General features: G+C 34.8%; 55 protein-coding genes and 2 pseudogenes (1 of these 57 cut by a window edge). 49 read left to right on the forward strand and 8 right to left on the reverse strand.

The features are described 5' to 3' along the window. The 15 genes and pseudogenes from nusA to dpaB form a co-directional block, all read left to right on the forward strand. On the forward strand, nt 1–866 hold the 3' portion of the coding sequence (gene nusA / locus C568_RS0105200; protein ID WP_003199512.1) for a transcription termination factor NusA. 235 nt of this gene lie to the left of the window's left edge; the window shows 866 of its 1,101 coding nt (coding positions 236–1,101); its start codon lies beyond the left edge, outside the window; its stop codon occupies nt 864–866. A gap of 11 nt (nt 867–877) precedes the next feature. Next, nucleotides 878–1,150 carry an RNase P modulator RnpM gene (gene rnpM, locus C568_RS0105205; protein ID WP_017151265.1) on the forward strand — a complete coding sequence of 91 codons (273 nt, stop codon included), beginning with the start codon at nt 878–880 and terminating at the stop codon, nt 1,148–1,150. Next, on the forward strand, nt 1,151–1,462 hold the full coding sequence (locus tag C568_RS0105210; protein WP_006095729.1) for a YlxQ family RNA-binding protein: 312 nt from the start codon (nt 1,151–1,153) through the stop codon (nt 1,460–1,462). Between the two features lie 4 nt (nt 1,463–1,466). Continuing rightward, nucleotides 1,467–3,533 carry a translation initiation factor IF-2 gene (gene infB / locus C568_RS0105215; protein ID WP_018780932.1) on the forward strand — a complete coding sequence of 689 codons (2,067 nt, stop codon included), beginning with the start codon at nt 1,467–1,469 and terminating at the stop codon, nt 3,531–3,533. After that, nucleotides 3,530–3,811: a DUF503 domain-containing protein gene (locus C568_RS0105220; protein WP_018764704.1), complete on the forward strand. Its 282-nt coding sequence runs from the start codon at nt 3,530–3,532 to the stop codon at nt 3,809–3,811. Before infB ends, C568_RS0105220 begins: the two co-directional genes overlap by 4 nt. A 15-nt stretch (nt 3,812–3,826) precedes the next feature. Beyond that, complete coding sequence (rbfA, locus tag C568_RS0105225; protein ID WP_018764703.1) at nt 3,827–4,183, forward strand: 30S ribosome-binding factor RbfA; 357 nt, start codon at nt 3,827–3,829, stop codon at nt 4,181–4,183. Nucleotides 4,184–4,403: 220 nt separating this feature from the next. After that, nucleotides 4,404–5,327 carry a tRNA pseudouridine(55) synthase TruB gene (truB, locus tag C568_RS0105230; RefSeq protein WP_018764702.1) on the forward strand — a complete coding sequence of 308 codons (924 nt, stop codon included), beginning with the start codon at nt 4,404–4,406 and terminating at the stop codon, nt 5,325–5,327. A gap of 43 nt (nt 5,328–5,370) precedes the next feature. Beyond that, entirely contained in the window at nt 5,371–6,342 is a 972-nt protein-coding gene (ribF, locus tag C568_RS0105235) for a bifunctional riboflavin kinase/FAD synthetase (protein WP_018764701.1), read from the forward strand. A gap of 100 nt (nt 6,343–6,442) precedes the next feature. Further along, the gene (rpsO, locus tag C568_RS0105240) at nt 6,443–6,712 is read left to right on the forward strand and encodes a 30S ribosomal protein S15 (RefSeq protein WP_001229392.1); all 270 of its coding nucleotides are present in this window, start codon (nt 6,443–6,445) and stop codon (nt 6,710–6,712) included. Nucleotides 6,713–6,872: 160 nt separating this feature from the next. After that, entirely contained in the window at nt 6,873–9,041 is a 2,169-nt protein-coding gene (gene pnp, locus C568_RS0105245) for a polyribonucleotide nucleotidyltransferase (RefSeq protein ID WP_018780933.1), read from the forward strand. Between the two features lie 162 nt (nt 9,042–9,203). Continuing rightward, nucleotides 9,204–10,103 (forward strand): polysaccharide deacetylase family protein, encoded by a 900-nt coding sequence (locus C568_RS0105250; RefSeq protein WP_018764700.1) that lies wholly within the window; start codon nt 9,204–9,206, stop codon nt 10,101–10,103. 86 nt (nt 10,104–10,189) lie between these two features. After that, nucleotides 10,190–11,428 (forward strand): M16 family metallopeptidase, encoded by a 1,239-nt coding sequence (locus tag C568_RS0105255; RefSeq protein ID WP_018780934.1) that lies wholly within the window; start codon nt 10,190–10,192, stop codon nt 11,426–11,428. Between the two features lie 197 nt (nt 11,429–11,625). After that, nucleotides 11,626–11,877, forward strand: coding sequence for a YlmC/YmxH family sporulation protein (locus C568_RS0105260; protein ID WP_029426914.1), 252 nt, complete (start codon nt 11,626–11,628; stop codon nt 11,875–11,877). Nucleotides 11,878–12,287: 410 nt separating this feature from the next. Next, a complete protein-coding gene (gene dpaA / locus C568_RS0105265; protein WP_018780935.1) occupies nt 12,288–13,190 on the forward strand; it encodes a dipicolinic acid synthetase subunit A in 903 nt (300 codons plus the stop codon). Beyond that, nucleotides 13,187–13,612, forward strand: a pseudogene (gene dpaB, locus C568_RS30455) (dipicolinate synthase subunit B); the annotation flags it as partial. The gene dpaA and the pseudogene dpaB, both read left to right, overlap by 4 nt. A gap of 32 nt (nt 13,613–13,644) precedes the next feature. Here the strand turns inward: dpaB and C568_RS0105275 are convergent. From C568_RS0105275 to C568_RS0105295, 5 genes are all read right to left on the reverse strand, one after another. Beyond that, nucleotides 13,645–15,192: a recombinase family protein gene (locus tag C568_RS0105275; protein ID WP_018780937.1), complete on the reverse strand. Its 1,548-nt coding sequence runs from the start codon at nt 15,190–15,192 to the stop codon at nt 13,645–13,647. Nucleotides 15,193–15,278: 86 nt separating this feature from the next. Then, the gene (locus C568_RS0105280; protein ID WP_018780938.1) at nt 15,279–16,082 is read right to left on the reverse strand and encodes a hypothetical protein; all 804 of its coding nucleotides are present in this window, start codon (nt 16,080–16,082) and stop codon (nt 15,279–15,281) included. A gap of 67 nt (nt 16,083–16,149) precedes the next feature. Continuing rightward, nucleotides 16,150–17,076: a hypothetical protein gene (locus C568_RS34595; protein WP_018780939.1), complete on the reverse strand. Its 927-nt coding sequence runs from the start codon at nt 17,074–17,076 to the stop codon at nt 16,150–16,152. A 42-nt stretch (nt 17,077–17,118) separates the two neighbouring features. After that, entirely contained in the window at nt 17,119–17,547 is a 429-nt protein-coding gene (locus C568_RS0105290; RefSeq protein ID WP_018780940.1) for an ImmA/IrrE family metallo-endopeptidase, read from the reverse strand. 15 nt (nt 17,548–17,562) lie between these two features. Continuing rightward, on the reverse strand, nt 17,563–18,021 hold the full coding sequence (locus tag C568_RS0105295; RefSeq protein WP_018780941.1) for a helix-turn-helix domain-containing protein: 459 nt from the start codon (nt 18,019–18,021) through the stop codon (nt 17,563–17,565). Nucleotides 18,022–18,159: 138 nt separating this feature from the next. On the opposite strand from C568_RS0105295, the gene C568_RS0105300 reads away from it, so the two are divergent. The 10 genes from C568_RS0105300 (at nt 18,160) to C568_RS0105350 (ending at nt 23,324) form a co-directional block, all read left to right on the forward strand. Continuing rightward, entirely contained in the window at nt 18,160–18,351 is a 192-nt protein-coding gene (locus C568_RS0105300) for a helix-turn-helix transcriptional regulator (protein ID WP_018780942.1), read from the forward strand. Nucleotides 18,352–18,378: 27 nt separating this feature from the next. Further along, complete coding sequence (locus C568_RS0105305) at nt 18,379–18,627, forward strand: hypothetical protein (protein ID WP_018780943.1); 249 nt, start codon at nt 18,379–18,381, stop codon at nt 18,625–18,627. Between the two features lie 90 nt (nt 18,628–18,717). Further along, nucleotides 18,718–19,305, forward strand: a complete 588-nt coding sequence (locus tag C568_RS0105310) for a helix-turn-helix domain-containing protein (RefSeq protein WP_018780944.1) — start codon at nt 18,718–18,720, stop codon at nt 19,303–19,305. A 14-nt stretch (nt 19,306–19,319) separates the two neighbouring features. Continuing rightward, nucleotides 19,320–19,541 carry a hypothetical protein gene (locus tag C568_RS0105315; RefSeq protein ID WP_018780945.1) on the forward strand — a complete coding sequence of 74 codons (222 nt, stop codon included), beginning with the start codon at nt 19,320–19,322 and terminating at the stop codon, nt 19,539–19,541. 180 nt (nt 19,542–19,721) lie between these two features. Next, nucleotides 19,722–20,006 (forward strand): hypothetical protein, encoded by a 285-nt coding sequence (locus C568_RS0105320; protein ID WP_018780946.1) that lies wholly within the window; start codon nt 19,722–19,724, stop codon nt 20,004–20,006. A gap of 279 nt (nt 20,007–20,285) precedes the next feature. Further along, on the forward strand, nt 20,286–21,212 hold the full coding sequence (locus tag C568_RS0105330) for a DnaD domain-containing protein (RefSeq protein WP_018780947.1): 927 nt from the start codon (nt 20,286–20,288) through the stop codon (nt 21,210–21,212). Further along, the gene (dnaB, locus tag C568_RS0105335; protein WP_018780948.1) at nt 21,209–22,531 is read left to right on the forward strand and encodes a replicative DNA helicase; all 1,323 of its coding nucleotides are present in this window, start codon (nt 21,209–21,211) and stop codon (nt 22,529–22,531) included. Before C568_RS0105330 ends, dnaB begins: the two co-directional genes overlap by 4 nt. Continuing rightward, the gene (locus C568_RS0105340; RefSeq protein WP_003199559.1) at nt 22,531–22,719 is read left to right on the forward strand and encodes a hypothetical protein; all 189 of its coding nucleotides are present in this window, start codon (nt 22,531–22,533) and stop codon (nt 22,717–22,719) included. The genes dnaB and C568_RS0105340 overlap by 1 nt, the downstream gene beginning before the upstream one ends. Continuing rightward, on the forward strand, nt 22,694–23,056 hold the full coding sequence (locus tag C568_RS0105345) for a hypothetical protein (RefSeq protein ID WP_018780949.1): 363 nt from the start codon (nt 22,694–22,696) through the stop codon (nt 23,054–23,056). The genes C568_RS0105340 and C568_RS0105345 overlap by 26 nt, the downstream gene beginning before the upstream one ends. 76 nt (nt 23,057–23,132) lie before the next feature. Then, nucleotides 23,133–23,324: a DUF3954 domain-containing protein gene (locus C568_RS0105350; RefSeq protein WP_003199563.1), complete on the forward strand. Its 192-nt coding sequence runs from the start codon at nt 23,133–23,135 to the stop codon at nt 23,322–23,324. Nucleotides 23,325–23,376: 52 nt separating this feature from the next. Here the strand turns inward: C568_RS0105350 and C568_RS0105355 are convergent, their stop codons facing one another. Then, on the reverse strand, nt 23,377–23,850 hold the full coding sequence (locus tag C568_RS0105355; RefSeq protein ID WP_003208136.1) for a CDI toxin immunity protein: 474 nt from the start codon (nt 23,848–23,850) through the stop codon (nt 23,377–23,379). Nucleotides 23,851–24,007: 157 nt separating this feature from the next. Continuing rightward, on the reverse strand, nt 24,008–24,202 hold the full coding sequence (locus C568_RS0105360; protein ID WP_003208133.1) for a hypothetical protein: 195 nt from the start codon (nt 24,200–24,202) through the stop codon (nt 24,008–24,010). Between the two features lie 1,324 nt (nt 24,203–25,526). Between C568_RS0105360 and C568_RS0105370 the strand changes: the two genes are divergently transcribed. Beyond that, on the forward strand, nt 25,527–25,997 hold the full coding sequence (locus C568_RS0105370; protein WP_003199569.1) for an ArpU family phage packaging/lysis transcriptional regulator: 471 nt from the start codon (nt 25,527–25,529) through the stop codon (nt 25,995–25,997). Beyond that, nucleotides 25,994–26,536, forward strand: a complete 543-nt coding sequence (locus C568_RS0105375) for a site-specific integrase (RefSeq protein WP_018780951.1) — start codon at nt 25,994–25,996, stop codon at nt 26,534–26,536. Before C568_RS0105370 ends, C568_RS0105375 begins: the two co-directional genes overlap by 4 nt. A gap of 362 nt (nt 26,537–26,898) precedes the next feature. Here the strand turns inward: C568_RS0105375 and C568_RS0105380 are convergent, their stop codons facing one another. Further along, nucleotides 26,899–27,201: a WGxxGxxG family protein gene (locus C568_RS0105380; RefSeq protein ID WP_018780952.1), complete on the reverse strand. Its 303-nt coding sequence runs from the start codon at nt 27,199–27,201 to the stop codon at nt 26,899–26,901. A 345-nt stretch (nt 27,202–27,546) separates the two neighbouring features. Between C568_RS0105380 and C568_RS0105385 the strand changes: the two genes are divergently transcribed. From C568_RS0105385 to C568_RS0105495, 22 genes and pseudogenes are all read left to right on the forward strand, one after another. Then, the gene (locus C568_RS0105385; protein ID WP_018780953.1) at nt 27,547–28,062 is read left to right on the forward strand and encodes a DUF3231 family protein; all 516 of its coding nucleotides are present in this window, start codon (nt 27,547–27,549) and stop codon (nt 28,060–28,062) included. 638 nt (nt 28,063–28,700) lie between these two features. Continuing rightward, on the forward strand, nt 28,701–28,889 hold the full coding sequence (locus tag C568_RS0105390; RefSeq protein ID WP_231398641.1) for a hypothetical protein: 189 nt from the start codon (nt 28,701–28,703) through the stop codon (nt 28,887–28,889). 208 nt (nt 28,890–29,097) lie between these two features. Continuing rightward, nucleotides 29,098–29,340: a hypothetical protein gene (locus C568_RS0105400; protein WP_018780954.1), complete on the forward strand. Its 243-nt coding sequence runs from the start codon at nt 29,098–29,100 to the stop codon at nt 29,338–29,340. Beyond that, the gene (locus tag C568_RS34600; protein WP_018780955.1) at nt 29,340–29,648 is read left to right on the forward strand and encodes an HNH endonuclease; all 309 of its coding nucleotides are present in this window, start codon (nt 29,340–29,342) and stop codon (nt 29,646–29,648) included. The genes C568_RS0105400 and C568_RS34600 overlap by 1 nt, the downstream gene beginning before the upstream one ends. A gap of 2 nt (nt 29,649–29,650) precedes the next feature. Next, nucleotides 29,651–29,965: a hypothetical protein gene (locus tag C568_RS0105410; protein WP_018780956.1), complete on the forward strand. Its 315-nt coding sequence runs from the start codon at nt 29,651–29,653 to the stop codon at nt 29,963–29,965. Between the two features lie 189 nt (nt 29,966–30,154). Then, nucleotides 30,155–30,676, forward strand: coding sequence for a P27 family phage terminase small subunit (locus tag C568_RS0105415; RefSeq protein WP_018780957.1), 522 nt, complete (start codon nt 30,155–30,157; stop codon nt 30,674–30,676). Further along, nucleotides 30,660–32,312 (forward strand): terminase TerL endonuclease subunit, encoded by a 1,653-nt coding sequence (locus C568_RS0105420; RefSeq protein WP_018780958.1) that lies wholly within the window; start codon nt 30,660–30,662, stop codon nt 32,310–32,312. Before C568_RS0105415 ends, C568_RS0105420 begins: the two co-directional genes overlap by 17 nt. 16 nt (nt 32,313–32,328) lie before the next feature. Then, complete coding sequence (locus tag C568_RS0105425; RefSeq protein WP_018780959.1) at nt 32,329–33,522, forward strand: phage portal protein; 1,194 nt, start codon at nt 32,329–32,331, stop codon at nt 33,520–33,522. Then, the gene (locus tag C568_RS0105430; protein ID WP_018780960.1) at nt 33,488–34,234 is read left to right on the forward strand and encodes a head maturation protease, ClpP-related; all 747 of its coding nucleotides are present in this window, start codon (nt 33,488–33,490) and stop codon (nt 34,232–34,234) included. The genes C568_RS0105425 and C568_RS0105430 overlap by 35 nt, the downstream gene beginning before the upstream one ends. Before the next feature lie 37 nt (nt 34,235–34,271). Beyond that, nucleotides 34,272–35,414 (forward strand): phage major capsid protein, encoded by a 1,143-nt coding sequence (locus C568_RS0105435; RefSeq protein ID WP_018780961.1) that lies wholly within the window; start codon nt 34,272–34,274, stop codon nt 35,412–35,414. A gap of 19 nt (nt 35,415–35,433) precedes the next feature. Then, nucleotides 35,434–35,574 carry a hypothetical protein gene (locus C568_RS34130; RefSeq protein WP_231398642.1) on the forward strand — a complete coding sequence of 47 codons (141 nt, stop codon included), beginning with the start codon at nt 35,434–35,436 and terminating at the stop codon, nt 35,572–35,574. 1 nt (nt 35,575) lies between these two features. After that, on the forward strand, nt 35,576–35,878 hold the full coding sequence (locus C568_RS0105445; protein ID WP_026008416.1) for a head-tail connector protein: 303 nt from the start codon (nt 35,576–35,578) through the stop codon (nt 35,876–35,878). Beyond that, the gene (locus tag C568_RS0105450; protein ID WP_018780962.1) at nt 35,865–36,245 is read left to right on the forward strand and encodes a hypothetical protein; all 381 of its coding nucleotides are present in this window, start codon (nt 35,865–35,867) and stop codon (nt 36,243–36,245) included. Before C568_RS0105445 ends, C568_RS0105450 begins: the two co-directional genes overlap by 14 nt. After that, nucleotides 36,199–36,585: a hypothetical protein gene (locus tag C568_RS0105455; RefSeq protein WP_026008417.1), complete on the forward strand. Its 387-nt coding sequence runs from the start codon at nt 36,199–36,201 to the stop codon at nt 36,583–36,585. The genes C568_RS0105450 and C568_RS0105455 overlap by 47 nt, the downstream gene beginning before the upstream one ends. After that, nucleotides 36,575–37,000, forward strand: a complete 426-nt coding sequence (locus C568_RS0105460) for a hypothetical protein (protein ID WP_018764119.1) — start codon at nt 36,575–36,577, stop codon at nt 36,998–37,000. The genes C568_RS0105455 and C568_RS0105460 overlap by 11 nt, the downstream gene beginning before the upstream one ends. Before the next feature lies 1 nt (nt 37,001). After that, nucleotides 37,002–37,598 carry a hypothetical protein gene (locus C568_RS0105465; protein WP_018764120.1) on the forward strand — a complete coding sequence of 199 codons (597 nt, stop codon included), beginning with the start codon at nt 37,002–37,004 and terminating at the stop codon, nt 37,596–37,598. Between the two features lie 18 nt (nt 37,599–37,616). Continuing rightward, complete coding sequence (locus C568_RS0105470; protein ID WP_026008418.1) at nt 37,617–38,093, forward strand: hypothetical protein; 477 nt, start codon at nt 37,617–37,619, stop codon at nt 38,091–38,093. A gap of 167 nt (nt 38,094–38,260) precedes the next feature. Further along, on the forward strand, nt 38,261–41,776 hold the full coding sequence (locus C568_RS32335) for a phage tail tape measure protein (RefSeq protein WP_018780963.1): 3,516 nt from the start codon (nt 38,261–38,263) through the stop codon (nt 41,774–41,776). Nucleotide 41,777: 1 nt separating this feature from the next. Continuing rightward, entirely contained in the window at nt 41,778–42,455 is a 678-nt protein-coding gene (locus C568_RS0105480; protein ID WP_018780964.1) for a phage tail domain-containing protein, read from the forward strand. Next, nucleotides 42,452–44,902, forward strand: coding sequence for a phage tail spike protein (locus C568_RS0105485; RefSeq protein WP_018780965.1), 2,451 nt, complete (start codon nt 42,452–42,454; stop codon nt 44,900–44,902). The genes C568_RS0105480 and C568_RS0105485 overlap by 4 nt, the downstream gene beginning before the upstream one ends. After that, on the forward strand, nt 44,899–46,293 hold the full coding sequence (locus C568_RS0105490; protein WP_018780966.1) for a BppU family phage baseplate upper protein: 1,395 nt from the start codon (nt 44,899–44,901) through the stop codon (nt 46,291–46,293). Before C568_RS0105485 ends, C568_RS0105490 begins: the two co-directional genes overlap by 4 nt. A 149-nt stretch (nt 46,294–46,442) precedes the next feature. After that, nucleotides 46,443–46,637, forward strand: a pseudogene (locus tag C568_RS0105495) (hypothetical protein); the annotation flags it as partial.

Below are 46,637 nucleotides of genomic sequence, written 5' to 3' on the forward strand. Positions count from 1 at the left end.
AAGCAAGACAAATCAATCCGAACTATCAAGATGGCGATGTATTAGAAATTGAAGTAACGCCAAAAGATTTTGGTCGTATTGCAGCACAAACTGCAAAACAAGTTGTAACACAACGTGTGCGTGAAGCGGAACGCGGTGTTATTTATTCAGAATTTAGTGATCGTGAAGAAGACATCATGGTTGGTATTGTACAACGTCAAGATGCTCGTTTTATTTATGTAAGCTTAGGAAAAGTAGAAGCACTACTACCAGTAAGTGAGCAAATGCCTAACGAACAATATAAACCACATGATCGCATTCGCGTGTTCATCACAAAAGTAGAAAAAACGACAAAAGGACCACAAATTTATGTATCACGTACACATCCAGGTCTTTTAAAACGTTTATTTGAAATTGAAGTGCCGGAAATTTACGATGGAACTGTAGAAATTCGTTCGGTAGCACGTGAAGCAGGCGACCGCTCTAAAATTTCTGTATATGCAGAGAATATCGATGTTGATCCAGTAGGTTCTTGCGTAGGTCCAAAAGGTCAACGTGTACAACGCATCGTAGATGAACTAAAAGGTGAAAAGATTGATATTGTTCGCTGGTCGAATGATCCAATTGAATATGTAGCAAATGCTTTAAGCCCATCACAAGTTGTAAAAGTACTTGTGAATGAAGAGGAAAAAGCAACAACTGTTGTTGTTCCAGACCATCAGCTTTCATTAGCAATTGGTAAACGTGGACAAAACGCACGTCTTGCAGCAAAATTAACAGGCTGGAAAATTGATATTAAGAGCGAGTCTGATGCGAAGCAACTTGGCATTGTAACAGAAGAAGACAACATGATCGCATTCGATTCAGTTGAAGATGAAATCGAATAGAGGTGATGAGTATGAGCAATCGAAAAGTTCCGTTACGAAAATGTATTGCAACGCAAGAAATGAAATCAAAACGCGAGCTCGTTCGCATTGTTCGTTCCAAAGAGGGCGAAGTGTCTATTGATTTAACTGGAAAGAAATCAGGACGTGGTGCATATTTGTCAAAAGACAAGGAATGCATCATCCAAGCGCAAAAGAAAAATATTTTGGAACATCATCTAAAAGCGAAGGTCGACAGTTCTCTTTATGAAGAGCTCCTTGAGCTTGTTGAGAAGGAGTCGAAATAAGTGTCCGATTGGAAATCGTTTTTAGGACTAGCAAACCGTGCTCGAAAAATAATTTCGGGTGAAGAACTCGTTTTAAAAGAGGTACGAAGTGGCAAAGCAAAGCTTGTATTGCTTTCTGAAGATGCGTCAGTGAACACAACAAAACGTATTACTGATAAAACAACGTACTACAACGTACCAATGAAAAAAGTCGAAAATCGACAACAATTAGGGCATGCGATTGGGAGAGATGAGCGAGTCGTTGTAGCCGTGTTAGATGAGGGCTTTGCGAAAAAGCTGCGTAGCATGCTCGATACAACTTACCGGGGGTGAAGGTATGAGTAAAATTCGAGTGTATGAATATGCGAAGAAACACAATGTCTCAAGTAAAGATATTATTACAAAACTAAAAGAAATGAATATTGAGGTCTCCAATCATATGACAATGTTAGACGATGAAGTAGTAAATAATTTAGATAATCAATATAATACTGGAGCAGAAAAACCTTCTGTTGCAGATGAGTTTGAAGTAGAAGAAAAAGTTGTTCGCAGCAAAAAGAACAGCAATAAGAAGAAGAAAAAAGGCAAAGGAAATGAAGACAAACGTCAAGAAAACTTTGCTGGAAGACAACCAACACAAACAGTAGAGACACCGGATAAAGTTACTTTCACCGGTTCTCTTACAGTAAGTGAACTTGCAAAAAAACTAGGAAAAGAGCCATCTGAACTTATTAAAAAGCTCTTTATGCTAGGTATTATGGCGACAATTAACCAAGATTTAGATAAAGATACAATTGAGCTAATTGCTGGTGATTACGGTATTGAAGTAGAAGAAGAAGTGATTGTTAGCGAAACAGAATTTGAAACTTTCATGGACGAGCAAGACGATGAAGAAAACTTAAAAGAACGTCCTGCCGTTGTTACAATTATGGGACACGTTGACCATGGTAAAACAACACTGCTTGATTCTATTCGTAATTCAAAAGTAACTGCTGGCGAAGCTGGTGGAATTACACAGCATATTGGTGCATACCAAGTTGAAGTAAATGACAAAAAAATTACGTTCTTAGATACACCAGGTCACGCAGCGTTTACAACAATGCGCGCACGTGGTGCACAAGTAACAGATATTACAATTCTTGTTGTTGCAGCTGATGACGGTGTTATGCCACAAACAGTTGAAGCAATTAACCATGCGAAAGCAGCTGGAGTACCAATTATCGTTGCTGTGAATAAGATGGATAAACCATCAGCAAATCCAGACCGCGTAATGCAAGAGTTAACAGAGTACGAATTAGTTCCAGAAGCTTGGGGCGGAGATACAATTTTCGTACCAATTTCTGCAATTCAAGGCGAAGGAATTGACAACCTGTTAGAAATGATTCTTCTTGTAAGTGAAGTAGAAGAATATAAGGCAAATCCAAATCGCTATGCAGCTGGTACTGTAATCGAAGCACAGCTTGATAAAGGTAAAGGAACAATCGCAACATTACTTGTGCAAAACGGTACACTTCGAGTAGGAGATCCAATTGTTGTTGGTACATCATTCGGACGTGTTCGTGCGATGGTAAATGATATTGGTCGTCGTGTGAAAGTTGCTGGTCCGTCTACTCCTGTTGAAATTACAGGTCTAAATGAAGTACCACAAGCAGGCGATCGCTTTATGGCATTTGCTGACGAGAAGAAAGCACGCCAAATCGGTGAATCACGTGCACAACAAGCATTGCTTGCACAACGTGGTGAAAAATCTAAATTAAGCCTTGAAGATTTATTCCAACAAATTCAAGAAGGCGAAATGAAAGAAATTAACTTAATTGTGAAAGCGGACGTACAAGGTTCTGTAGAAGCAATGGCAGCATCACTTCGCAAAATTGATGTTGAAGGCGTAAAAATAAAAATCATTCACACAGGCGTAGGTGCAATTACAGAATCTGATATTATTTTAGCTTCTGCATCAAATGCAATTGTGATTGGATTTAACGTACGTCCTGATGTAAACGCGAAACGTACAGCTGAATTAGAAAATGTTGATATTCGCTTACACCGCATTATTTACAAAGTAATCGAAGAAATTGAAGCAGCAATGCAAGGTATGCTGGATCCTGAATTCGAAGAAAAAGTAATTGGTCAAGCAGAAGTTCGTCAAACATTCAAAGTTACTAAAGTTGGAACAATTGCAGGCTGTTATGTAACTGATGGTAAAATCACACGTGATAGCGGCGTACGTATCATTCGTGATGGCGTAGTTATTTTCGAAGGACAGCTTGATACGTTAAAACGTTTCAAAGATGACGTAAAAGAAGTTGCACAAAACTATGAGTGTGGTATCACAATTGAAAGATATAATGATCTTAAAGAAGGGGACATCATTGAGGCGTACATTATGGAAGAAGTGAAGCGATGATTATCGCTTCACTCTCATTTGAGTGTATGATTTATGATGTGCATTCTTTAAAAGAGAAACGAGCAATTTTACAGCGTATTTTAACTCGGGTGAAACAAAGGTACAATGTATCTGTTTCAGAAGTTGGACACCAGGATGTATGGCAACGTACAGAAATTGCAATCGTTTCCGTATCCTCAAATCGTGTTGTCTGCGAAAAAGAAATGAATCGTGTACTTGCGTATGTTGACTCGTTTCCTGAGATTGAACGTACGATAACACAATTGGAATGGTATTGAATGAGGTGATTAGTTATGAAGCTACGTGCAAATCGCGTGGGCGAGCAAATGAAAAAAGAACTAGGCGAAATTATCAGTCGCAAAATTAAAGATCCACGTATTGGTTTTGTGACGGTAACAGATGTGCAAGTAAGTGGGGATTTACAGATTGCTAAAGTATATATTTCTGTTTTAGGAGACGAACAACAGAAAGAAAATACATTAAAAGGCTTAGCGAAGGCAAAAGGATTTATTCGTGCTGAAATTGGGCAGCGTATTCGTCTTCGTAAAACACCTGAAATTACCTTTGAATTTGATGAGTCTATCGCTTATGGACATAGAATTGATACGCTTTTACATGAAATTAATAAAGACGGTAAACGTGAAGAATAATGGATAGACATTTGTCTATCCATTTTTTCAATGGAAAGTAAGTTTGGCATACAAGTGCATGTTCAAAAAGGAGGATAAAGAGAGTCCACTATTTTGAGGAACAGAAGCTAGGGGGGCCTACATCAGTACCGGACTGGCGACGCAGGCGAAGAAATGCGATAGCTACCTTTACCGGATTTTTTGAACATCATCTACAAAAGTATAACGATGAGGTGAACATATGGAAGGTGTATTATTGTTACATAAACCAAAAGGAATGACATCACACGATTGTGTATTTAAGTTAAGAAAGATATTGCGTGAAAAGCGAATTGGCCATACAGGGACATTAGACCCAGATGTAACAGGAGTATTACCAATTTGTGTAGGGCGCGCTACAAAGATTGCGCAATTTTTAACAAGTGAAACAAAAACATATGAAGGTGAAGTTACACTAGGATTTTCGACAACGACTGAAGATGCTTCTGGTGAAGTAGTGGAAAAACAGGATGTAAATCGTGTAATTACACGTGCGGAAGTGGAAACTGTATTAGCGGAACTAACGGGTACAATTGAGCAAGTACCTCCTATGTATTCAGCTGTAAAAGTAAACGGAAAGAAACTATACGAATACGCAAGAGCGGGGCAAGAAGTTGAACGTCCAGTTCGTGTAATAACAATTCATGAATTTGTGTTACTTGATGATCGTGAGGTATTTGAAGGGAAGAATATTTCATTTCGCTTCCGCGTTACATGTAGTAAAGGAACGTATGTGAGAACATTGGCGGTTATGATTGGAGAAAAGTTAGGATTCCCAGCACATATGTCACATCTTGTGAGAACAGCTTCAGGAGAATTTTTGTTAGAAGATTGCATATCATTTGAAGAAATTGAAGAAAACATGCAAAATGGAACAGTAGAGTCTATTTTTATCTCAATCGATGAAGCGTTAAGTAAATTTCCAAAAATGGTTGTAGATGAAAAACAAGCGGAAAAAATAAAAAATGGTATGTTTTTAAAGAATGAACTGCAAGTGACAGCGCCGTTTATTACAGTATTTGATAAAAATGAACGTTGCTTAGCAATTTACGAACATCATCCAAAACACCCTGGCATGTTAAAGCCAATGAAAGTACTTGTGAATAATCAGGAACTAAAGCTATAATGAATTATTGGAAGGATTATTACAGAAAAAGGTGAATTCAAGCGTGAAACTCATTCATTTAACTCATCCACATGAACAAAATAAAATAGAATTACCACCTACTGTAATGGCATTAGGATTTTTTGATGGCATTCATTTAGGGCATCAACGTGTGATTCGCACAGCAAAAAAAATAGCGGATGAAAGAGGATGTAAAAGTGCTGTCATAACGTTTCATCCACATCCATCTGTTGTCTTAGGGAAAAAGGAAGCGCATGTGGAGTATATTACACCGCTACGTATTAAAGAAAAAGTAATTGCAAGCCTAGGGATTGATATGTTATATGTGGTGAAATTCGATGAATCATTTGCTGGATTGTTACCACAACAGTTTGTAGATGAATATATTATTGGGCTAAATGTAAAGCATGTAGTAGCAGGATTTGATTATTCATATGGACGTTTAGGAAAAGGGACGATGGAGACTTTACCATTTCATGCAAGAGGGGAGTTTACACAGACCGTGATTGAAAAAGTTGAATTTCAAGAAGAAAAGGTAAGTTCCACAGCATTACGAAAATTGATTCGAAATGGAGAAATGGAACAAATCCCATCTATTTTAGGTAGAGCTTATACAGTAGAAGGAATGGTTGTTCACGGAGATAAACGTGGACGTCAAATTGGTTTTCCAACAGCTAATGTAGCTTTAAGTGAGGAGTATCTTCTGCCGCCTGTTGGTGTGTATGCAGTAAGATTAAAAGTTCATGGTGAGTGGCATGATGGTGTATGTAATATCGGTTATAAACCAACTTTTAAAGATGATGAGCGTAATCTGTCTATTGAAGTACATCTATTCCATTTTAATGAGGATATATATGATCAGGTTGTTACTGTTGAATGGCACATGCGTATTCGAGAAGAGAAAAAGTTTAATGGCATCGATGAGTTAGTTGCTCAAATTGCCAAAGATAAAAAAACAGCACAAGAATATTTTAGCACAACAAAGAATATACTTGCTTTTTCCAATGAAAAGTAGTATTCTATGTTATGTACTTTATGACAACCATTGCTTGGCATTGCGACTCACCGACGCTTGCTAGGTAATTGGGGGTTTAATTATTAGGAGGTGAAATAGGATGGCTTTAACACAAGAGCGTAAAAATGAAATCATTGCACAATTTAGAACTCATGAGACTGATACAGGTTCTCCAGAGGTTCAAATTGCTGTCCTAACGGAGCAAATTAACACTCTAAACGAGCACTTACGTACTCACAAGAAAGATCATCATTCACGTCGTGGTCTATTAAAGATGGTTGGTAAACGTCGTAACTTACTTACTTACCTTCGTAATAGCGATATCACACGTTACCGTGAATTAATCACAAAGCTTGGCTTACGTCGATAGTCAAAGAAGCGGGAATATTCCCGCTTTTTTGTTAGGTAAAAATATATCTTTTACTCTTAATAGCTTACTTAAATTTCGGTAATACTAGAGGAAGAATATTGTGATATATTATCCATTTACATAGAAGAATTGAATATTTTAAATTGAGAGGGGTACTTAAATGAGTCAAGAAAAGCAAGTCTTCTCGATAGATTTAGCTGGTCGTCAGCTAACAATTGAAACAGGCCAGCTTGCAAAACAAGCAAACGGGGCAGTATTAGTAAGATATGGCGACACAGCGGTTCTATCTACAGCAACTGCATCAAAAGAGCCAAAAAATGTAGATTTCTTCCCACTTACAGTAAACTATGAAGAACGTTTATATGCAGTCGGAAAAATCCCAGGCGGTTTTATTAAACGTGAAGGTCGTCCAAGTGAAAAAGCAATTTTAGCAAGTCGCTTAATTGACCGACCAATTCGTCCACTTTTCGCAGATGGCTTCCGTAATGAAGTGCAAGTTGTCAGCATCGTTATGAGTGTTGACCAAGATTGTTCTTCTGAGATGGCAGCTATGCTTGGTTCTTCATTAGCGTTATCGATTTCAGATGTTCCATTTGAAGGACCAATCGCTGGTGCAACAGTTGGTCGCATCGACGGCGAATTTATTATTAACCCAACGGTAGAACAACAAGAAAAAAGTGATATTCACCTTGTTGTAGCTGGGACAAAAGATGCAATTAACATGGTAGAAGCAGGGGCTGATCAAGTACCTGAAGAAATAATGTTAGAAGCGATTATGTTCGGTCATGATGAGATTAAACGTTTAGTTGCTTTCCAAGAAGAGATTGTACAAGCAGTTGGTAAAGAAAAAACAGAAGTGAAATTATATGAAGTAGATGCTACAATCAATCAAGATGTACGCGAAATGGCAGAGAAAGATATGCATGCTGCGATTCAAGTACATGAAAAACATGCACGTGAAGATGCAATTAACGAAGTGAAAAAGCGTGTGATTGAGCACTATGAAGCAAATGAAGCTGATGGAGAAACATTAGGACAAGTAAATGAGATTTTATATAAAATTGTAAAAGAAGAAGTACGTCGTCTTATTACAGTTGAAAAAATCCGCCCGGATGGACGTAAAGGTGATGAAATCCGTCCTTTAGCATCAGAGGTAGGTATTTTATCTCGTACGCACGGTTCTGGTTTATTTACACGTGGACAAACACAAGCGCTTAGTATTTGTACGTTAGGTGCATTAGGCGATGTGCAAATTTTAGACGGTCTTGGTGTAGAGGAATCAAAACGTTTTATGCATCACTATAACTTCCCATCCTTTAGTGTTGGAGAAACAAGACCAATGCGTGGACCTGGTCGTCGTGAAATCGGTCACGGTGCATTAGGTGAACGTGCGCTTGAACCAGTTATTCCATCTGAGCAAGACTTCCCGTATACAGTTCGTCTTGTATCAGAAGTATTAGAATCAAATGGTTCTACTTCACAGGCAAGTATTTGTGGAAGTACGTTAGCTATGATGGATGCAGGTGTTCCACTTAAAGCACCAGTTGCTGGTATTGCAATGGGACTTGTGAAGTCTGGTGAGCACTACACAATTTTAACTGATATCCAAGGTATGGAAGATCACTTAGGTGATATGGACTTTAAAGTAGCAGGTACAGCTCAAGGTGTAACAGCGCTACAAATGGATATTAAAATTGCTGGTTTATCTCGTGAAATTTTAGAGGAAGCATTACAACAAGCGAAAGTTGGCCGCATGCACATTCTAGATCATATGCTATCTGCTATTGCCGAGCCTCGTAAAGAGTTATCTGCGTATGCTCCGAAAATTATTACAATGACAATTAATCCGGACAAAATCCGTGATGTTATTGGACCGAGCGGTAAGCAAATTAACAAAATTATTGAAGAAACTGGCGTGAAAATTGATATTGAGCAAGATGGTACAGTCTTTATTTCTTCTATTGATCAAGAGATGAATGAAAAGGCGAAGAAAATCATCGAAGATATTGTTCGTGAAGTACAAGTAGGCGAAATTTACTTAGGAAAAGTAAAACGCGTTGAAAAATTCGGTGCTTTCGTTGGATTATTTAGTGGTAAAGATGGACTTGTTCATATTTCTGAGCTTGCACTTGAACGTGTAGGTAAAGTAGAAGACGTTGTGAAAATCGGTGACGAGATTTCAGTAAAAGTTATCGAGATTGACAAACAAGGCCGTGTAAACTTGTCTAGAAAAGTATTGCTAAAAGAAGAGCAAGAAAAAGAAGCGGCAAAAGAAGAAGCTTCAAAACAAGAAGCTTCAAAACAAGAAAATATACAAGAACAGAAGTAAGTAAGAAAGCCAGGGTTCCTGGCTTTTTTTGTTAAATAAAAATACATTCGATGCATAGATTTTTATTAGTGAAAAGGTATAGTTTTCATAATAACGCTCAAATTAACAAGGATAAGAAGAAAATGGATTTTTCTTATGTGTATAGTTAATGGGAGGGTTTATATGAGAACTCGTATATTTGTATTCATATCTATATTCTTTCTTTGTATGGGTTTATGCTCATATTCAGCGCTAGCAAATGATGATCTTTATGAAGAAATTCAGAAACAAGCGAAGCAATATTCAATTGCACCGCAAAATGCGATAATTGATAAGATTTGGAAAGCGACGCCAGGGTATAATGGTAAAGAGGTTGATATTGAAGCGTCATATAATAACATGAAGAAAATAGGGAGGTTTGATGAGAAGCAACTTGTATATCGGGAAGTTTCACCAAGCACGCATTTAGAAGATTTATCGTATTCTCCCATTTATCGTGGGCATCCACATAAAAAAATGGTAGGATTAACGATAAATGTGGCGTGGGGAAATGAGTATCTTCCGCGTATATTAGAAACATTGAAAAAGCATGATGTAAAGGCAACGTTCTTTTTGGAAGGACGCTGGGTAAAAGAAAATTTAAGATTTGCAAAAATGATTGTAGATGCAAAGCAAGAAGTAGGAAATCATTCTTATACGCATCCGGATATGAAAACGCTGTCTAGAAATCAAATACAAGAACAATTACAAAAAACGAATCAAATTATTGAGGCAGCTACAAGTCAAAAAGTACGATGGTTTGCACCACCAAGTGGAAGTTTCCGCGATGAAGTTGTAGAAGTGGCGGGCGGATTGAAGATGGGGACTATTATGTGGACAGTTGATACAATTGATTGGAAACGTCCAGAGCCTGAAGTGCTTCTTCAGCGTGTGATGCGGAAAGTACACCCAGGTGCAATTGTATTAATGCATCCGACATCTCCAACAGCTGAGGCGTTAGATACGATGATTTCACAGTTAAAAAAACAAGGGTATAAAGTAGGGAATATTACAGAATTATTAGATGAAAAACGCATTGATTAAATACATTTACATGACATTCATGTTCAAACTTGTTATCATTAAATAATAGCAATTATTTAGAGAAACTGGCATTAGGAGGAAAGTTTTTGATTAAAAAATATACTTGTAAAAATGGTGTAAGAATCGTTATGGAGAATATACCAACTGTTCGTTCTGTTGCAATTGGTATATGGATTCATGCAGGTTCAAGAAATGAAAATGAAAAAAACAATGGAGTTTCGCACTTTTTAGAGCACATGTTTTTTAAGGGGACAGAGACGCGTAGTGCGAGAGAAATTGCAGAGTCATTTGATAGTATTGGTGGTCAAGTGAATGCATTTACTTCAAAAGAATACACGTGCTATTATGCAAAGGTACTTGATGAGCATGCAAAATATGCACTAGATGTGTTAGCTGACATGTTCTTCAATTCCACATTTGATGAAGAAGAATTGAAAAAAGAGAAGAACGTTGTATTTGAAGAAATTAAAATGTATGAGGATACGCCAGATGATATTGTGCATGACATGTTAACGAAAGCGACATATGAAACGCATCCGCTTGGATACCCAATTTTAGGTACAGAAGAAACGCTTGAAACATTTACAGGGGATACATTACGTCAATATATAAAAGATCATTATACACCTGAAAATGTTGTAGTTTCGATTGCTGGAAATATTGATGAAACATTTGTTCAAACAGTGGAACAATATTTTGGCAACTACGAGGGAACAACAAAGCGTGAACAAGTACATAGTCCGATTTTTCATTTTAATAAAGTGGCCCGTAAAAAGGAAACAGAGCAAGCTCATTTATGTTTAGGATTCCAAGGATTACAAATGGGACATGAAGATATTTATAACTTAATTGTATTAAATAATGTATTAGGTGGCAGTATGAGTAGCCGCTTATTCCAAGAAGTACGTGAGCAACGAGGATTAGCATATTCAGTGTTCTCTTATCATTCTTCATATGAAGATACAGGAATGTTAACACTTTACGGTGGTACAGGAAGCCAACAATTAGATACTTTATATGATACAATGCAAGAAACGTTAGAGACATTGAAAAATACAGGTATTACAGAGAAAGAACTTGTTAATAGTAAAGAGCAGCTTAAAGGAAATCTGATGTTAAGTTTAGAAAGTACGAATAGCCGTATGAGTCGCAATGGAAAAAATGAATTGCTCCTTAGAAAACATCGTTCGCTTGATGAAATTATTGAGAGTGTGAACAAGGTTACCAAAACAGATGTGGATCAATTGATTCGCAGTATATTTACAAATGAATTTTCCGCAGCGCTAATTAGTCCGAATGGAGAGCTTCCAAAAGGAATGAAATAAGACGAAATAACCGTATCTCGTACGAGGAGATACGGTTATTTTTATGTACTAAGCTTTTTATAAGTATAACAGATTTTGAATGCTAGGGAGAGGAGTTCATTTTCTTGGTATTTTTTAGAGACGTGTAGAATACGTACTTATTATAGGCTAGGATTTGAGGATGTTGTATGGAAGATGTTCGTAAAGGGGAGAATCATATGCGTTTAAGTGAATTAAGTGGAAAAGAGATTGTGGACTTGGAGCGTGCGGAAAAAATGGGAGTTTTAGGTCATGCTGATTTAGAAATAAACGAGAAGGATGGGAAAATTCAAGCTCTCATTATACCGGTGGGAAAATGGGGTGGGTTTAAAAGGGAGCAGCAAGAAGTTCGTGTAGAATGGAACCGTATTAAAAAGGTCGGTCATGATATGATTATCTTTGACCTTGCAAGCCGCCCAAGCTCACAGTAAAAGATAACCATTTTGGTTGTCTTTTTTTTATTCCACTATTCACAGGCAAGTAATACTCCTACCTCAAGATTCAGTAAAACAAAGAAGATAGGTTGGAAGATAAACTGTCGGTAAAGGTCCAAGTGATGAAGCCTAATAATCGGTGGGAGATGTCGTTGATTATAGTTTCGCTTTATTGGAACAGGTGTAGCACGTTCAAATGAAAATGGAGTGAGGGAGTAGTAGTTAAGTAATGAGGAAGAGTGTAACTCTAATGGAAGTTTTATCTTATAGAATTTCACATATTTAGAAATATTGAATGCTTTTTGTTTTTCAATCACCTCTAACTCGTACGGTACATATTATGTGGAGGAAAAAGAAAAAGTAGGCACTTTTCTTATAAATGAAAGAAAAAGAAGGTGAAGTAGGGAATGTTGACTGAGATGCACATTGCTGTCATAGGAGGAGATGCAAGGCAGCTAGAAGTGATTCGTAAGTTGGTTGAACTTGATGCAAAACTTTCATTAGTAGGATTTGATCAACTGGATCATGGTTTTACAGGGGCAGCAAAAGAGAGTATGCAAGATCTAGATTTCACTTCTTTAGATGCAATTATTTTGCCGGTAGCAGGAACAAATGCAAAAGGAGAAGTAGATACTATTTTTTCAAATGAAAAAGTTGCGCTTACGAAAGAACAGATTGAAAAAACACCAGCAAACTTTACTATATATTCAGGAATTGGTACACCGTATTTAGAAAATATTACATCTACAACAAATCGAAAACTTGTGAAACTATTCGATCGTGATGATGTGGCGATCTATAATTCTATTCCAACGGTAGAAGGAACATTAATGATGGTTATTCAACATACAGATTATACAATTCACGGTTCGAATGTAATGGTTTTAGGATTTGGTAGAACTGGAATGAGTGTAGCGAGAGCTTTTCAATCACTAGGAGCTCATGTCAAAGTAGGAGCACGACGTTCAGAACATATCGCTCGTATTTCGGAAATGATGTTTTCTCCTTTTTATATGCAGGATATTGAGAAAGAAGTAAGTGATGTTGATATTGTCATTAATACGATTCCGCACCTCGTTGTAACGGCAAGGGCTATTTCTAGGATGCCAGCTCATACGTTGATTATTGACTTGGCTTCTAAGCCTGGTGGTACGGATTTTCGTTATGCAGAGAAACGAGGGATTAAAGCCTTGTTAGCACCCGGTCTTCCAGGAATTGTTGCACCAAAAACAGCAGGGCAAATTTTAGCGAATGTTCTTTCTCAGTTATTAACGGCAGATATGATGGCAAAGGAGGAGAATGGAAAATGAGTTTAAAAGGAAAACGAATTGGGTTTGGATTTACAGGATCACATTGTACGTATGCGGAAGTTATGCCGCATGTAGAGAGACTAATTGTAGAAGGAGCAGAAGTGCTGCCGGTTGTTTCATATACTGTACAAACAACAAATACTAGATTTGGTGAAGGAGCAGAGTGGATTGAAAGGATTGAAGAGATAACAGGAAATAAGGTTATTAATTCTATTGTAGGCGCAGAACCACTCGGTCCTAAAATTCCATTAGACTGCATGGTGATTGCTCCATTAACAGGGAATTCAATGAGTAAATTTGCCAATGCAATGACAGATTCTCCTGTATTAATGGCAGCAAAGGCGACGCTTCGGAATGGAAAACCAGTTGTGTTAGCTGTTTCAACAAATGATGCTCTTGGCCTTAATGGTGTAAACCTAATTACACCAACAAGATGACGACAAAAAGCAAACGTTTATTTGTCGTCATCTTGAGGGAGCTTAGGGTAAAGCACAAGTTTAAAATCGTCGAGTCTTTGCCATTTTTCTTTCGTATAAACAGCCTTTTCTAAAACTGACTTTAGGAGGCTGTTCTTTTTTTGTGGATCATCTGTTTTGAAATATAGATCTAACACATGCTCGACTTGAGGAATTGTATCTTTCTTCACTTTTTCCTTTGTTATTTCTGTTTTAATTTCTTTTCTGAGGTTTTCCATCGTTTCAGTAATCTCATTAATACGATTGGAAACAACATTAGAACGTTCTAAAAACATATCAACAGTATAAACACCACGCTCTAATAAATCGTGTAAATTATTTTTTTGTTTTTGGACATCCACTAACTCTTTTTCAAGTTTTCGTAAAGCAGTCTCGTTCATTTGAATAATTTGTGTTTCTTTTGTGCTTTCATCTTGCTTATTTTTTTCAAAATCAGCTTTATAATTGATGTACCATTCTTTTAATGCTTCGAGTAAACGTTTTTCGATTAGTTCTGTATAACTGGATTTATTTTCACAACCACGATGTTTACAATCCATTGTATGTTTTCGATTTTTTGGATATCGTTGTACCATGCTGTATCCACATTTTCCGCATCTGATAATCCCAGCTAACGGATTCTTTAATCCATTCGTATTATAAGGAACGTGATACCTCGTATTTAATTTCTCCTGTGCTTTTTCGAATAAGCTTTCTGGGATAATCGGATCATGTTTTCCATCCGCAATAATCCATTCTGATTTATCTTGCCTAGTGCAACTACGTTTCGTTGCATCCGGACGTTTCACTTCTTTTCTTTTTTGCCATGTTACCTTTCCGATGTAAACATTATTTTTTAACATGTCTAATATACTGTATGGGTTCCAATCGTTACCTAACTTACTTTTGTAGCCAAGTTCATTTAATTTCCGCATAATAGCATTCGCACCCATATCTTCATTGGCATACCATTCAAAAATCATTCTTACAACAGAAGCTTCTTCTAAATTAATCGTTAACGTACGCTCACGCTTATTTAAGCGATGGATATCATATCCGTATGGTGCATGTGTACCAAGGTAATTACCAGCCTCTACACTTGCTATGCGGCCACGTTGCATACGACGAGTAATAATCTTTAATTCCTTACGTGCCATAAACGCTTCAAATTCGCTGTATTCTTCGTCCCACTCATCATTAAGGTCATAAGTCTTTCTAGGCGTCATAATCTTCGTATTCGAGCGTTTGAACGTTTCTAAGATGATTCCTTGTTCTTTCATACCACCACGACCTAAACGGTCCATATCCATGCAAAGAACAACATCATATTTGTTATCTTCAATTTCTTCAAGCAGCGCTAACATCTCAGGACGTTTTACTAAGCTCTCGCCAGATACGATTTCCTCACGGACAGATAAAACATTTAAGTTCATTTCCTTGGCAATTTTCAGCAGGGTAGAGCGGTGCTTTGCTAAAGTTTCGCCTTCACCACGTGCTTCGGCTTCGAGATCGGCACGGGATTTACGTAGATAGATTGCGGTTTTCATAGTTAGACCTCCTTATTAGTAGTTATTATACGAAAAGTAAACTAGCAAAAGAAGTGATTATAAATAAAAGCCCTTATAAAAGGGCTCTATTTATTTGAAATTACTCCAGATCGATTACTTTTTACACGTTCATATTTTAGATACACTTGGGAAGAGAAATCGCATACATAGAAAACATTATAGTTATCATTTGGTTCAATTGAGCAGAGTATTTTTTTGTCATCAATCACATATTTATGAATTATTTTCTTGTCTTTAATTTCTTCCTCAGGCACTATGGTAATAAGAAATTTCGGTTGATTTAATCGATTACGTTGTAGGATTATAAAAGTACATATCATAGCTGACAAAATTGGGTAGGCAATAAGAAATTCTATAAGATTGGTTTCTGTATTATGGAAAATAACACTATCAAATAATGAACAATAAAAAGGTAATCCAAGGATTATATGACCAAAAACAAAATATGTAGAGTATTTGATAGTATGCTTTTGAACTTCATTAAAACAGGAGACAATGTATAAAAGTACCATTGAAATTAAACTTAAAAAGAAACTAGCTTTTATAGTATTTAGAAAAAAATTTATCACTAAATCTTTTTCTATTGATAAAGTATTCGATATGTCTCGAATACTGTTAAAAGCGTTATGACCAACTACATGTATTAAGATAGAAAACCCGACATATAAGCATGAAGTAATTAAAAGTGTACCTAGAATAAAGTTAAGGATTTCTAGTTTAGCTCTCTTTACTTTGTCGAAAAATAATTTATCAAAATCATTTGTTTTGGTTAGAGTAATAAAGTGATTAAATAAAAGTAAGAAAGCAGATACTACTGTAGTGATTGAAGCGACAGTCTTCCAAAAATTTTCGTTTGCAAATTCTGTCATCAAGTGGTACTCTCCTTTCGCCTATATTTATTAACTCTTTTTTATAATTTGGAGCAATATTATATTTTTATTGAACAATAACGAATTTTTCAAAGAATGCTTTACGTTTAATTTTGTTATAAACATATGGAGTATTAAATTTTTTTACCCAGGATTGATCTTCAACTTTTAATTCCTCGATTTTAAATCCAATGTATTCATTTAATGATTTTCTATCTAAATTGGTACTATAAGTTTTTCCGTCGAATGGAAGAGTCATTGTTACGGCATTCAAATCTGGAAATTGTCTTAGTAATCTAGCTGGTTCACTTACAAACATTTTCTCAATGGCATCTCCGGATGAAAAATATTGCTTATATTGAGCTTCAGTTATGTTACTATCAGCTTTTACAGATTTATAAGATTCATAGGAATCATAGAACATAATTTCAGCTTCATTATTATTAAGCTTCATATCTTTAATAAAATTTCCGCCTCTAATATTTTGAGCATAGGAAACAAATTCTTTTTGCTTTTCCTCAGCTTTTTTCTGTTCTTCTAATTTCTGTTGTTCTTCCTTCTTTGCTTTTTCTTCTTGCTCTTTTTGCTGTTTAAGTTTTTTCTCTTCCTCCTTTTTCTGTTCTTTTAATTTCTGTTGTTCTTCTTCTTTTGTTTTTTCTTCTTGCTCTTTTTGCTGTTTAAGTTTTTTCTCTTCTTCTTTTTTCTGTTCTTTTAATTTCTGTTGTTCTTCTTTTGTTTTTTCTTTAGTCTCTTTCTTTTCCTCAGCCTTTTGTTTCTCGGCTCTTTGTTTTGCAAGTGCTTCTTTTTCTTGTGGCGTTGTGTTCATATCAACGCCTACCAAAGAAACGATTGATAAAATAAAAGCTATTCCAGTGAATTTCAAAACCTTTTTCGCGCTTGGATTTTTTTTGAAACGAAATACTAATGAGGTAATTAATAAAACGAAGGTAGCTATAATTGCTATTACAAATAAAAGTGAAAAAAATATTTTCATTGTTACAACTCCTAACTTGTAAAGGCAGATTTTAATTTCCTATTAATAGGTTTTTAAACATGCAAAGTTCTTTGGCACTCCATGAATTTCAGCAATATCTTGAATTGAAAGATTTGTATTTCTGTAATCATAAATTAAATCATCTGTTAATAGTAACTCCACAGCAAATGTATTTGCTTCAACTTCAAAACGATCTACGGAAAAGAATGTTTGATTACGTAAGAAGGGAGTATTCGCTTTAGGGTGAAGTAATGCGTGTCCTAGCTCATGGGCACAAACAAATCGTTGTGTTATTTCGTCAATTTGATTATTAATATGAATAAATTTAATTCGTTTATAAGTGTTGTAAAAACCAAGGGTGTTCCCTAAGTCTTCATACAACACATAAATATTTTTTTGCCTGGCAATTTCAAAAGGGTTATTTGTTTCATATTTTTTTGCGATATTTAGTACGTATTCTTTGATGTCCATCTAATTTCGCTCCATTCAATCTTTTTTATACTTGTTTGGAGTGAATTTTTGTTTAGCTAATTGTTTTGCCATACGCATTGAGTTTTCTAAAGAAATTCGAATCATTTCTTTTGTATGTTCATCAATTGGTTCTCCATCAAACATTAAGGCCTCATTGTTATTTTCCAATTCTTCTAGTGTTTTTTCTAAATCACGTGCAATATCACGTTCTTCTTTAGAAGTTAATGTAATATTTGTTGGTTTACTAAGATAGCCAATTCCCTCTAATAAATCAGCTTTATCCTTATTTATTGCTTTGGCGATTTGCTCGATAACAGTTAATGTTGGCTCTACAGGTTTACCATTTCGAGGATCTACACCTTTTTCTAATTTATCTATGTAAGAGTGACTTAATTGACAGCGTGTAGCAAATTCTCGTAATGACAAGTTATGTTCCTGACGGTATTCTCGTATCATCATGCCTAATGTTTTCATAGTCTGTTCCTCCTTGAATACAATTGTAATCTATCGTTTACAAAAAAGCTAAAAAAACATTGTATTTCATGGTTGACGTTATGTATTCAATGGAGTGCAATTTATTTTGTAATCAAATGAATACAAGGTGGTGATTAAGTGAATCGTGTAGCGAGTGCTCGTAAACAACTGAATATGTCACAAGATATATTAGCTAAAAGAGCAAAGGTATCGAGACCTTATCTGTCTAATATTGAAAATTTAAAGGTTCAGCCTAGTGTTGGAGCGGCAATCAGAGTTGCTAAAGCCTTAAATAAACGAGTTGAAGATATTTTTTTAGATAATATGTAAACTATGGTGCACAAAAGAGGTGGAAAGATGACAGCGATTCAAATGGCAGTACCAACAGATCAGCAGCATACAAATGTAAAAAGCACTTCAAGAGGTGACATCATGAGCCAACAAGAAGAATATGCAGCGTCTTATGAATTCGGGAAAACGAAAGTTTATGTTGTGGCTCCTGAACCTAAACCACAAAAGGAAATTGATAAAATCCTTCAAGCATATTACGAGGCTGGTTGGGCCATCATCAAAGAAATGCAAGCAAAAGAAAGTATCGAGGATTAATTCCTCTTTTTTACATAAAAAATAGACAAGTTATGTATTCTATAAACTTTATTGTAATCCTTTGACAACTTAATACGGAGGCGAACAAATATGGGAACAAGTATATATTGCAATTCGTCTATAGGCGGATTGCTACGTAATGCTAGAGAATGTTGTGAAAATGCACATTATCGAACAAAGAAAGGTCTAGCAGAGTATCTCGGCATTACTTACGAACGTTTAAAAAATATTGAATCTGGTTTTTCTAAAGTGCCTTTTGAATTAGCAATGGATTGGTGTGATGCAACAGGAGCACCATTAAATAAACAGGCAATTAAACATATTTACGGTGTAGGATTACCACCAACAGATCCTCGTTTAACAAGCGATGTAAATTTACAACTTATGAATTACATAAAGCAAGCCGAAGAGGGGATTGCGGCAGCGAAGGAAATCATGAATTTACAAATTACAACACGCTCATGGAAGTTGGATGAAAAGAAGAAACATGAATACGCAGTTCATGCAAAAGAAATCTTCGATACAATCCAAGCTACTCAATGTGTGGTACAAGCTCTTGAACAAGTACACTTTGGCATTATGGAACAAATACAAAAAAGCTGGTTGCAAAAGGCTATGTCAGAAAACGTTATTATTCAATCGGTGGATAGCTTAATGACTTTAACAAAAGTTTTGTAAAGGAGGAAATGTAAATGACAGTAGATTACAAGAATCCAAGCTTAAGAGAATATAAGGAACTAATTCGTTATGATGCAAAATTAACTGGTGAAATAAAAATAGCTAAAACATTTGGTGATGATAAAAAGTCAGGAGAATTACAACAAGAGAAAAAGTTAGTAGGAATTCGAATCAAAATTATTGAGGCATCATTTACTTTAAAACATAAATGGGCAAAAGAAAAAGCTACCGCCTAGACAACAGTAGCTCGCAATATATTCTACAAAGTAATTATACCATTTTATTTATTATTTGGACAAGCCACTGTGCTTGTCGTTATGACCAGAAAGGATTGTTATCCAACCCCTTTAAAGATATCCCTTTCTGGTTGTAACGATGCGTACAGCATCCATTTACATAGAAAAGGGGTGGAAACCATGACAACTGAATATAATTGTCTTCATGATCTTGTTCTTCTAGGAGACTTTTCGTTTGCAAATGAACTTCATGATTGCATGAATACATGCATTTACAACATGTTCAACGCTAAATCTCATGAGGAAGCGAATTTCTGGGAAGAAGAACTTAATCGCTGTGTAAAAGAGTTCAAAATGCTTCGTAATGTAAAAGAAGAACATGAAGTATCTAAAAGTTATTGTGTGATTATTAAAGGATCTTGTTCTAAAGGTGTTAACGCTTCGCTGGTAAGTCATAGGAAATAAAAAATCTATCACTTTGCCGAGTGATAGATAAATAGCGGTTGGTAAATTTTAGTTAAGTTAATTATACCAAATCATAAACGTTATAACAATGGAGTGTATTGTATGCTTTTAGACAAAACATTACATAGAGTGTTGTTAAATCCCAAGGTTGTCCAACAGGTAAAGTCAGAACAGCACCTTGTTTATTTAGTAAAGCAATATCTTAAAAAGGTTATAAAAATTATCGCTTATTACGTATAGAGGACGGATTTGCGATATGTAAACGGAAGGATGAATAACATGGCAGTTTATAGACCAGTACAAGTTTCATTTTGGCAGGATGCAAAAGTTATTGAGGAGATGACTCCAGAAGATAAATTATTCAATCTGTATCTTCTTACAAACCCATGTACTACACAAATTGGTGTATATCAAATTACAAAGAAACAAATGGCTTTTGATTTAGGATACTCCATGGAAAGTATTAATGCACTCTTAGATCGTTTTGAAAATCATCATAAATTGGTTAAATACAATCCAGAAACACGAGAACTAGCAATTATCAATTGGGGTAAATATAACCTTAATAGAGGCGGTAAACCAATTGAAGATTGTGTTCGCAAAGAACTTGATGGAGTAACAGATATTAGTCTTATTAGCTTAGTAACTCCAAAAGTTAAAAATGATAAAATTCGTGCTATTTTCGAAGATTTTCTTGCTGTTAACGATACGTGCCACGATACGTCCACGATAAGTGGGGAAAAAGAAGAAGAAAAAGAAAAAGAAGAACAACAACAAGAAGAACGTGCGAATGCGGAAGAGGTTGTTGTTAATCCAAGTTCTTTTTACGAGCAAAACTTCGGATTCATTACACCTTTTATCGCAGAAGGCATTAATGCATGGGTAGATGACTTAAATGCAGAGTTAGTTGTTAAGGCAATGGAGATTGCTTTAGAGAAAAATACTAGAAACATGTCTTACGTAAATACGATTTTACGAGATTGGCATCTTAAAGGCTTGAAAACAGTAGGTGATGTTGAGGCAGCTGATAAAGCATTTCGTGATAAACGAACAGCACAAGCAAAGCAACAACCTGTATATCAATCGGCAGCTATGTCTGAATCTACTAAGCAAGTGTTACAGCAGCAGGAATCATGGAAACAAAACATTCCTACAGACGAGGAACTTGCAGCACTTAACCAACAGAATGGATGGATGATGCAATGAGTAACGAAGTCATTCGCAATGTAGAAGCGGAGCAAAGTGTCTTAGGTAGCATCATCATGGAAGGGGAACTAATAAAGGATTGTCAGTTAAAACCAAATCACTTTTCTCTTCCAACACATCAAGCCGTTTTTAAAGCAATGAGAGAGCTTGAAGATGCTGAAAGTCCTATAGATCTTGTGACTGTAGTTGAAAAATTGGATAGTTTTATAAATCAAATTGGTGGCATTCAGTTTTTAGTTAATTTGGCTGAGAGCGTTTCGACAACAAAAAACTTTTCGTATCACGAAGGTCTTGTGATAGAAGCATGGAAAATGCGACATGCTCAAGAGGTAGCTGGTGATTTATATAAACGTCTTCAGAAAGACAAAGATATTAGTGCGATCAGCAATACAATCGATGAACTAAATGCGATAGAGGAAACAGGTTATTCAGGTGAGTTTGATTTAAAAGAAACGCTTGTTGGACTATATAAGAAAATGCAAATCGATGTTGGTGATTTAACAGGTATAAACACTGGGTACAACGATTTGAATCGAATGACTTCTGGATTACAAGCAGGAGACTTAATCATTGTTGGTGCACGTCCAGCAATGGGGAAAACAGCATTTGTATTAAATGTTACTTATCATGCCGCAAGTTCGGATACAGCAGTTGGAATCTTTTCGTTAGAGATGGGAGAGGAACAATTGCTCAAACGAATGATTTCTAGTGCTGGTAACGTTGATGCAACCAAAATGAAAAATCCTAAGAAGCTTTGCAATATCAAAGATTGGGAAAAAATCAGCCAAGCAATGGGATTGATTAACAATCTCTCACTGGAAATATACGATAAGGCAAATGTAACAATGCAAGAAATTTATGCGAAAACCAGGAAGCTGAAACGTAAGCATCCTGATAAAAAGGTATTAATAGCGATTGATTATTTACAGCTTATTGTTGGTGATCCAAAGCATAGAGGGAATCGTATGCAAGAGATTGGCGAGATTAGCCGGAAGCTGAAACTGATGGCTAGGGAATTGGATGTATGTGTAATTGCTTTATCACAGTTAAGTCGTGCTGTTGAGAGCAGACAAGATAAACGTCCTCTGTTATCTGATTTACGTGAGACAGGACAAATTGAGCAAGATGCTGATTTGATTGCATTTTTATATCGTGAAGATTATTACGATGCAGAAACAGCGAATAAAAACATAACTGAAATTATTCTGGCCAAGCAGAGAAATGGTCCTGTTGGTACAGTTGAACTTGCATTTATTAAAGAGTTTAGCAAATTCATTAATTTAGAGAGAAGATATGATAACCAACGGGAGGTACAGTGATGTTATTAAGACAGGAAGTTGAACGACGGAAATTGCTCATTATTCGTAAATTACTTAGTTTAGGGTTATCTGAAATAAACGAGAAAACATTAGATCAATTAACATTAACTCAACTTGAAGGGATTTTAACAACAGGCTTGCATGTATTGGAGGGACAGAGCGATGCCAAAGCAGCTAACAATATTTGATGTTGAGCCAGTAGTAGCATTTGATCCTAAGAAAGCGCATATGCATCGGTTGAATTCTCAAGTACGTTTTGCTGATGTGGTTGTTCAAATACCAAGCCAAGCAAGGGCAGTTGATGAGCTAAAGCTTACCACAGCTCCTAGTGAGAAATATGAAATGTTTGAGGAATATACAATTGGGATTTGGCGTTATAAGCGAGCGGAGGATAAACAATTTGAATGGGAAAAAGCCGAAGAACTTTGTAAGAAGGCAAGAGATAATAAAGAACCGATATCAATACGACTTCATCTATCCTTGGAACAATCATTTATTCCAGAAAACGTTGTGCAATATTTATAGGCAAATAAAAAAGCCAAGATTGCTCCCGACATAATTATTCGACAAAGTAATTATAACACATATAGGAGTGGTTTCGGTGGCAATTATCAAGGAAAACATTGCAGAAATGAAGGCTGAAATTTCATTAGTAGAAAATATGATTTATGTTGTGAAAGATGGACAAGTTCATCCAATAGAGCCACCCACAAGTGGTCACGGGGAACAGTCCTTTGTATATAAAAGTGGAAAAGTAACTCGTATGGATGAACGGAAGACGCAGTTGATTTAATACCAAATTTGAATTTTGTAGAAAAGCAGAATAAGGAAAGATGAGTAGATTATTAGCGAAATCCAACCCTAATCATTTCTTCATCCTCTATTTCAATTACGAATCTATATTCTTTATCTAATAACCAGTAATAAAAACTGACTGCATCAACGTCAGCTAGTGATTGGAATACATTATCAAGATTTGTACCTACTACAGGGATTTCATAGTTATCCCATAGTATAAAAATCTGTTCATTAAAATCTAGTTTGTGTGCTCTAATAAGGGAAATTAGTCGTTCTTTGTTTGGAACTACTAATTGATTGTCTATCTGTTCCCAATCTATTTTTCCAGAGACAGTTATAGGAAATGATTTTATTAAATTAGTAGCAATCTGCTGGCTTTTTCCCTGAGAGAAAATTAAAGTTTCGTCTCCTAGGGATTCAAGACATTCATTAAACAAAGGATTTGTATTATTCCTGTTTTTTGTTTTCAGTGCTCTTAACTTTTGTTGCATTTGCCATCGTCTTGAGGATCTATCATTCATTTTATCAATCCTTCTACAATTAATTAAGAATCAGTATAGCATATAGAAACAGTACTTAGGAAAGGAATTTTTTAAATTATGAACTAAACAAAAGCGTTATTTTATATTGAAAAATCCCTTGCAATTAAGGGGGATTTGGGTAAACCTTTATGGGGAGCTATTCTTTAGATAATGGGATTCTTACAGCTTCAAGTCTTTCGTATTCGATAGGACAATGAATAGGAAGTATGATGGACTCTAAAGTTTCGTTTGCTAGAGATTGTTTGAAAATTACTTCACCAGAAGGAGAGAAAAATGTAAATTGGATTTTCGTGTCAGGAGGAATTATTAATTTTGGTGATTTATTTTCCATGTTAATCAACTCCTAAAGTATTTGATTTTCTAAGAATTCCAAAGCGCATTCGATAAATATATATATGAATGCCTTTTCGAGAGCATTACTTTAGTAAATTGAGAAACTTAATAAAATAGTTATTTTGTAGCAAATAAAAAAGAGCACACATATAAATGTGCTCTTAGAAAAATAGGTTCTTATGAGAGAGGGTCTCCATACAATATCATATGCTTGTCTTATTTAAAGGTTCAAAAAATCAGCAAAAATGCTATTTGATATCTGACTTGTATATGTAAAAAGGGCATCTTTTTAAGATGCTCCTAGAAAGAGAGTTCTAATGCCTAATAGGTTTTCACTTATTTTTATATGTATACGTTGGTGTCGCTGTAAGCGTGAAAATTAAATAATTGAAATCACAATATGTATACGCAAAAAAGAGCACTGGTATGCAGTGCTCTTCAAAAGATAGGTGTCAAAGAACACTGAGCCAAAGTGCTCTTTGAATCAATGAGTAGTATAAGATATGCTAATCTCAAGAAGGTGTTAACAAAATTATAAAAAAGCCCTCTATAAAAGTCGAGCGTATGAGTGAATATGCCTCATTTCCATAAGTTACAGCTATGGTATAAACGAGATTTGAAATGTTATACAGGGATGAAAAGGATGAATAATAAAAAATTCATTTTGGTATTTAGATTTTTGTATCAGAAAAGAGCACTTTCGAATAGTGCTCTTTAAGGAGCTAGTTAACATTTGTATGTAGATTATTAATATATGTGTGTATCAGTTAAAGGTGAAAATAAAAATTGCATTTTAAATAAAAGAGCAGCTAGCAAAAGCTAACTGTTCGGCTCCAAGGTATCTCCAAAAGGGGGACGGAGAAAGAAATTTAAATGAGTTTTGGCATACAGCCTATCTACATTATTGACGGAATACTCGTTAAATAAACGTGAGGATATTTTTAATAGTAGTTTTTTAAAACACTTTTAATTTAGGGCTGATTCCAAAAAAGTGAAACACTAACAAAATATAATGTTATTAAAAGAGCAGTTCCTATAAGAATTCCTATGAGAACACCTATAAAAATCTTTGTCCATAAATTCTTCATCAATAGACCTCCTTTATGAAGAATATTAACATCTATCCAGAAATTGAACAAAATAATCCTTTTAAAAATTACTAAGACGAAAGAAAATGATATAATAATAGAAATTAAATATTTAGTCCTACTGGAAGAACCAGCGGACATCAAACTATTAAGAGTAATAACAATATTGCTCTGTGGTTTGGTGTCCGCTTTTTTTATTTTCATTAATAAAATAGATAAGGAGTGTTTATATATATGACACAATTGACATTCTTACCAAAAATCGACCGTAAAGCAACACAATCTCGATTAGAAGAGGTTCTTGAAAACGTTCGTATTTATAGACAATTTGGGATGATTAGAAATGAAATGAAGGTTACAGCTTCAGGTGAGATAAGATATCATGGACCAACAAATGTAGTAGGGAAACCAGCTGAAGATGTTGCTTTAGCGAATATAGGATTAAGTATAAGAGAAGAAAGGTTAAAACGCCTATCTTTTCAGATCGACAAGGCATTAAGTAGGTTTAGTAAGAATCAAAGAGACATTATTATAAAACGTTATTTAGAAGATGAAGAAGTTTTTGATTATATGGTTTATAACGAGATTGGCATGAGTGAGCGCACATATAGACGTAATAAGTCTAATGCTTTTTATAAACTAGCTTTCGCTCTGAGATTAGAAGCATATGAGGTAGAAAAGCATTATGGAGGGGGTGATCTATGAATTTTGTCCAACCTATTCGAGAGCCAGAGCAAATACAACAAATTAAAGAATATCTAAAGGAAAATAATGAACGCAATTATATTTTGTTTGTAATGGGAATTAATACAGGTTTACGTATTAGTGATATTTTAAAGCTACGAGTTGGTGATTTAAAAGGTAGCCATATTTCAATGAGAGAAAAGAAAACAGGCAAGCAGAAACGTATTCAATTGACACCAGCATTAAAGAGAGAATTGCGATGGTACATTGAAGAAAGGGATGATAATGATTACTTGATTAAGAGCCGTGAAGGAAAGAATAGACCGATTGGGCGCAGTATGGCATATAAGATACTTAGAAGTACGGCAGCGGAATTTGGATTAGATGAAATAGGAACTCATACACTACGTAAGACATTTGGATATCATATGTATATGCAGACAAAGAATATCGCTCTACTTATGGAGATATTCAATCATTCATCCGAAAGAGTCACATTAAGATATATTGGTGTTAACCAAGATGCAATGGATAAGGCTATGACTAAGTTCAAGATATAGCAAACATCCTTTTTCTTTTTTGTTTTTTTACAGTTAACCATTTTTTATGTGTTGTGTAACTCAAAATGAAAGGATTGATAAAGTTAAGCGTGACAAGGGATTTAGGAATTGGAGCAGTTACACAAAATATAAGATATGGGTAAGTGAAGCGACGGTATAAAAAAGAAGCGTTGTTCGTTAAATGGACGTACCACTCTATTACCATCAAGTTAAGAAATTCATTGAATAGTATCCGTTTTTATATAATTATTATTGATTTTGAAAAAATAAAAAATCGCCTTATTAAAGGCGATTCATAGTTTATTCATTTTGCATTTTTTTGATGAATAAGTATCTTTTTAAGTTAAATGCAATGTTCTACATTAACGTCTTTCTGGTTCTTTTTCTTTTCTTCTAAGACCGAATAAACCTACTAGTCCTAATAAACCAAGCCATGCCCAATTATTATTTTTACGATTATTATTCAAATCATTTGTTGTATTCACATTTCGAGTTCTAGTATCATAATTAACTCTATTCATGTTATCGTCATTAACTCGAGTTGTAATATTATTATTGTTAACTCTATCCGTATTATATCCATCGTATTCAGCATGGACGCTTGTACCAAAAATCAAAATAGTTAGTAATAGGGCACCTAAAATAGATGACAGTTTTTTCTTCATGGTTTTCCCTCCTTTCATATTTAGTAATGTCTCCAGTTCCTTTAGACAATATTCGTTTAAGAATATATAAATTCATTTGAGTTAAAATTATGATAAATATCTTTAATTTCTATTATTAAAAGTACTGATAATAATGGATTATGTTAATTGAAATATATGTGTTATTTATATGAATAATTTTTTTGTAGCAGTACATTCTATAAGGTGTAATTACTATATATGGGTAAGGTGTGCCTTATGAGTTATAAGAACTTATTTTCTTTAACCCGGAACATGGTTGGGAAAATTTTTTCTATAGTAAGAGTTGTTATTAAAAGTTTAATTTCTTTAAGGAGGAATATTTTAATGGGTGTTTTAAGTGGAAATCCACAAAATGAACCAATGCACTACGGAGAAGTCTTTGGGATTTGGAGTTATCTTGCAGCGGCACAAGGTGCAATTGCTGGATATCAAGTTCTTATTAACCACACAGGAGACGAGGATTTAAAGAAATTTTTAGAAAATCTTGTAGAGAATGATATCCAATCAGAAGTTGAAGAATTAAAAAATTTATTAAAATTAAATGGTGTTGCATTACCACCAGCACCTCCAGAAAGACCAGTTGCATCTATTGAAACGATTCCTCCAGGTGCTCGTATTAATGATGCAGAAATTGCAGCTAAAGTTTCCATGGATCTTGCTGCTGGATTAGTAGCATGTAGCCAAGCAATGGGACAATCTCTTCGAGAAGATGTAGGAATGATGTTTGGTCAATTCCATATGAAAAAAGCACAAGCTGGAGCTATATTACTTCGTCTGAATAAGAAAAAAGGTTGGATTATTCCGCCTCCATTACATGTTCAACAATCAGAACAAGCATAACACCTTAATAGAAATTCAATTTATTCTTTATGGTTGTTGCAGTGGGCTTGTCTAGGGAAATAAAGGTTATTGGCGAATTAAAATAAGTGGCAGAGTCGTGACCGCTTTTTGGCCGTAAATGTGCCGGTTGTTTTAGAATCACCATGTTATATTTGTATTGTGAGAAGTGGCGGAAAACACTTCTCACAAGGATACCTTTATAATTCTAAACGGCTTCATATTGACGGCATAATTTAAAATCCGTAACCAGCTTTAATGGTATTGATTGAATGATCTCGTTAATATAGGAGGGCTTTTTGCTCTTCTCTCAGGAACTTGATACTGTGTAGATGCAGTTGTGCAAACAACATTGGCTTCTTGAGAAAAGAATAAAACTTCATTTACCGTATTTAAATTACAAATTAATAAGTAGTGATATAGCATCCATTCGGGTGCTTTTCTTTGTTATATAGAAATTACACATTAAACTAGTGAACATTTGAATGAGACAAGCATATACTACTTGTACCTTCATTAACTTTAGTAGCCTTGACTTTCGTTAATGGGATTCTCGTAATCCCTTAAAAGGAGCGCTCGCGGAAACGGGTGCTCTTTTTATTATATAAAGCGGATAGTTTTAACAGGAAGGAAGATAAATGATGGACGAAATACAACGATTTATTGCTAACAATACACATCAACTTGGATATATTATGGAAGAAGCTAGCAGGAAGTGGAAAGAGCAAGACCCTAAAGGCGCCTTGACAGTGGGACCATGTAAAGGAGTTATAGATTCTTATGGTAGTTATTATGATCTTTTAGAAAAGTTAGCATGCCTTCAAGAATGAAAGAACATTAAGCATAATGATTAAACCAATATCAATTATCCTAGGCGCTGCCGTTATCGGTTTAGCGTCTTATTTTATTGTGAGGAAGTGATGGGGTGTTTTGGTTAGGAGGTCTTATGGGATACTTCATAGGTACACTTGTTACTTTATTAGTAGTATATTTTGGTTATCGCATTGGTGAGGATAAAGAAGGTTAAGGGGTGAAGGAATGAACATTAATATTGAATCACTTAGAGAAGCCTTTAACAAGTTAGCGTATGAATTATATAAAGTAATCTCTCAGTTGTTTTCTAGCTACTGGGAACAAATTAAAGAACTTTCAGCAAAGTATATGGAGTGTAAGTTGGAACGTCCAGAGCGTCCAGTATATGGATACGTTAAACATAAAGTAATAAGATCACAGGTTATGTATCGTAAGCCTATCTGTGTACGAGCAAGGATGGTGTGCTAATGATTGACTATATTAAACTCATAAGAGAAGGAAAACTTATGAAGTTCTACAAGTCTAAAGAGTGGAGAGAGCTAAGGCTTAAAGCTTTAAAGCGAGATAACTATGAATGTCAGATGTGTAAGTCAAAAGGTAAATACAAACCTGCTGAGAATGTGCATCATCTTAAAGAAGTAAAGACGCATCCACATTTAGCATTAGACTTGGATAACTTACAATGTTTATGCATTCGATGTCATAATGAAGTACATGATCGGTTAGATAAGATTGAGAAGAAAAAACCTAAGTTCTTGAATGAGGAACGGTGGTAGCTATGATTATTGTGGATGGTAGTTGGACATTCGATACTGGCTTAATGATTCAATATGCTGATACTGATAAGGAAGAACGAACTTCATATGAACGTGACATGTTGAATCAGTTTAGAAAGTATTCTTACTGGCGTTACTGTCAGATAAGAGACTGTGTTAATCCAAGGAAGTGCAAACGACTTAAACTTATTGATGTAAGAGAAAGATCGCAAGATGAAGAGAAATTAAAATTTACTATAGATATTCTAAAGATTTCTAGTGAAGAAGTCTTTTTTATTTTAGATTTTATCGAAACATACTTTGAATTAGTTTCCTAAAACCCCCCCGGTCAAAAATTTTAGCTTTTTTTCTGGGGAACCATTCAACGGGGAGGGGACGTCGGAAAAAATATTTTTTGATTTTCTCACGTGAGGGGGAGGGGTGCACACAAAATACAGGGTGCATCCTTTTTAAATTCGTTTAAAACCGCCTCAAATTTGATGTATGGAAAGAGGTGGTGAATATGGATGAATAATAATGCGACACCTCAAGAAGCCGCTCACAGTGACTATTTAAGCGGTATGAAGTATAAGGATATAGCAGAAAAATATTCTGTTTCTATGAATACCGTCAAGTCCTGGAAAAAAAGATATAACTGGCAAAGAGAGGGTGCACACAAAACACAAAAGGTTGCAACAAGAAAGAGAAGGGTGCACACAAAACCAAAACCGAAAATTAATCAGCTAAAAGAGACCATCAAACAAGATCTGATGAATCAATTGCAGGAAAACGGAACATTCGGTGCACATTATGTAGATTTAGTATCTGACTATATGGCACTTTGGGATATTAAAAACAATCTTATCTTAGATATAGAAGAAAGAGGGGTTGTTGTTGAGTGGTCTAATGGAAGGCAACAGGGGAAAAAGAAAAATGAAAGCATCGGTGAATTAAATAAAACAAATGCTCAAATGTTGAAACTTTTAGCTGAATTAGGATTGAAAGCAACAGAAGTAGATAAGGATGAGGATGATGACGAAGACGTATAATTATCACCCCTACATTGATGATTACATGCGAATGGTTGAAAACGGAGAGATTCAAGCTTGTAAAGAACAAAAACAGCTTATGGAGTTTCTACGATGGAAATTAGATCAACCAAACGTTGTAATAGATGCAGAAGTAATTGAAAAATCAGTGGGTGTTCCAGCACCTTATTTTCCTTTTGAATTATTCCCGTGGCAGAAGTTTTGCAATGCATTTATATTTGGCGTTCGTTATGATGACGGTCGATTGATGTTTGATCGTTTTTTAAATTTATTGGGGCGTGGTGCTGGTAAAAATGGTTGGATGGGCTACGATAGTTTTTTTATGCTGACATCTCATCATGGAATACCAAACTACGATATTGATATTGTTGCAACATCAGAAGATCAAGCAAAAACTTCATTCGAAGATGTTTACAATGTTTTAGATGATCCAAAACATAAGAAAAAAATGAAGAAGAATTTTTATAAATCTCAAACATTGATTCAACATAAGCGTACAAAATCAAAAATGAACTACAATACATCGAATGCTAGAACAAAAGATGGTAAGCGTTCTGGTATTGTTATTTTCGATGAGATACATGAATATGACAATTACAAGAATATAAAGGTATTCACTTCTGGTCTTGGTAAAAAGAAAGATCCACGTATTTTCTATATTTCTACAGATGGTTATGTTCGTGGTGGTGTTCTGGATGATTTAAAAGAAGAAGCAAGAGCAGTATTAAATAAAGAGTTGCCAGATTCCACATTATTTCCGTTCATTTGTAAACTAGATGATCCAACAGAAGTAGATAGTGAAGAAATGTGGGAAAAAGCAAATCCATCATACCGATACAATACATCTTTACAACAAAAAATGCGTCAAGAATACTACGATATGCAGAAAAACAGTTCATTACGTATCGAATTTATGACAAAACGAATGAATTCACCAGTAGAGGATTCTAGAAAAGAAGTTGCAACCTATGAAGATAGATTAGCAACAGATCAACCTTTTCCAGAGAATCTAAAAGGTATTGATGCAGTAGGCGGTATTGATTTTGCAGATGTTCGAGACTTTTGTTCTGTTGGTTTGTTATTTAAACATGATGGGAAAAGATATTGGATGCAGCACACTTTCATTCATCATATGGCTTTAAAATTGCAAGATATCAACCCCGATATTATTGAAATTGCAAAAGAAAAAGGATTATGTACAATTGTTTATGATAAATCCATTGATGCAGATCGTGTTGTAAATTGGTATTTAGAACAAGCTAAGGTATTTAATATCAAGAAAGTCGCTTGTGATAGTTTCCGTGCTTCTATATTAGAAGGAAAATTCAAGGAAACAGGGATTCCCTTAGAAGTTGTAAGAAGAGGACCAATTACACATGCAAAATTAGCACCTTTAATTGATGAAATGTTTATTAAACAATTAATTGTATTTGGTGATGATCCGTTAATGCGTTGGTATGTAGGGAATGTTTATGTTGATGAAAAAGGAAATGGTAACAAAGAGTATTGCAAGATTGATAAAGAAAAACGGAAAACAGATGGTTTCTTTGCTTTTACTCATGCTTTAACACAAGATAGTGAATTAACAGAAGCAAAACCATTTTCTGTTGGTGCATTTAGAGTAAGAACTTACTAGAAAGGCAGGTGAGGGAATGGGTTTAATTGATTGGATAGGCGGTTGGTTTGGAAAAAAGAGTAGAGCAGATTTAAAAAGCTGTTTTTATGAAGCATCTGTTGATTACTTCTTTAAAAAACTAGCTGTTAATACTTGTGTAGATTTAATTGCAAATACGCTTGTTCGTTGTGAATTTCAAACCTTTGAAAAAGGAAAAGAGGTTCGAAAGGGAAATCACTATTTATTTAATGTGCAGCCCAACCAAAACCAAAACGCTTCACAATTTATGCATAGTTTAGTCTCACATTTAATTTATGATAATGAATGTTTAGTAATTATGCATAACGATCAACTATATATTGCAGATAGTTTTAGCAAAGAAGAATTTGCATTAAAAGAAAATATATATAAAGGCGTTACTGTTAAAAACTTCACTTTTACCGAAAAGGTATTTAAAGAGAGTGAGGTTTTTTATTTTCAATTAAATGATGAAAATATCATGAATGTAATTGATGGTTTATATAGTAGCTGGGGCAAATTAATTACTTCTGCTACAAGTATTTATAAGCGTTCTAATGCAATGCGTGTTGTTGTGAAAGGTGAATTTTTAAGAGCACAAACACCAGAAATGCAACAACAAATGGATGCAATGTTTAATGAACAATTCAAAGCGTTTTTTGAAGCAGATAATGCAGGTGCTGTGTTCCAATTACAAGATGGATATACATTAGAGAATTTTAGTAACACTTCCAAAGGAAATAAATTAGATAGTCGAGATATTAAAGCACTTGTTGATGACATTATTGATTTTGTTTCAATGGCTTTTCATGTACCAAAAGGAATGTTAAAAGGTGATGTTGTTGATGTCTCCAAGCAGACAGATAATTTCCTTATGTTCTGTATTAATCCGCTTGTAGAACTTATTACAGATGAAATAAATCGTAAGTTTTATAAGAAGGAAGAGTACTTAGAACGAACATATTTAAAGATAGATACAAGTCGTATTAAATATGTAGATATTACACAACTAGCAAGTGCTTGTGATGTGTTCTTTAGAATTGGCGCAAATTCAATTAATGATATTTTACGCATGTTAGGACGTGAACCAATTAATGAGGAATGGGCAAATAAACGGTATGTTACGAAAAACTATGAATCAGTTGAAAATGCTGCAGCATTAGGGGGAGGTGATGAGGATGACAGTAACGGAAATTCCGAAAATCAAAAATAGATTTGAAGTACTTAATAGTGCAAATACTGAAGAAGCAGATTTATATATGTATGGAACTATTTCAGCATATTCGTGGTATGACGGTATCTCAAGTAGTAAAGTACGAGAGCAGTTAAAGAATATTACAGCAAAAACAATAAACGTTCACATTAATAGTGGTGGTGGAGATGTATTTGAATCAATTGCCATTTCTAATTTATTAAAAAATCATTCTGCTCAAATCGTTATTCATATTGATGGTTTGGCAGCAAGTGGAGCATCTGTTATTGCAATGGCAGCCGATAAAATTATTATGCCGAAAAATACAATGATGATGATTCATAGAGCGTGGACATATGCAGCTGGTAATGCTGAAGGTTTACGAAAAGTAGCTTATCGCCTTGATAAAATTGATACTGCAGTAACAGAAAGTTACACTTCCCGATTTGTAGGAGAAAAAAACGAATTAGAGGAATTGTTAGCAGAAGAAACTTGGTTGACTGCTGAAGAATGTAAAACATTTGGCTTCTGTGATGAAATTGTAGATGAGATTGAAATACCAGAAGAAGATAATGAAGAAGATGAAGATGATGAAACAACAAAAGAAAAAATATTAAACAAATATAAATCATCAGTATCAGCTAGTACAAAAGAAGAAAACCAAGATAATACGAACAATACTAAAAATGCTTTATTTGCATTACTAACAGCACTGAACACTTCCAAAAGGTAGTGTTTTTTATTTTGCATAAAATAGGAGGAAATGAAAAATGGCAATTAAAAATTTAGATCGTGAAGCACAGAAACAAAATGAAATGAAAGAAAAATTATTGAATGCAATGAATAGTGGGAATGAAGAAGCTGCAGCTGCAGCTATGGTAGAGTTTGCAAATTCTATTCAAGAAAATATTATCAATGAAGCACGTCAAGCGGTAAATGAAGATTTAACAGATCAACAAGTAATGGCAAGCCGTGGACTACAAGTTTTAACAAAAGAAGAACAATCATATTACAATGAAGTAATTGCAAATAAAGGATTTGCAGGTACAGAAAAATTAGTTCCAGCAACAGTTTTTGAGCGTGTATTTGAAGAGTTACGTTTAAATCACCCGTTATTAAACCATATTCAATTTGTTAACACTACTGGTGTAACAGAATGGGTAGTGAAAAAAGGGCATGTACAATCTGCATGGTGGGGTAAACTTTGCGAAGAAATTAAAGAACTTTTAGATGATGGTTTTGAAGTTATTTCAACTAATCTATATAAATTAAGTGCATATGTTCCAATCTGTAATGCAATGTTAGATTTAGGTCCAATTTGGTTAGATCGTTATGTTCGTGAAATTTTAACGGAATGTATGGCAATTGCATTAGAAGAAGCAATTGTAAACGGAACCGGAAAAGACCAACCAATTGGAATGATGAAAGATCTTAATGCAGCAGTAACAGCAGGTGTTTATTCTGATAAAAAAGCAATTGCACTTACTAATCTATCACCAGCATCATTAGGTAAGGAAGTAATGGCTCCACTTACGAAAGGTGGAAAACGTGCAGTAAGCAATGCGTTAATGATTGTGAATCCACTTGACTATTGGGAAAAAATCTTCCCAGCAACAACGTTTTTAACACAGAATGGAGCATATGTATCTGGTGTACTTCCAATTCCAGCAACAGTTGTTCAATCATTAGCTGTTCCAAAAGGAAAGATGGTTGCAGGAATCGCAAAAGATTACTTTATGGGCGTAGGTTCAACGCAAAAAATGGAAAGTTCTAAAGAATACCGTTTCCTAGAAGATGAAACTGTTTATTTATCTAAACAATATGCAAATGGTCGTCCAAAAGATAATGAATCATTCTTAGTATTTGATATCAGTGGTTTAAATGCTGGTGGTAGTCAAACACCTACACCCTAAGAAATCCTCCACATTAAGAGTGGAGGGAATTGATTTTAGTGGCATGTTAAAACCAGAATTAATTGCTTACGCAAATCAACATAATATAGATATTTCTTCTGCAACCTTAAAAGAGGATATTCGTAAAATTATAGAGGAATCAGTTACAAATGGTGATTAAAATGGGGAAAACATTAGATGAAACATTACTTGAAGATGTAAAAAGCCGTTTGCGTATCACTTGGAATGATGAAGATGAACAAATAAATAAAACAATTGAACGTGGAAAGGCGTATTTACAAAATCTTTGTGGTACGTCTTTTTCATTTGATGAAGAAAATCAAGTAAAGCAATTATTGATTGAGCGTTGCAGATATGAATACAACAATGCTCTAGAAGATTTTGAAAAGAATTTTCGAGGGGAATTACAACGGTTAATTATAGATGCCGCCTTAAAAGAGAGGGCAAAAGATGAAGCCATATAACGAAACATTTAATGACGGTTTTCTAAAATACGGACGGACAGAAACAAAACGTAGTGAAAATGGAAAACGGATTAAGGGGATTTTTTCTGAAGAAGGTAAACTTGCTTTTAGGGAATTATCTGCACGGGATAGTGATTATCAATCTTGTGGACTATTAAATGCAAAGCTAGATAAGAAAGTAAAAACACTGTTTCCTCCTTCTTTTCGTTCCGTTAATAAGAACAAGTTAAAAGTAGTTATAGATGGTTTGCAATACGATTTGATTAAAGTCGATTCAGACAAGCAATATTTATATTTTTATTTGCAGGAAGTAGGTGGATATGATGAGCAACGAACAATCGAAGAAACGACTGCAAAAAATGAATAGCTTGCTAATTTCAAAGTTGAAAGAACATTTTGAGGTAGGGGTTTATCAAGATCAAGTGAGTGAAGATGAAGAAGAAAATTATCATTATTTCATTTTTGAAACAGGCGGTTTTGAAAAAACAGATAACAAGTTCACACTAAAACAAAATGTTTTAATTCGTTATTATTCTGAAAATCGTGATGATCTAGATGAAAGAATGTTAGATATTATTGCAGCACTTGAATCTGCAGGACATTCATTTCAACATTCTAATAAAACGTCTATTCAAAAAGGCGAACTAGATGAATACATTGATGAAATTGAGATTTATGTAACAAGGCTTGTAAAATATGGCTGCTAGTTCATGGAGTTTAGAGTTTGGAGATATTGAGAAATTAGAAAACAAACTGAAACAGATTCCGAACAAGTCAGAGCAAGCACTAAATAAAGTGCTACATAATGACGGTGTAAATTTAGCATTAGAATCTATTCAACCTCAAATCCCTATCTCTACATGGAAAGGGAGAGTTAGAAATAAACGACATGCAAGAAATGAAAAAGCACTAACAAATAGCAAAATGAACCTTGGTTTTACGATTCGTCCAACACCAAGGTTTAATTATTTAAAATATCCCGATTTAGGTATTGGGAGATCAGCAAAAAATACTCCTCAAAAAATATTGGAGCGAGGATTGCAAACAGCTACACCCAAAATATCTGAACGTTTAAATACGGAGTTAGATAAAGCTATTCAACAAACATTAGGAGGTTCATAATATGGCAAAAACAATTGTAGAAGAATTTGATCCAATGACATTTACCAATGTAGGGATTCAATTTATCGAAGGTGGAGTACAACAAACAGGAACAAAGTTTGGTTGTGTGGGAACTATCGAAGGTGAAACGGAAATGCTTGAAATCGTTAAAAAGTGCGAGGGATTAGAAGTAAAAAAGATTTCTAGACCATCCAAAATAACTTTGACTCTTTCGGGACATTTACGTGTAGACGTTCTTAGAAAGATTTTCGGAATAAAAACAGATGGCTTAAAACCTGGCGTATGGTCATATGGTGCTAAATCTAAAGGTAAACCATTCGTCCTAACTGCTGATGTAGTTGATGAATTTGAAGATTTACAAAAACTAGTTGCCTTTTCTAACTGTGCTTCTTCAACAGGATTCAAATTTAAAATTGAAAATGGCGCTGATGAAGTTGCAGAAACAGAGTTAGAATTTACAGCAATGAAGGATAGTAATGGTGAAATGTACTATGAAGCATTAGTAGATGAATTAGAAGATCAAACAGTAAAAGATCAATGGCATACAAAATTCACACCAGAACTAGTAAAAGCGACAACTCAAACACCACAACAGTAATAGGGGGGCAACAAATTGGTGAAAGTAGAAATTGTAAAATTACAAGAAGTAGAAACTGTACAGTTAGACAACGGACAATTCCAAAGAATAACTAAAAATCAACAAACTGTCCCTTGTTATATTACAAATTATGCAGTGAAGAAGGGAAAAGATTTAGGATTACTAGAAGAATCCCTTTTGCAAGGGTTATTTAAATTAAAAGGTTTAGTGAACGTTGATCCAAATCAACTTGATAGTATAGATAGTACTGCTTTACAAGGAATTGACGAAGTTGAATTACAAAAGATCATTTATTTAGGGTGCTTAGGTGCAAATAAAAATTTCCCTTATGATTTTGATGCATTTTTAGAGCGATTTCATTATTCCTTTGATGCAACAGTAAAATTATATGCACAATTAATTTCTGGTGTAACAACGGGACAACAAAACGGATTTGCACAAGGATTAGACAAAAGTACAAAAACGGGAAAAAAGAAATTCAACCACCGAAAATAAACATTGAATGCATAGAGGACAAATATGTTCTCTATGTTTTAATTTATGGGATTGATCCAGATACATTTTGGCACTTTCCTGTTGCATCGGTGGAGCGAATAGCTGAAGGAAAACTTGCTTTTGATGGTTGGAAAGCCAATCCACGTTAAAGAAAGGCAGGTGAAAATATGGCAAATGGTCCAGAATCAAAAATAACATTTAAAGTTTTCAATCAAGAATTTAATAAAGCAATGGGTGAAATGAAGAATGAAAGTACAAAGTTACGTCAAGAATTCACCTTGCAACAAGAACAACTTAAATTAAGCAGTACAGAAACAGAAAAACTAACTGCAAAGTTAGGATATCTACAGCAGCAACAACAATTAGCAGCGCAAAAAGTTGCAGCAACTGAACAACAATTAAGTAAAGCAAAAGCTATATATGGTGAAAACTCTGTAGAAGTTGAAAAACTTGCACGTCAATTAGCGAATGCTCAAATAGCTGAACAAAAGTTTTCAAATCAAGTTAAAGAAACAGAATCAGCACTTCAAAGATTAGGACAACAAAATAGTGTTGCTGCACAAGAATTAAATAAATTAAGTGCAGAAGAAACTAGTCTTGCAAATAAATCAGCAAAATTACGTGCTGAATATGATTTGCAACGTGCAGCACTTGGTAATAATGCAACTGAATCTGAAAAATTAACGGCAAAGATTCATTACTTGGAACAAGCTCAGCAAAATGCTGCTCAACAAACACAAAATTGTGTACAGAAATTAGAAGCTGCTAAATCACAGTATGGTGAAAATTCTGCTGAAGTAAATAAGCTTGAAACAAAATTATTACAACTAAGAGCCGCAGAACAACAATTGCAAAATGAAGTTCAACAAACAAATACAGCACTATCTGAACAAGCAAACACTGCAAGCCAAGCATCAGAGAAAATTAATGCTGCTGGTGAAAAGATGCGAAGTGCTGGGGAAGCTATGTCTACGACAGCAACACCAGCTATTTTAGGTTTAGGTGCAGGAGCAATGAAAGTAGCTTCTGATATGGATGCTTCACAAAGAAAAATCCAAGCAAGTTTAGGTTTAACAGCTGAAGGTGCTCAAAATCTTGAAAAGATAGCAGAAAGCACTTGGAAAAATGGATTTGGTGAAAATCTAGCGGAAGTTGATACAGCATTAATAAAAGTATTTCAAAATATGCGTGATGTTCCACATGAGGAATTACAAGATGCAACTGAAAATGTATTAACACTTGCTCAAACATATGATGTTGATCTGAATGAAGCAACCCGTGGTGCAGGACAGTTAATGTCACAGTTTGGTTTATCTACACAAGAAACATTTGATTTGCTTGCTGCAGGTGCTCAAGAAGGTTTGAACTATTCGGATGAATTGTTTGATAATCTTTCAGAATATGCACCGCTGTTTAAACAAGCAGGTTTTTCTGCTGATGAGATGTTTAATATTCTAGCAAATGGTACTCGTGATGGTTCTTACAATCTTGATTATATTAATGACCTTATAAAAGAATTTGGAATTCGTGTGCAAGATGGTTCAAAAGGTGTTACTGAAGGCTTTGGAGAGTTATCGCAAGAAACTCAAGGCGTTTGGGCAAGTTTCAATGAAGGAAAAGCAACTACAGCTGATGTGTTCGATGCTGTATTAAACGATTTAAAACAAATGGATGATAAAGTAAAAGCTAATCAGATTGGGGTTGCTCTGTTCGGTACGAAATGGGAAGATATGGGTGCAGAAGCTGTTTTGCATCTAAACGAATTAAATGGTGGACTAGGCAAAACTGAAGGCGCTATGGATAACATGAAAAAGATCCAAGAGGAAGCATTTGGGCAACAGTTTAAAAGTATGTTGCGAGAATTAGCAGCTGCTCTTGAACCTTTAGGGAAAGTTTTATTATCGTTAGCAAAAGATATCATGCCTTCTATTTCAAGTGCAGTAAAAACCGTATCAGATGGATTTAATAATTTATCTCCAACTGCTCAAAAGATCATCATAATAGTTGGTGGAATTGTTGCCGCCATTGGTCCCTTGCTTATAATTCTATCCTCACTTGCACCACTAGCTGGTGCATTAGCTGGTGCATTGGGAATTACTGCAGGGGCAATGCTTGGGTGGATAGCCATTATCCCGATTATTATAGCGGCTGTTGTTGGATTGGTTGTTGCAATCGTTCAGAATTGGGATTCTATTAAAGAATGGACCATAAATACTTGGAACGCTATTAAGGAATTTTTAATAGGTATTTGGGATGGTTTACTTCTAACATTGACTAATACTTGGAATATGATTAGCACAACTACAACAACAGTTTGGACTGCTATTTCAGAATTCTTCACAATGATTTGGAATGGCATTGTACTGTTTATCACTACAGTTTTACAGGGGATTGCTACATTTTTTACAACAACTTGGACTGCTATTTCAACTTTCTTTATGGAAATTTGGAATGGAATTGTAGCCTTTTTAACACCTGTCTTACAAGGGATTGCAGATTTCTTTTCATTGATTTGGAATGGTATTTCTACTGTAATTCAAACCGTATGGAATTTTATTAGTCAATATTTACAAGCGATTTGGAATGCTATTTCTTACTTTGCAACGCCAATATTTGAAAGGATTAAAACTTTTATTACAGGTGTATGGAATACAATTAGTTCTACTACAAGTACGGTTTGGGAAGCGATTAAAAACTTCTTATCTACTTGTTGGAATGGACTAGTTTCTTTTGTCACGCCTATTTTTAATCGTATTAAAGATTTTATTGTTTCTGTATGGAATACAATTAGTTCTACTACAAGCACGGTATGGAACACGATAAAAAATTTTTTATCAAGCATTTGGAATTCTATTGTTTCTGTGGTAACTCCAATTTTCAACAACATAAAATCAGCAATATCTACTGTTTGGAATGCAATTAGTAGTACAAGTAGCAGTGTTTGGAAAGGCATAAAATCTACTCTTTCAAGTATATGGGAAGGTATTAAATCGACAGCTTCTAGTGTTTGGAATGGGTTAAAAGAAGTAATTATGACACCCGTTCGTTGGGTTACTGGTGCAGTAGAAGGCGCTTTTAATGGAATGAAATCTGCTGTATTAGGTGTTTGGGATGGTATCAAAAGCGGTATCAGAACAGTCATTAATGGTATTATTAGTATGATTAATAAATTCATTGATGGATTTAATACACCTGCTAATCTATTAAATAAAATTCCCGGTGTAGATGCACCAACCATTCCACATGTACCGATGCTTGCAAAAGGTGGGCATGTTTTAGGGGATGGACAATTTATTGCCGGTGAAGCTGGTCCCGAATTATTCAGTAAAAAAGGAAATAAAGTATCTGTTACACCTTTAAGTTCTTCAGAAAAAGCAGCTGGTATTGGTGGACAATTGAACTTACTTACAAGAAATGTTGCGGAAACGATACAAAATGCAGCTGCACAATTGGCACAAATAGTTGCATTTGATGTACCCAATGCATTAGGGGATGCACTTTTAAATGGTCTTCCTAATATTGTAGGAACAACAACAGGAGAAGGCAGTAATCAACAACCAATTGAAGTTAATTTTTATAATACTGTTCGGAATGAACGTGACATTGATCGTATGTTTGAAAAAGCGGATGATTGGTTTGCACAAAAAGGACGTAACTTGAATATTGGCATAGGGAGGAATTGATTTGCTAGACATTGGAATTGATAAGGGATTAGCGAGTGATTACGGATTATGCATGGTAGATCGTCCTGTTATTCCTACTGCAAAACAAAAAGTAGAACACATAGAAGTACCCGGAAGGCACGGTTCACTCACGAAAAAAGGGGCATTTGAGGATGTACCTTTTAAAATTAAATTTAATTTGCTAGAAGAAGAAAATATAAAACCTTTAGTACGTGATATAAAAGTTTGGCTTGCGAATGGTAAAACTCTCTATTTTACAGATGATGAGGTATATCGAAAAATCAAACATGTAGAAATCGGCGACATTGTAAATGAAATTGAAGAGTACGGAGAATTTGAAGTGGAATTTACACTTGATCCTTTTGAATATGTTGAAACAGTTCCATTTGTAGTAACGAAATCAGAAACGTTTATGAATATCGGAACATATGAATCTGCTCCTAAATTTGAGATTTTTGGGAATAATGATGTGCGAATTATGATAAATGACGTTTCCTTTCAAATAAAAGGAATAACCAATTTTGTTATAGTTGATTCTGAACTTCTCATTGCTTATGAAGGCACAAAACCAATAAAAACAGTAGGGAGTTTCCCTGTTTTCAAAGTTGGAGAAAATACAATTACATGGTCTGGAAATGTAAATAAAATTCTAATTGAACCACGGTGGCGATATGTATGATTACACTATATGAAGCAAATGAAACAGATTTTACACACAATGGAATAGGGGTTTTAGATAACCATATTTATGATGCAACTGTTGAGGAAGAACTCAACGGTTTATTTGTATTTACTTTTAGTTATCCTTTATTTGCTCCTCACGGAACAAAAATTGATGGTATGAGCATTGTTAAAGCACCAACACCTGATGGAGATCAATTATTTCGTGTTGTGACACCTAAACCAAGCATGGGCGAATTAAAAGTACAATGCTATCACATTTTCTATGATCTAACTGAAAACTTAATTGAGGATATATTTATTCAAACAACAAACGGAAACGGTGCAATGAATCGTTTATCAGCAGGATGTCAATATAAGCATCCGTTTACCTTTTATTCTGATATACCAACCATTGCAAGCGCTCGTATTGTACGGAAAAATCCAGTCGAAGTGATTTTAGATAATAATCAAGATAACTCTTTTATCAATCGTTGGGGTGGCGAATTAAAACGAGATAATTTTGATGTGAAAATGTTAAAGAATCGGGGAATGGATAGAGGAGTTGTCATTCAACACAAAAAAGATTTATTAGGATATGAAGGAAATGTTGATTGGAAAAGCCCTGTTACAAGGATTATGCCACAAGGGTTTGATGGTTTGCTTTTACCAGAAAAATATGTTGATAGTCCACTTATAAATAAATATCCTCATCCTAAAATTAGAGTGGTGGAATTTAAAGATATAAAAGCAGCTATTGGAGATCATGCAAAAGATGAAGATGCAGTTCCATTGGAAGAAGCATATAAATTATTGCGCAAAGCTGCAAAAGAAATGTATGAGATTCAAAGAGTAGATCAACCCAAAGCAACATACAAAGTTGAATTTCTAGAACTATCACAAACAGAGGAATATAAAGACTATGCTGTTTTACAGAAGGTGTACATGGGGGATATCGTTACTATCAACCATGAAGAAGATAACCTTCATATTCAAGCAAAAGTAAATGCATATAAATATGATCCAATTGAAAAGAAATATATCGACTTAACGATTGGGAATTTTAAAGAATCCTTTACAAACTTAGCCAATAAGCTGGATCAGATGCAAAATAACTTAGAAGATATGCCATATGATATTTTAGATGCAGCAAAAGAACATGCAACCAATTTAATTAATAGTGGTTTTGGTGGTCATGTTCGCATACATCCAGACAGAATTTTGATTATGGATACAAAAGATGAAATGACAGCTACAAAGGTTTGGCAATGGAATATTAACGGTTTAGGGTATTCGAGTACTGGAATCAATGGTCCATATGGACTTGCGATGACAATGGATGGGCGAATTGTTGCTGATTTTATTACTGCTGGAACAATGAATGGGAATTTAATAAAAGGTGGAGAAATAAACGGTGCTACTTTAAGAACGTCTGATACAAAAAATTACGTAAGTATATCAAAACAATTTATACGTTTGTTTGAGTCAGACATTACCCGTATGTTTTTAGGATATTATACAAACTCGAGAAAAGAAATGCAGCCTACTCTCTTTTTAGGTGGAGATAATGATGTAACTGCTTCACAGGGAGCGGTAGCAGTATATCAACTTTCTGACAGGTATCCCAAAGTTGGCGGCATTGGTATCACTAGAGGATATGAAAGCGGAAGTAAAACAGATTTGTACTTTCCAGCAAGTATTATCTTCGACCAAAATGGAAAGATGAGTATAAAAGCAGAAGAGTCTTTAAATATAGATGCATTATACTCATACATGAATTTAACTGCTGCAACAGATTTCGCAGCGAAAAGTAAAAAGAATCTCATGCTTGAAGCGACTGAAGAGAATATGCATTTTACAGCAGGAAAAGGATTCCTGTTTCATCAAAACGGAAAGAGAATCTTTTCGGTAAAAACTTCTTCTAGCGGTGATACAGACTTAGTGCTTCAGTATTCTTTGCTACGAAATTCTAATTCTGCAAATGGATACCTTCAAGTTATGTCTGGCACTGGTTCATTTTATGGTGGGATTTTAGCCGCTGATTTTAAAGTATCATCAAAGAAAAAATACAAGACAAACATTCGTGATATTGGATTTAGTGCATTAGATAAAGTAATGGATTGGGATATTAAACAATACAACCTTAAAACAGATATGGCAAAACTTTATGATATGCGTATGAATCGAAAAGAAGGAGAACCACCAATTACTACTGATGCAATTCCAACACATTATGGTTTAGTTATTCCAAATGAAGAGGAAGAAACAGGTGTAGGTTTATATGGTATGCTCTCACAATTAACAAAAGGGTTTCAAGAATACGTAACAAAAACAGATGCTAGAATTGAAAAAATAGAGCCACAACAGCCTAAGGGAAATGTAAAGCATAGAGGAAGATCAAAACGCACGAGAAGACCACCTAAACGCCTTAAAAAAGGTGCGATTGAAAGGAGCGTAACGAAATGAGAAATGAAGTAATTATAATTGATTTGGCTGATCCAGTATTCACAAAAACCATTCGTTTACGCCAAAATGATAAAAATGGCTTAAAACTAACTGTATATCTAAAAGATAATGGTAGAGTAGTTGATTTAACTGGATATGTAGCAAAGTATGAAGCAACAAATAATAAACAGTTTATTCGGGATGATGCCAAAATTATTGATGTAAATAATGGAATCATTGAATATATATTACCTGCTAAAGCGGTCTCAACTTCTAACGAATGGATGGCTTATTTTGTTATAGAAAAGGGAGATTCAGAACGTACAAGCACACCAGATATCCGAATTGTTTTAAGAAGAGATGTCAAAGAAGGAAATATCAAACTGGAAAGTTATATTTCTGATTTTGAAAAAGCCTTGGAACAAGTAGCAGGATATAGAAAAGAAATTGATGATACAAATAAACTAATCGTAGAGTTAACAAAATTAATTAATGCAAATAATGTTCAAGTGCCAAAAATCACAACAGATGTAGGTGGTGCGTTAATCTCGGTTAGTGATCCTACAAAAAATATTCTTGATGAAATTGTAGCCAGAGGACTAGGGATAAACACAATTTATTGTCATGGCAGTGTGCAAGGAAATACACCTAACGCTAAATCGTGGCGTGGTATCTCATTTATAAATTCCCCTACTTACGGATTTATTTTTGCAAAAGATTATCAAAACAAACTCTGGACTAATTATATTGATGATGCAAAAGGTTGGTTAGGATGGCAGGAACATCCATCATTTGAAGATGTGAAAAAACTGTTCTCATTATGGGGATTTGACGAAAAGAGATTGCTTTTGAATGGTAAATCAATTTTAGAAGAAGAAGCTGATGCTTTAGTTATTAGTAAAGACTCGAAATATAAAAAAGTTAAAGTTGAAGCTGATCTCTTAATCCACAATAAACTTCAAGCTCCTTCTAATGTGGCTGTTTGGTTTCATAAAGAAAAACGCTACAATAACGGAAAGTGGATTGTAGAATTTAATGATCTTCCTCGTTGGGGGTTTAATAGAAGTGTAGACCGTTCTGGTGGTCTATTTCATATTAAAGAAAGTGGTATCTATGATATACATGCTTACATGTCTTCATTAGCCCAAACAGCAGATGCTGAACATATTCTGGAAATCCACATATTAGACGCAAGTGGAAAAACAATTGAAGAGCATGAAATTGCAGGGGAAGTTTCAGGATATGTGAGTAAATGGATTAGGATGACAGGTAGTTTTTGTTGGTACTTTACAGCAGGGCAAAAATTTAAGGTTGTTTATAACAATAAAGACAAGGATCAGATTTATGTTTGGGAAGCGAGAACTACTGTTACCCAGTTATCAAAAGGGTTAGATGAAAATACACCGGTCTAAAAGCAAGCGTGCATGAGCAGGCTTTTTTATTTTGCTTGAAAGGAGGTGATTACGATGTAGAAAAAGATAAGAAATAATGCGGTAAAAGTAAGAGCCAATTAAAGAGAATCAAAAAATCAAACAACAAAATTCAAGGGAGATGTTCAATAATGACTAACAATGAATTAAAACAAGAGGTAATTAAAGAGATTCAACAACAATTCGGATTAATTCCAGGATTCTTCAGTGAGGATAAGGAAGCACAAGCTATCTTCTTAAATAAAGGTAGTTATGAAAGCAGTGTTTGGATGGATGGCGAAGGACTCTTTTATATGGATGATGTAGCATGGGAGGAATTAGCGATT

The sequence above is a fragment of the Bacillus sp. 95MFCvi2.1 genome, from assembly GCF_000374965.1.
Lineage (GTDB): Bacteria > Bacillota > Bacilli > Bacillales > Bacillaceae_G > Bacillus_A > Bacillus_A pseudomycoides.

Coding starts and splice junctions, on each gene's coding strand:
- rnpM (WP_017151265.1), top strand. CDS start 878: ATGAGCAATCGAAAAGTTCCGTTACGAAAATGTATTGCAACGCAAGAA.
- infB (WP_018780932.1), top strand. CDS start 1,467: ATGAGTAAAATTCGAGTGTATGAATATGCGAAGAAACACAATGTCTCA.
- C568_RS0105220 (WP_018764704.1), top strand. CDS start 3,530: ATGATTATCGCTTCACTCTCATTTGAGTGTATGATTTATGATGTGCAT.
- rbfA (WP_018764703.1), top strand. CDS start 3,827: ATGAAGCTACGTGCAAATCGCGTGGGCGAGCAAATGAAAAAAGAACTA.
- truB (WP_018764702.1), top strand. CDS start 4,404: ATGGAAGGTGTATTATTGTTACATAAACCAAAAGGAATGACATCACAC.
- rpsO (WP_001229392.1), top strand. CDS start 6,443: ATGGCTTTAACACAAGAGCGTAAAAATGAAATCATTGCACAATTTAGA.
- pnp (WP_018780933.1), top strand. CDS start 6,873: ATGAGTCAAGAAAAGCAAGTCTTCTCGATAGATTTAGCTGGTCGTCAG.
- C568_RS0105250 (WP_018764700.1), top strand. CDS start 9,204: ATGAGAACTCGTATATTTGTATTCATATCTATATTCTTTCTTTGTATG.
- C568_RS0105260 (WP_029426914.1), top strand. CDS start 11,626: ATGCGTTTAAGTGAATTAAGTGGAAAAGAGATTGTGGACTTGGAGCGT.
- dpaA (WP_018780935.1), top strand. CDS start 12,288: ATGTTGACTGAGATGCACATTGCTGTCATAGGAGGAGATGCAAGGCAG.
- C568_RS0105275 (WP_018780937.1), bottom strand. CDS start 15,192: ATGAAAACCGCAATCTATCTACGTAAATCCCGTGCCGATCTCGAAGCC.
- C568_RS0105280 (WP_018780938.1), bottom strand. CDS start 16,082: ATGACAGAATTTGCAAACGAAAATTTTTGGAAGACTGTCGCTTCAATC.
- C568_RS34595 (WP_018780939.1), bottom strand. CDS start 17,076: ATGAAAATATTTTTTTCACTTTTATTTGTAATAGCAATTATAGCTACC.
- C568_RS0105290 (WP_018780940.1), bottom strand. CDS start 17,547: ATGGACATCAAAGAATACGTACTAAATATCGCAAAAAAATATGAAACA.
- C568_RS0105295 (WP_018780941.1), bottom strand. CDS start 18,021: ATGAAAACATTAGGCATGATGATACGAGAATACCGTCAGGAACATAAC.
- C568_RS0105305 (WP_018780943.1), top strand. CDS start 18,379: ATGACAGCGATTCAAATGGCAGTACCAACAGATCAGCAGCATACAAAT.
- C568_RS0105310 (WP_018780944.1), top strand. CDS start 18,718: ATGGGAACAAGTATATATTGCAATTCGTCTATAGGCGGATTGCTACGT.
- C568_RS0105315 (WP_018780945.1), top strand. CDS start 19,320: ATGACAGTAGATTACAAGAATCCAAGCTTAAGAGAATATAAGGAACTA.
- C568_RS0105320 (WP_018780946.1), top strand. CDS start 19,722: ATGACAACTGAATATAATTGTCTTCATGATCTTGTTCTTCTAGGAGAC.
- C568_RS0105330 (WP_018780947.1), top strand. CDS start 20,286: ATGGCAGTTTATAGACCAGTACAAGTTTCATTTTGGCAGGATGCAAAA.
- dnaB (WP_018780948.1), top strand. CDS start 21,209: ATGAGTAACGAAGTCATTCGCAATGTAGAAGCGGAGCAAAGTGTCTTA.
- C568_RS0105340 (WP_003199559.1), top strand. CDS start 22,531: ATGTTATTAAGACAGGAAGTTGAACGACGGAAATTGCTCATTATTCGT.
- C568_RS0105345 (WP_018780949.1), top strand. CDS start 22,694: ATGCCAAAGCAGCTAACAATATTTGATGTTGAGCCAGTAGTAGCATTT.
- C568_RS0105355 (WP_003208136.1), bottom strand. CDS start 23,850: ATGAATGATAGATCCTCAAGACGATGGCAAATGCAACAAAAGTTAAGA.
- C568_RS0105360 (WP_003208133.1), bottom strand. CDS start 24,202: ATGGAAAATAAATCACCAAAATTAATAATTCCTCCTGACACGAAAATC.
- C568_RS0105370 (WP_003199569.1), top strand. CDS start 25,527: ATGACACAATTGACATTCTTACCAAAAATCGACCGTAAAGCAACACAA.
- C568_RS0105375 (WP_018780951.1), top strand. CDS start 25,994: ATGAATTTTGTCCAACCTATTCGAGAGCCAGAGCAAATACAACAAATT.
- C568_RS0105380 (WP_018780952.1), bottom strand. CDS start 27,201: ATGAAGAAAAAACTGTCATCTATTTTAGGTGCCCTATTACTAACTATT.
- C568_RS0105385 (WP_018780953.1), top strand. CDS start 27,547: ATGGGTGTTTTAAGTGGAAATCCACAAAATGAACCAATGCACTACGGA.
- C568_RS0105390 (WP_231398641.1), top strand. CDS start 28,701: ATGGACGAAATACAACGATTTATTGCTAACAATACACATCAACTTGGA.
- C568_RS0105400 (WP_018780954.1), top strand. CDS start 29,098: ATGAACATTAATATTGAATCACTTAGAGAAGCCTTTAACAAGTTAGCG.
- C568_RS34600 (WP_018780955.1), top strand. CDS start 29,340: ATGATTGACTATATTAAACTCATAAGAGAAGGAAAACTTATGAAGTTC.
- C568_RS0105410 (WP_018780956.1), top strand. CDS start 29,651: ATGATTATTGTGGATGGTAGTTGGACATTCGATACTGGCTTAATGATT.
- C568_RS0105415 (WP_018780957.1), top strand. CDS start 30,155: ATGAATAATAATGCGACACCTCAAGAAGCCGCTCACAGTGACTATTTA.
- C568_RS0105420 (WP_018780958.1), top strand. CDS start 30,660: ATGACGAAGACGTATAATTATCACCCCTACATTGATGATTACATGCGA.
- C568_RS0105425 (WP_018780959.1), top strand. CDS start 32,329: ATGGGTTTAATTGATTGGATAGGCGGTTGGTTTGGAAAAAAGAGTAGA.
- C568_RS0105430 (WP_018780960.1), top strand. CDS start 33,488: ATGACAGTAACGGAAATTCCGAAAATCAAAAATAGATTTGAAGTACTT.
- C568_RS0105435 (WP_018780961.1), top strand. CDS start 34,272: ATGGCAATTAAAAATTTAGATCGTGAAGCACAGAAACAAAATGAAATG.
- C568_RS0105445 (WP_026008416.1), top strand. CDS start 35,576: ATGGGGAAAACATTAGATGAAACATTACTTGAAGATGTAAAAAGCCGT.
- C568_RS0105450 (WP_018780962.1), top strand. CDS start 35,865: ATGAAGCCATATAACGAAACATTTAATGACGGTTTTCTAAAATACGGA.
- C568_RS0105455 (WP_026008417.1), top strand. CDS start 36,199: ATGATGAGCAACGAACAATCGAAGAAACGACTGCAAAAAATGAATAGC.
- C568_RS0105460 (WP_018764119.1), top strand. CDS start 36,575: ATGGCTGCTAGTTCATGGAGTTTAGAGTTTGGAGATATTGAGAAATTA.
- C568_RS0105465 (WP_018764120.1), top strand. CDS start 37,002: ATGGCAAAAACAATTGTAGAAGAATTTGATCCAATGACATTTACCAAT.
- C568_RS32335 (WP_018780963.1), top strand. CDS start 38,261: ATGGCAAATGGTCCAGAATCAAAAATAACATTTAAAGTTTTCAATCAA.
- C568_RS0105485 (WP_018780965.1), top strand. CDS start 42,452: ATGATTACACTATATGAAGCAAATGAAACAGATTTTACACACAATGGA.
- C568_RS0105490 (WP_018780966.1), top strand. CDS start 44,899: ATGAGAAATGAAGTAATTATAATTGATTTGGCTGATCCAGTATTCACA.